A 57,192-nucleotide genomic window follows, 5' to 3' on the forward strand; every position below is an offset into this window, starting at 1 on the left:
CTGCACCTGTGCGGCGCGCCAGGCCGGGTAGAACGCCGCGATCAGCGTGGCCACCACGGCCAGCGCCAGGCACAGCCCCACCAGCGAAAGGTCCAGTTGCGCCAGGCGCGCGATCTGCGGACGGAACAGGACGCCAACCCCCGAGATGCCCACTGCGGTCAGCACCAGTCCCAGCAGCCCGCCCGCCCCGCCTACCGAGGCCGCTTCGATCAGGTATTGCGCGTAGATCTGCCGGCGCGGCGCGCCCAGTGCACGGCGCACGCCGATCTCGCCGGCCCGGCGCATGAACTTGGCCAGCAGCAGGCCGACCGTGTTGACCAGGCAGATGACGAAAAAGCCCATCGCCACGACCAGCGCGATGCGGCTTTCCGGCGGCACCATCTGCCGGTAGTCCAGCCACTGCATCACGTCGCGCAGGCGCACGTTGGGTGCCCAGGCGAAGCGTCCGGCCCGCTGCTGGTCGGCCGAATAGCTCTCCAGGAAGTGGCGATAGCGGGCAACCTCGGCCGCATCGTCCAGTTCCACCCAGGGCGTGATCCAGACGCAGTTGCTCTGCAGCCACCCGTCGTAGCCGTCGAACGAGGGATTGCCGCGGCAGCTGTTGTTGCCCGCGGTGTCGAGCTTGAGGTCCAGGGCGCGGGTGAACGGGATATAGAAATCGGTCGGGTCGCGGAAGCCGCTGGTGCTGCCGGTGGCCGCGAAGAAGCGCGGCTTGGGGTTCCAGTGCCGGGTCACCCCGACCACCCGATAAGCGTGACCACCCAGCACGACCTCCCGACCCACGCTGTTGGCGCCACCGAACATGCGCTGGTTGAATTCCTCGCTGATCACCACCTGGGCCGCGTGCCCGTCATCGGCGTTCGCAGCCCAGCCGCCGCCATAGACGAACGGCACCTCGAACATGGGGAAGAAGTCCGCGGTCACCGCGTAGCCGTCGGCGCCTTCGGGCAGGCTGTGCCCCCGGTCCGGCTGCGCCGACAGCCACACCGAATACAGCAGGGTCTGGCGCTTGGCCTGATGAGCGCGCTGGAGCGCCAGCGCATCGACGTAGTTCAGTGCGTAGGGTGGCTCGCCATCGATGTTCTGCTGCGGCCCCCAGCTGTCGATCTGCGGCGTGAACAGCACGCTGGACTTGTCCGGGATGGGATTGCCCGACACCGCGCGAAACACCGAGTACGTGATCATCGCGGCGGCCACGCCGAAGCCGATCGCGATGACCATCAGCCCGGTAAGGACCGGATTGCGGCGCAGGCTGCGCATGCCGAGTTGGAGGTAGTAACCGAACACCATAGACTCCGTTTCGTCCCCTCTGCTGGAGAGGGGACCCAGGTTCACACGCTGCGTGTCGCCTCCACCGGCGGCACGCGAGAGGCTTTCATCGCCGGCGCCAGCACCGCGCCCTGCCCCAGCAGCAGCAGCACGGCCACACCCGCCGCCACATAGAGCAGCGACAGCCGCTCCATCTCGAAATGGCTGACCAGCCACAGGTTCATGCCGATCGCCAGCACCGCGCCGACGACCACGCCACCGGCGCCGATCAGCAGGTTCTCGGTGAGGAAGTAGCTGAGGATGTCGCGCCGGGTGGCGCCCAGCGCGCGGCGTACGCCGATCTGCTTGCGCCGCTGGCCGACCCAGAAGCTGGTCAGGCCGACGATGCCCGCGGCGGTGATCGCCAGCAGCACGGCGCACACCACCCCCATCAGGATCGCCATGCCGCGGTCGCTCTTGTAGGCCTGCTCACGCACCTGCGCGAAGGTGCGCACGCCGCGCTCCTCCGGGATCACGCGCATGCGGTTTGTCTTGAACAGCAGCGCCGGCACCTCGCGCGCCATCCGGTCGAGCTGGCCCGGCTGCGTGCGCACCAGGTAACTGCCGAAGTTGCCGGTCAGCAGGCGCGGAATGAGGATCGCGTTCTCGGAAAAGTTGCCGGCCCAGGTACCGGTCCAGGGCACCTGCAGGCGCTCGACGATGCCGATGATGGTGCTCGGGGTGGTGTGGCCGGAGTGGTAGAGCGGCTTGCCCAATGCACTGCCGTCCGGGTAGAGCTTGTCGGCCAGGGCCTTGCTCACCATCACCACGGGCGTGGTGGTGAATTCCTTGGCGTCGATCCAGTCGATCTCGTCGGGGCGAAAGTTGCGGCCGCCGACCAGTTTCAGCCCCATCGTGGACAGCGCATGGTCGTCGCTGAAGTAGAGCGTGGTGTGCGCCATTTCCTTCTTGGTGTCCGGCGTGTTGTTCACGCTGGTCGACCAGCCGCCGCCGCGCAGCGGGTAGGAGTTGGCCATGGTCGCGTCCACCACGCCCGGCATGCGGCGCAAGGCCTCCAGGTCGGTGCGGCCCAGCGAAGGCGTCGCCTTCTCGTCGGTGCCGACCCAGCGGTTGGCGAGCGTGAGCAGGTTGCTCTCGACCATGCCGGTCGGGCGGGACAGGTGCTCGGTGCGCTGGCGGATGATGAACAGCGCGTTGCACACGATCGCCAGCGTCAGCGCGATCTGCAGCGCGATCAGCACGGTGCCGGCCTTGTGCCGCTTGAGTGCGGCGAGAATGGGCTTGATCTGCATCATCGTCGTCGCCTCCTCAGTTGGACTTCAGTTGCCAGGCCGGCTGCACCTGGGCGGCGCGCCAGGTCGGGTAGAACGCGGCCAGCAGGGTGGCCAGGACGGCGACGATCAGCGTGAGGACGACCAGCTTTCCGTCCAGCGTGGCCAGGCGGGCGATCTGCTCGTCGAACACCCAGCCCACGCCGAGCATCCCCAGGCCGGTCAGCAGCAGGCCCAGTACGCCGCCGGTCAGGCCCACGGTGCCGGCCTCGACCAGGAACTGCACGTAGACCTCGCGTTGCGAGGCGCCCAGCGCGCGGCGCACGCCGATCTCCGGCGAGCGGCGCAGGAACTTGGCCAGCAGCAGGCCGACCGTGTTCACCAGGCAGATCAGCAGGAAGCCGAGCGACACCAGTAGCGAGATCTTCGACTCCGGCGGCACCACCTTGTTGAAGTCCAGCCAGTCGGTCACGTCGCGCACGCGCACGTTGGGCGCCCACTTGAAGCGGCCGGCGCGCTGCTGCTCGGCCGCATAGCCGGTGAGCCAGCGCCGGTACGCGTCTGCGTCGGCGGTGGTCGGCAACTCCGCCCAGTACTGGATCCACACGCACTCGGAGCGCAGCCAGTTGTCCCAGCCCGTGCCGGGCGTGTCGTCGCAATTGTTGTTGCCCGCGGTGCCCATCTTCAGGTCGATCGCGCGGGTGAACGGGATGAACAGGCCGATCGGATCGCCGAAGCCGCCGGTGTTGACAGGGTCGAAGAACAACGGCTGCGGGTTCCATTCGCCGGTCACGCCGGTGATGCGGTAGTCGCGTCCGTCCAGGTTGATCGTCTTGCCCACGCTGTCCTGGCCGTTGAACAGCTTGTCGTTGAGCTTCCTGCCGATCACCACGACCGCGGCGCGCGCGTCGTCCTGCGCCTGGGTCCACGGGCCGCCGTAGATGAAGGGCACGTCGAACATGGCGAAGGCGTCGCTGTACCAGGCGTAGCTGTTCTCCTGGATCGGCAGGCGGCTGGCGTCGGCCGGGATCACCGACGGCGCGATCGGGTAGAGCGCGGTCTGGCGCCGGCCTTTGTGCGCCTGCATGAAGGCCACGGCATCGGTATAGGTGAGCGCCGGGGGCGGCTCGCCATGGTCAAGGTCTTCCGACTTCCAGTTGGCGATCTGCACCGCATACAGCTGACCGGACTTCTGCGGGATCGGATTGTTGGAGGTCGCGCGGAACACCGAGTAGGTGATCATCGAGGCGGCCACGCCGAAGCCGATCGCCATGATCATCAGCGCGGTCAGCAGCGGGTTGCGGCGGAGACTGCGCAGGCCGAGCTGAAAGTAGTAGGCGAACATGTCGGGGGTTCCGGAAGGAGGGGCGACTGGGTAGGCGTCCAAGCTCCCTCTCCCCCGGCGCAGCCGGGGGAGAGGGAGCGGGGGAGAGGGGGAGGCCCTTGCTGCGGCTTCCACGGCCTGGGGCAAAAGCCAAAGGCCTCCCCCCCTCACCCAACCCTCTCCCCCGGCATTCGCCGAGGGAGAGGGCTTTCAACTGGCCAACGTCAGGCGTCCGCGACGCGCGCGTTGTGCGCGTGGAAGCGCGGCTCCTCGGAAAGATCCACCACCTGGCCGTCGATGATGTGCACGTTGCGCTGGGCGCGCGCGGCCAGTTCCGGATCGTGGGTCACCATGACGATGGTGGCGCCCTCGCGGTGGATCTCTTCCAGCAGCTCCATCACGCCGCGGGCCATCTGGGTGTCCAGGTTACCGGTCGGTTCGTCCGCCAGCAGCAGGCGGGGCGAACCGGCGAGCGCGCGGGCGATGGCCACGCGCTGCTGCTGGCCGCCGGACAGCTCGGCCGGGTAATGCTTGGCGCGCGAGGCCAGGCCCACGCGCTCGAGCGCGTCCATGATGCGCTGCTTGCGCTCGGCACCCTTCATGCCGCGGTAGCGCAGCGGAACCTCGACGTTGTCGTACACGTTGAGGTCGGGGATCAGGTTGAACGCCTGGAAGATGAAGCCGATCTTCTCGTTGCGGATCTTCGAACGCGCGTTGTCGTTCAGCTGGCTCACCTCAATGCCGTCGAGGTGGTAGTGCCCGCCCGTGAAGGTTTCCAGCAGGCCCGCGATGGTGAGGAAGGTGGTCTTGCCCGAGCCCGACGGACCGGTGACGGCGACGAACTCGCCTTCCTTCACGTCGATGTTGAAGTCACGCAGGGCGTAGGTCTCCACCACTTCGGTGCGGTAGACCTTGGACAGGTGGGTCATCTTGAGCATGGTGGAGTCCTTCGGTTGTTGAGCAGTAGTTGGAACGATGAGCCTCGATCGCCCGGGCGCGCCGTTCCACGAGGGAACGGCGCGCCCGTGGGTGTGGCCTCAGTCGCTGATGGCGACCTTCGCCGCATCCTTGAAGTTGTCGGTGCCGGAGATCACGATCTTGTCGCCTTCCTTCAGGCCGTCCAGGATCTCGACCTTGTCGATGCTGCTGGCGCCGACGCGGATGGGCTTCTTCTCGGCGATGCCGCCGCGCACGACGTAGGCGTAGTTGCCGCCGGACTCGTCGACGAAGGAGCCGCGCTGCACGGTCAGCACGTTGTCGCGCTTGTCGAGCAGGATGCGCACGGACAGGCGCTGGTTCTGGCGCAGCTGCTTCGGCGTCGCGCCGTCGAAGCGCAGCCGCGCGGCCACCTCGCCGTTGACCACCTCGGGCGAGATCGCGCTGACCAGTCCCTTCCAGGTGTTGCCGTTGCCGGTGATCTCGCCGGCCATGCCGATGCCGAGGTCACGCGCGAAGCTCTCCGGCACCTTCATCTCCACTTCCAGCGCGGACAGGTCGATCACGCTGAGCAGCTGCGCGTCCTTGGCCACGGTGGCGCGCTCGGCGATGAACAGCTGGCCGACCTGGCCGTCCACCGGCGACTTCACGTTGAGGTCGTCGACCTGGCGCTTGAGGTCCTGGACCAGCAGCTCCTGGCGCTCGTGCGCGAGCTTCTTGGACTTGATGTCGAAGTTCAGGCTGTCGTTGTCCATCCCCAGGTCCGCCTTGGCGTGCATGGTGGTCAGCTTGGCCTTCTGCAGGGTGTCCTTGGCACGGTCCACGTCCATGCTCGGCACGGCGCCGAGCTTGAACGCCTTCTCGTTGCGCGCCAGGTCGCGCTCGGCGGCCTGCTGGTCGATCAGCGCGTTGTCGTAGGCCTTCTGCAGTTCGCCGCGCTTCTTGCGCGCGTCGATCTGGGCGCGCTGGTAGTCCACTTCCATGGCGTCGGCGTTGGATTCTTCCTGCGCCAGCTTGTTGGTGAGCTCGGGGCTGTCGATGGTGGCGAGCACCTGGCCCCTCTTCACCGTGTCGCCGGCGTGCACCTTGAGCGTGACCGCGCCGCCGGAGGTGGCGTAGAGCGTGGGGCTCACCGCCGCCACCACCTTGCCCTCGGCCGCGATGTCGCGCACGAAAGGACCACGCTGGACGGTGGCGAAGGACAGCCGCGAGGCGCTTACCGAGGCATCGGCGGAGAACAGCCGCATCACGCCGGGCAGCGCCAGGCCGCCGGCGACCAGCACGGCCAGACCGATGCCGGCTATCAGCAGCCGGCGCTTGCGGTTTGGTTTGACTTCGACCATTCGGTCTTGAGCGGAAGTGTCGCGGATCATCGATGCCGTTCCTGACCGCGTACAGCGCGGTTACACGGCAGTCTCAGCAATCGGCATGCCAGATAAGGACGCCTGCCACAAAGGCTTACCTTTCAATCGTTTGCATCGCACGTCCGGCAAAGTCCAGGTGTCCGCGGACACCGCACGGACGCCGCCGCGGACGAAAACGCAAAGGCCCCGGTTGGCACCGGGGCCTTCGTGGTCTTGCGGGCGACGTTCGGCTAGAACTCCTGTTTGAAGCGGATGCCGAACGTGCGCGGCACGCTGAAGCCGGTATACACCTGCCCGTCCGGATACAGCGCCGACGCACCGTGCGCGGCACACACCGCCGGGGAGCACTCGGTGAACTTGTACAGCGCCGCCCGCTTGTCGAATACGTTGTCGACGTAGGCGTCCAGCGACCAGTTGCCCCTTTGCACGCCGGCGGAAAGGTCGACCGAGTTGTACGCAGGCAGGTCGCCGAGCAGGCTGCTCTCGAGCAGGCGCAGGTCGGTGGTCCGCCGGCCCACGTGCACAAGCGCGCCCTGCACGAAAGCATCGTTGCCGCCGAGGCTGAAGTTGTAGCGCGCCACCAGGTTGCCCTTGAAGCGCGGCGTGATCGGCAACCGCGAGCCCTTGGGCGCCAGCGGCCCGTTCACCACCTGGCCGGTGGACTGGTTGATCGAGCCGGGCGGACAGTTGGTGACCGCGTTGCCGTTGGCGTCGGTGAAGCCGCAGTAGTTCGCGGTCAGCTTGGCGTCGTAGAACGCCACGCCGGTGCTGATGTTGAGGTCGTAGGTGGCCTGCCAGACCAGTTGCGACTCCAGGCCGTCGATGCGCGCGGAGTTGGCGTTCTTGATCTGGGTGAGGCCGTTGGCGCCCAGGATGTTGAACTGGAAGTCGTTCCAGTTCTCGCGGAACACCGCGCCGTTGAACGACAGCCGGTTGTCGAACCAGGAGGTCTTCCAGCCCAGTTCCAGGTTGGTCAGGAAGTCCGCCTGGTAGGGCGGCAGCTGGCCGGCGCGGTTGACGCCGCCGGGGCGGTAGCCCTCGGAGCGGGTGGCGTAGATCATCTTGCTGGGCGAGAGGTTCCAGGTGAGGTTGACCTTGCCCAGCGAGCCGCTTTGCCGCACGCGCTTGTCGAAGTCCAGGCAGGGCGCGTCGATGAACGGCTGGGCCGAGATGCAGCCGGCCTCGCCGTAGCTGGAGTTCGGCGAGAAGCCCTTGCTGAAACCGTAGAAGCCGTACAGCTGGTTGGCAGTGCGGAAGTAGCGCCCGCCGACGGTGGCGGTGAGCGTCTCGGGAATGATGTCGTAGGACAGCTCACCGAACACGGCCTTGTCGTAGTCGTAGCGCATCTGCCGGGTCAGCCAGATCGTGTTGGGCCAGCCGGCCACCGACAGGCTGGTGGCCAGATTGTTGATCTGGTAGTCCTGCATGATGTCGTGCTTCTGCTTCTGCCAGAACGCGCCGGCGACCAGCCGCAGGCGGTCCTCGCTGGGCGAGACGATGCGCAGCTCATGGCTGTTGATGGTGTAGTGGTCGCGGTCGCTGATGAACTCGGAGGGGTTGATCAGCGCGCCGCTGTTGTCGTGGATATAGGCGCCGTAGGAAAGCAGGGTGTCGTACCAGAACGAGTAGTCGTTGTAGTCGGTCGCCTCTTCCTGGTTGCGCTTCAGGTGCGCATAGGCGTAGGTCACGTCGAAGTTGCCGATCTTGCCCTGCACGGTCAGCGCGCCCTGCCACCAGCGGTCGTTCACCCGTTCGGGATAGAAGTGGGTAACGGCCAGGTCGCCGACGACCGGGTCGCTGGCGAAGGTTCCATGCGAGATCGTCTGCTGCCCCATCAGGGTGGGGCTGATCGACCAGTCGTCGTCCAGGTTGACCTTCAGCGCGGCGCGGGCGCCGCTGGTGTTGGCGTCGTTGTAGTGCTTGCGGGCATGCCCGAAGCACTCCAGCTGCGGGCCCGGCGTGCAGCCATCGGCATTGCTGACGGTGATGCCGGACACCGGGAACGTCCGCGAGCCGGGCTTGTTGTCGATGTAGCCGGCGTCGTGCTCGCGCCAGCCGACCAGGCGCACCGCCGCGGCCTTGCTCAGCGGGATGTTGAGCATGCCCTCGGTGGTGTAGCCGATGCCGCCGTGCGCCACCTTGTTGATGCCGAGGGTGTAATTGGCTGCGAAGCCGCCGGGATCGGGCTTGTTGGTGATGATGCGCAGCGCGCCCGCCTCGGCGCTGGCGCCGTACAACGTGCCCTGCGGCCCGGCCAGCACCTCGATGCGGGCGATGTCGTACATGTGGATGTCGAGCGGACCCTGGATCGTGGTGACCGGCTGGTCGTCCAGGTACACGCCCACGCTGGGTTGCGATCCGGAGTGGTTGGTGTTGCCGCCGCTGGCCACGCCGCGCATGTAGATGGTGGCGAAGCCCGGGCCGGTGGCGATGCCGCCGCCGCCCTGCTGGAAGGTGACGCTGGGCAGGTACTTCACGTAGTCGTTGAAATTCTGCACGTGCAGCGCCTCGAGCTGGTCGTTTTCCAGCACGCCGATGCTGATCGGCACCTTCTGCAGGTTTTCGGTGCGCTTCTGCGCGGTGACGTTCACCACCCCCAGCGTGGTGGGCTTCTGCTTGGTCGCCGGCGCCGTGGCGGACGTCCCGGCCGGTTCCGCGTCCTGTGCCAGGACTGGCGCGGCGATAGCCAGGCAGATCGCCGCCGCCAGCGGCAGCCTCGCCAGTGTCGCTCGTGGTATCCCGCCGATCCGCTTCAACCCATTCGTATGCATACACCCTCCCCAGGCAAGTCACTACAAACGATCGGTATCGAGCCGCTACTCCCCTTCAGGCACGTCCGGGTAGCTCGCCAGCACCGGCCCCAACGCCGACGCCAGCGGCTCCAGCCACGCCGCGTAATGCCGCCAGTGATCCACCCCCTCACGGTAGATCGGCTGGCGTACCTGTTCCGAGCTGGCCGTGCGCACCGGCCGCGGATTGTCGAAAAATCGCAGGCAGCCTGGCTCGAACGGCAGGCCGCAGTAGTCGAGCAGCCGACGCACCTCGCCCTCGGTGTCCTCGACCATGCGCTCGTACACCACGCGGTGGATGCGCCCGGGCAGAACGTCGTCGAAATGCGCCATCAGCGCCACGTAGTCGCGGTAGTAGCGGCCGATGTTCTCGAGGTCGTAGCTGAAGCCCTGCCCGCGCGCAAAGTGCTGCTTGAAGGCCGAGAAGCCACAGGCCATCGGATGCCGGCGCGCGTCGATGATCCTGGCGTTCGGCAGGATCAGCTGGATCAGGCCCAGGTGCATGAAGTTGTTCGGCATCTTGTCGATGAACAGCGGTGCCGAGGTCTTGCGCTGGATGCGGGTGTGCGCCAGGTAGCGCTCGCCGAGCGCGCGCAGCGCGTCGGCGCCCTGCGCCGCCAGCGCGCCGTGGTAGGGCATCGCCTCGCCGGCGTCGCCCTGCTGGCGCAGCAGGCGGGTGATCGAGGTGATCTCGGGCAGTTCCATCGTGCCCTCGACCTGGCTGTGGCTGGACAGGATCTGCTCGATCAGGGTGGAACCGGCGCGCGGCAGGCCGACCACGAAGATCGGGTCGGGCGCCAGGCTGCCGGCGCCGGCGCGCGCGGCGAAGAACTCGCGCGTGTAGCGCTCGCGGATGTAGCGCACCCGCGCGCTGGTGTCGTCGGCGCTGTAGTTGAGCTGCGCGCGGCGGATCGCGTTGCCGCGCGCGTAGTGGCGGAACGACGGCTCGTATTCGCCCGTATCTTCCATCGCCTTGCCGATGGCGAACTCCAGGTGCAGGCGGTCGTCCTCGGCCAGGTCCGCGCGCGCCAGCTGTCCACGCATCGCGGCCAGTTCGCTGGCCTCGAAACGGAAGGTCTTGAGGTTGGCCAGGCTCCACCATACCTCGCCGAACGAGGGTTCGAGCTCCAGGCTGCGGCGATAGGCGGCGACGGCGCGCTCGGTGTGCCCGGCGGTCTTCAGCGCGTGGCCCTGGCTCACCCATAGTTTGGAGTTGTCCGGCTGCTGTGCGAGCAGCGCGTCGTAGATGCCGATCGCCTGAGCGTAGTCGCCCGTGCGGCACAGCACTGCCGCCTTGAGCACGCGGCTGCCGGCGTCCTCCGGGTCGGCTGCCAGCAGGCGCTCGATCTCGGCCAGCGCCTGCTCCGACCGGTTGCTGCGGTGCAGGACCAGCGCGTAATTGCGGCGCGCCTCGCGGAAGCTGGGCGCCAATTCCAGGCAGCGCTCAAGCAGGTGCACGGCGTCCTCGTTGCGGTCCAGCCGTGCGGCAAGCTCGGCGAACATGCGGATGGCCGCCACGTCGGTGGGCGCCTGCCGCAGCTGCGCGCGCAGCAGCGCCTCGGCCTCGGGAATGCGGTTCCCGGCCAGCGCCACGGCGGCGGCCATCAATTGCGGATCGTGGGCGGCGTGGCGCACGTGGCTGACATAGGCCGCATCGGCGGCCTCGCTTTCGCCCGCCGCCGTTAGGCCGTCGGCGAGCACGCGCCAGGCCTGCGGCAGGTTCGGATCGAGCGCCACTGCGCGGCGCAGCGCAGCGATGGCTTCCTGCCCGCGGCCGCAGCCGGCCAGCGCCTGCCCCAGGTCGAACTGGACTTGTGCCGAGTCCGGCCATGCACGCGCCAGCCGAACGAGGATGGCCAGCGCAACGGTCGGGTCGCCCCGCCGCGAATGCGCCGCGGCCAGCAATTGCAGGGCCGATGGATGGTCGGGGGCGACCTTGAGGATCTCCCCGAGCTGTTCGGCCGCCAGGCCCGGATCGTGCTCCAGCAGCCGCTTGGCATGGGCCAGCGCCTGCTCCAGCGTGCCGGTGGCGGCAGCCTCCGTCATGCGTCGGCTTGCCGCGATGGAGCGGCGTGCGGGTCGGTTCCCGGGCGACACGACAGGCATGCGGCGCGTGGCATGGGGACGGCAGCTCCCTGGAGGCTCACCGCAATCTAGCATCCCGATCCGGCCGGCAGGTAGTGGCTGCGGCCCCTGCCGCGACGGTGGACATGCGCGCCGGGATCGGACATACACTGCCAGGAACGCGCAGCGCATGGATGCCATCGAAGACGACGGCCCGTCGCGTCCACGCCATCGGGGAAACCATCCACCATGACCGCCGACACCCGGGTCGAGGAACTCAACCGCGCGCGCGCCCTGCCCGCGCGCTACTACGCCGGCGAGGCGATGCTGGCGATGGAACGGCGCGCGGTGTTCGCGCGCAGCTGGCAGCTGGTGGCCCACCAGGGGCAGCTGGCCGGGCCGGGCGACCATGCCGTCGGCGAGATCGCCGGCGTGCCGATCCTGCTGGTCCGCGGAGGAGACGGCGTGCTGCGCGCCTTCCCCAACGTGTGCCGGCACCGCGCCGGGCCGCTGGCGCTGTGCGACGGCAAGGGCGCGCGCGCCCTGCACTGCAAGTACCACGGCTGGACCTACACGCTGGAAGGCCAGCTGCGCAGCGCGCCGGAGATGCAGGACGCCTGCGACTTCAAGGTGGAGGACATCCGCCTGCCGCCGCTGCGCGTGCACCAGTGGCAGGGCCTGGTGTTCATGGCGCTGGACCCGCACGTGCCGGCGTTCGAGGAGGTCTACGGCGGCATCGTCGAGCGCATCGCGCCGATCGACCTGTCGGCTATGCGCTACCTGCGGCGCGACAGCTACGACATCGCCTGCAACTGGAAGGTCTATATCGACAACTTCCTTGAGGGGTACCACCTGCCGCACGTGCATCCGGGGCTGTCGCGGGTGCTCGACTATCGCGCCTACGACACCGAAATGTTCGCCTGGCATTCGCTGCAGTCCTCGCCGTTGCGCAACAGCGGCGACATCTACGGCGACGGCCGGGCGTTCTATTACTTCATCTACCCCAACGTGATGCTCAACATCATGCCCGGCCGTCTGCAGACCAACCGCATCCTGCCGCTGGGGCCGGACCGCTGCCGGGTGGAGTTCGACTACTACTACGCGCAGGACGAGGGCGCCCAGGCGCGCATCGCCGCCGACCAGGCGTTCAGCGACGAAGTGCAGCACGAGGACATCGCAATCTGCGAGGCGGTGCAGAAGGGCCTGGCTTCCGGCCACTACGTACCCGGCCGGCTGTGCCCCAAGCGCGAGGGCGGCGTCTGGCATTTCCAGAACCTGCTGCGCGCGGCCTATGCGGGGCCGGCCGGGGAATCCGCGTGACCTTGCCCCGCGCCGAGCCACAACTCCCACCGGCCGGCGCGCCCGCCGGCACCCGCATCGGCTTCTGGACCTGCACCGCGCTGGTGGTGGGCAACGTTATCGGCATGGGTATCTTCGTGCTGCCCTCGTCGCTGGCGCCGTTCGGGTTCAACGCGCTGATCGGCTGGGCCATCGTGCTGGCCGGGTGCCTCGTGCTGGCGCGGGTGTTCTCGCACCTGGCCCAGGTTCTGCCCGGCGCCGGCGGACCCTACGACTATATCCGGCAGACCCTCGGCGAGCTGCCGGCCTACCTCGCGTTATGGGCGTACTGGGTGTCGCTGTGGCTCACCAACGCGGCGCTCGCCACCGGCGTGGTCGGCTACATGGCAGTGGTGTTTCCGCCGCTGGGCGCGCTGCCGCCGGCACTGTTCGCGCTGGGCCTGCTGTGGGCCGTGGTGGCTGTCAACCTGTTCGGCGTGCGCACCGGCGGCGGCGTGCAGATCGTCACCACCGCGCTCAAGCTGCTGCCGATGCTGGCGATCGCGTTGCTCGGCGGCTGGGTGCTGCTGACCGCGCCGGCGAACTACACCGCCCATCCGCCCGCCACGCCGATCACCCTGGGCAGCGTGACGGCGGCCGCGACCATCGCGCTGTTCGCGATGCTCGGCATCGAGTCGGCCAGCGTGCCGGCGGCCCGCGTCGACGATCCGGCACGCACGATCCCGCGTTCGACCATGACCGGCACCGTGCTCACGGCGATCGTCTACGTCGTGGTATCGGGCGTGCCGCTGCTGCTGATCCGGCAGCACGAGCTGGCCGAGGCGAACGCGCCGTTCGCGCTGCTGATGGACCGCTACGCGGTCGCCGGCGCCGGGCGCTGGCTGGCGCTGTTCGTGGTGATCAGCGGCCTGGGCGCGCTCAACGGCTGGACGCTGCTGTCCGGCGAACTGACCCGCACCATGGCCGAGCGCGGCGTGCTGCCAACGGTGCTGGCGCGCAACAACCGCCACGGCGCGCCGGCACTGGCGCTGCTGCTCACCGGCGCGCTGGCTTCGGCGATGGTCGGCATGAGCTACAGCAAATCGCTGGTGGCGGCATTCACCTTCCTCACCCGGGTGGTGACCGCCGCGAACCTGCCGCTGTACCTGTGTTGCACGCTCGCGTTGATGGTGCTGTGGCATCGGCGCCACGCGGCCTGTACCACGCGCCGCGTGCTGCTGGTCGCCCTGGCCAGCCTTTCGTTCGTGGTGCTCGCCTTCGTCGGCATCGGCCGCGAACCCTTCCTGTACGCGCTGGGGCTGATCGCGGCCGGCCTGCCGCTGTACGCACTGATGCGTCTGCGCCGCCGTTCCGGACCATCCGTGGGGGTACTGCCTCGATGAGAGATCCGCGCTACGACATCCTGTTCGAGCCGGTTAGGATCGGCCCGGTCACGGCGAAGAACCGCTTCTTCCAGGTACCGCACTGCAACGGCATGGGACACGCCATGCCGCTGGCGCATGCGGCGATGCGCGAGATGAAGGCCGAGGGCGGCTGGGCGGTGGTCTCCACCGAGGAGTGCGAGATCCACCCCAGCGGCGACCTCACGCCCTACGTCGAGGCGCGGCTGTGGGACGACCGCGACATTCCCGCCCTGGCGCTGATGTGCGACAAGGTGCACGCGCACGGCGCACTGGCCGCGCTGGAGCTGACCCACAACGGCCCCACCGCGTCCAACCTGTATTCGCGCGAAGTGCTGATCGCGCCTTCGGCGCAGCCGACCAAGTACGGCTACCCGCACCAGGCGCGGGAGATGACGCTGCACGACATCCGCGAATACCGGCGCTGGCACCGCGAGGCGGCTATCCGCGGCAAGCGCGCCGGCATGGACATCATCTACGTCTACGCCGCGCACGACCTGTCGCTGGCGATGCATTTCCTGCAGCGCCGGCGCAACCGCCGCAGCGACCACTACGGCGGCGTGCTGGAGAACCGCGTGCGCCTGCTGCGCGAGGTGCTGGAGGACACCAGGGACGCGGTGGGCGACCGCTGCGCGGTGGCGCTGCGTTTCGCCACCGAGGAGCTGCTCGGCCCCGGCGGCGTGGAGCTGGCCGAGGCGCAGGACATCGTGGGCATGCTGGCCGAGCTTCCGGACCTGTGGGACGTCAACCTGGCCGCCTGGTACAACGACTCGGTGCCCTCGCGCTTCGCGCCCGAAGGCGCGCAGGAACCGTTCATCGATTTCGTCAAGAAGACCACCACCAAGCCGGTGGTGGGCGTCGGCCGGTTCACCTCGCCGGACACCATGGTGTCGCAGCTCAAGCGCGGCGTGCTGGACATGATCGGCTGCGCGCGGCCGTCGATCGCCGACCCGTTCCTGCCGCGCAAGATCGAGCAAGGCCGCGGCGAGGACATCCGCGAATGCATCGGCTGCAACATCTGTGTCTCCGGCGACATGACCATTTCGCCGATCCGCTGCACGCAGAACCCGACCATGGGCGAGGAGTGGCGCAAAGGCTGGCACCCCGAGCGCATCGCGCCGGTGCGTACGCCGGCCCGCGTGCTGGTGGTCGGCGCCGGCCCCGCCGGATTGGAGGCCGCGCGCGCGCTGGGCCAGCGCGGCTGCGAGGTGAGCCTGGCCGAGGCTCGCCGCGAGCTGGGCGGTCGGGTCACCCGCGAGTCGCGCCTGCCGGGTCTGGCCGAATGGGCGCGCGTGCGCGACTGGCGCGTGGGGCAGATCCAGAAGATGGCGAACGTGGCGGTCTATCTCGATTCACCGCTCAGCGCGCAGGACGTGCTCGACTTCGGCGCCGAACACGTGGTGCTGGCCACCGGCTGCCGCTGGCGCCGCGACGGCTACGGCCGCAGCAACGGCTTCGACATCCCCGGCTTCGCCGACAACCCCCGCGTGTTCACGCCCGACGATCTGATGGATGGCCGCCTGCCCGACCTCCAGCAGTCCGGGGGCCGCGTGGTGGTGTTCGACGACGACGGCTTCTACTACGGCAGCGTGGCAGCCGAACTGCTGCGCCTGCGCGGCTGGGAGGTGATCCACCTGACTCCGGACGACGGGATCGCGCCGTGGAGCCTGCACACGCTGGACTACCGCTATATCCGCAAGCGGATGGCCGAGCTGGGCATCGAGCCGGTGGTGGCGCACGACATCGTCGGCTACGAAGGCCGCACCCTCCTCGTCGAGGATGTCTGGACCCACCGCCGCCGCGAACTGGACTGCGACGCCGTGGTCACCGTCACCGCCCGCCTGCCCGACGATGTGCTGTACCGCGAGCTCACGCAGCGCGAGGCGGAGTGGGATGGCGCCGGCATCCGCAGCGTGCGCTGCATCGGCGACGCCGAGGCGCCGGGGCTGATCGCGCACGCGGTCTACGCCGGCCACCGCTATGCACGCGAGCTGGAGCAAGGGCCCACTGGCGAGGTTGCGTTCAAGCGGCATTTCCACACCGAAGACGCCGACGACCTGCTGCGCCGATAGCCGCAACCGGGCTGTTGCACTCCCGGTCACGGCAACGGCATGACCTCAAGCTGACTCGATCACCTGCTGGATCCGCTGCGCCACCGCCGCATCCAGCCGCGGCAGCAGGTCCAGCGCGCCCAGGTTCTGTTCCAGCTGCTCGCGCTTGCTGGCGCCCAGCATCACCGTGGAAACGTGCGGGTTGAGCAGGCACCAGGCGATCGCCAGCTGCGCGAGGCTGGCGCCCAGGTCGGCGGCGATCGGCTGCAGTGCGCGCACCTTGCCGAGGCGTTCATCGCCCTGGCCCAGCACACCCTCGCGCAGCCACTCATAGCCGGGCTGGGCCAGCCGCGAGTCGGCCGGCACGCCCTGGTTGTACTTGCCGGTCAGCAGGCCGGACGCCAGCGGCGACCAGATCGTGGTGCCCATGCCGTAGGCCTCGTACAGCGGCGCGTACTCCACCTCCACCCGCTCGCGGTGCAGCAGGTTGTATTGGGGCTGCTCCATCGCCGGGGCATACAGATGGTTCTCGCGGGCGATCCGATGCGCCTCGTAGATCGCCTCGGCCGGCCATTCGCTGGTGCCCCAGTAGAGCACCTTGCCCTGGCGGATCAGGGTGTCCATCGCGGCGACGGTTTCCTCGATCGGCGTATCCGGATCGGGGCGGTGGCAAAAGTACAGGTCCAGGTGGTCGACCCTCAGCCGCTCCAGCGCCTGGTGGCAGGCCTCCATGACGTGCTTGCGCGAGAGGCCCCGCTGGGTGGGCTTGGGATCCTGCACGGCGCCAAAGAACACCTTGCTCGACACGCAGTAGCTGTCGCGCGGGAAGCGCAGGTCGGCCAGCACGTCGCCCATCACCCGCTCGGCCTCGCCCTGGTTGTAGGTCTCGGCATTGTCGAAAAAGTTGACGCCACGGTCGTGGGCCAGCGCCAGCAGTTCGCGCGCCTGCGAGCGCCCCACCTGCCGGCCGAAGGTCAACCATGCGCCGAAGGACAGCGCGGACAGTTGCAGGCCGGTGCGGCCTAGGCGGCGGTAGAGCATGGTGTTCTCCTCAGGGACCGATGCAACGGGTCCTCCAAGGATACGCAGCTCGCCTCAAGGTACGGCGAAATCCGGGCGCTACAGCCACCTCGCCACCAGCGCGAGCACCACGGCAGCGTAGGCCCCCGCCACCACGTCATCGACCATCACGCCCAGGCCGCCCTTGAGATGGCGGTCCAGCCAGCCGATCGGCCAGGGCTTCCACACGTCGAACAGGCGGAACAGGCCGAAGCCGAGGGCGACTGCCCACCACGGTGCGGGCGCCAATAGCAGCGGCAACAGCGCGAGCCATTGGCCGACGAATTCATCCCAGACCAGGCTGCGGTGGTCGTCCACGGCCAGCGCGCGGCCGGCGACGTTGCAGGCCCACACGCCCAGAGCGAAGGCCAGCGCCAGCACGAGCGCGTAGAGCGGCAGCGGCAGCTCGCGCAGCAGCAGCCACGGCAGGATGGCCGCCGCCGAGCCGAAGGTGCCCTGGGCGACCGGCGCGAGCCCCGAGCCCAGCCCGCAGGCGATCCAGCCGGCTGGAGTGGCAAGCAATTGCCGGCGCTGCGCCGCGGTGAGTTTCTTCCTGTCGACCATCGTTGTCCGTGTGAAGGTGCCGGCGCGCGCGCGTTGGAGGCCGCACACGCTAGCGCGAGCGACCATGCTTGCCCAGTGCGGCTTCAGCCGGGAAAGTGGTCCCAGCCTCGCTGGTGCGGCACCGGCCCGATGCCGGCCAGACTCACGCCCTGCTCTTCGACCACGCGGCCGATGCGCGTGGCGCGGCAGCCGAGGTCGGCCAGGGTCACCTGCACCGCGGCGATATGCGCGGGCGGCACGGTGAAGCACAGCTCGTAATCGTCGCCACCAGACAGCGCGAACTTGCGCGCATCGGCCTCGCCGAACACCGCGCACAGTGCCGCGGACAGGGGCAGCGCGCCGCGGTCGACCTCCACGCCCACGCCGCTGGCCGCGCACACGTGGCCGAGGTCGGCGAGCAGGCCGTCGGAAACGTCGATGCAGGCATGCGCCAGCCCGCGCAGCGCCAGGCCCGCGCGCACGCGCGGGACGGGGCGATCCAGCCGGGCGCGCAAGCTGCGATGGGATTCGTCCGCCGGATCGAACGGCCGCCCCCCTTGCACCAGCCGCAGACCGCCGGCGGCGTCGCCGAGCGTGCCGGTGACGAACACGGCATCGCCCACGCACGCGCCGGAACGGGTCAGCGCCTGTCCCGGCGGCACGAAGCCATGCACGGCGACGCTGAGGCAGAACGGTCCGCGCGTGGTGTCGCCGCCCACCAACGCCACGCCGTGTTGCCGCGCCAGCTGCGCGAAGCCCTCGGCCACGCCATCCACGCGCGCCGCGTCGGCGTGGGGCAAGGTCAGCGCGAGCAGCGCCCACGCCGGAAGGGCGCCCATCGCAGCCAGGTCAGAGAGATTCACCGCCAGCGCCTTCCAGCCGACGTCGGCCGGCGCGGTGCTCAAGGGGAAATGCACGCCCTCGACCAGCGTGTCGATCGCCACCGCCAGCTCCTGCCCGGGCGGCACGGCCAGCAAGGCCGCGTCGTCGCCGATGCCCAGCCGCACGTCCCCGCGCGGCTGCGCGGTGCGTTCGCGGATGCGGTCGATCAGGCGGAATTCCATGGCGCGCCTCGCAGGGGAGCATGCAAGCAGAGCATCACGTGCCGCCCGAAGGCAAGCCGCATGCATGTCGAACGGCACGGCGCACCCCGGCCGCGCGCTGGCAGAATCGGCCCGAAACCCACCGGGAGAAGCCCATGCGCCACGTCCTGTCCTGTTCCATCCCCGCATCCCCTGCCTTGCACCGGCTGCGCCTGTCCCTGCTGGCGGGCGTCGTGCTGGCCATCGGCGCCGCACCGGCCATGGCGGCGGACAAGGCCGGCGATGCCGCCGTGCTCGCGCCCGTGCATGCTTTCTTCGACGGCATGGCCCGTTACGACCAGGCAGCCATGCGCGCCCAGGTCCTGCCGGACGGCACGGCCACGCTGATGCGCCACGGCAAGCCTGTGCAGCTCACGCTCGGCGCGTTCGTCGACCACGTAAAGCCCGGCAAGGAGCGCATCGAGGAGCGCATCGGCACGCCGCAGGTGCTCATCGACCACGAACTGGCGGTGGTGTGGGCGCCCTACAGCTTCCTGCTGGACGGCAAGCCGCACCATTGCGGCACCGACGTGTTCAACCTGGTACAGGTGGATGGGCAATGGCGCATAGCCGCCATCGCGGACAACAGCCGCGACTGTGGCGCGTAGTGCCCCCCCCTGCTGCACGGGGGAAGGAGCGAGGATCAGCGCGCGCCCTTCTCGGCCGCGCGCAGTTCGCCGGCCAGCTTGTCCAGCACGCCGTTGACGTAGCTGTGGCCGTGCTCGGCGCCGAAGCGCTTGGTGACCTCGATCGCCTCGTTGAGGATCACGCGGTAAGGCACGTCCAGGCGGTACTTGAGTTCGTAGGCGGCCAGGCGCAACGCGGCGCGTTCGATCGGATCGATCTGGGACACTTCACGGTCGACGTAGGGCTTGAGCGCGGCATCCAGTTCATCGACGTGGCGCTCCACGCCGTGCAGCAGGTCCTCGAAGTACTCCAGGTCCGCCACTTCCATGTCCTGCTCGTGGCGGAACTGCTCGATCACGGCCTTCATGTGGCTGCCGGAGATCTGCCAGGCGTACAGCGCCTGCAGCGCGCGGCGGCGGGCGCGCGAGCGGGCGGCCAGGTCGATGCCTTGCGGTGCCGGGCTCATCACAGCTTCCCGTACAGGTTGGCCATCTCCAGCGCGGCCAGTGCGGCGTCGGCGCCCTTGTTGCCGGCCTTGGTGCCGGCCCGCTCGATCGCCTGTTCGATGCTGTTGGTGGTGAGCACGCCGAAGGCCACCGGCACGCCGGAGCCGTACGCCGCCTGCGCCAAGCCCTTGGCGCACTCGCCGGCGACGTAGTCGAAATGCGGGGTGGCGCCGCGGATCACCGCGCCCAGCGCGATCACCGCCGCGTAGCTGCCGGAGTTGGCGAGCTTGTGCGCGGCCAGCGCGATTTCCCAGGCACCAGGTACGCGGACCAGATCGATCGCCTCGTCCCTGACGCCATGGCGCACCAGCGCGTCGCGTGCGCCGGCCACCAGCGGCTCGACGACGAAGCCGTTGAAGCGGCCGGCGACGATGGCGAAGCGGCCAGTGGGCGTGGCGAAGTCGCCTTCGATGATGTTCATTGACGATCCTTGGGATGAGCGGGAGCCCTTCGCGGGCCGGGTATTTTACGGATTTGCGCCGCGGGCTGCCGACGCCGCCCCTAGGCGCACGGCGGTGGGGAAAGGTGCGGATAGCCGGTGCACGCCAGGCGCGCCTCGCCGTCGCCCACCTGCAACCGCGCCTGCGCGCCGAACGGCAGCGTGAGCTGGCGCGCGGCGTGGCCGTGCGGCAGACCGTGGATCACGGGGACGCCGGCGACCTGCGCCAGCTGCGCGAACGTCGCCTTCAGGTCGTAGCCGTTGTCGCGCGGACCCGGGCGGCATTCGTGGAAATCACCCAGCACCAGCGCCCGTTGCCGGCCGAGCACGCCGGACAGGTGCAATTGATAGAACAGCCGCTCGATGCGGAACGGCGGCTCGCCCAGGTCTTCGACGAACAGGATGCCGCCCTCGATCCGCGGGAAATAAGGCGTGCCCAGCAGGCTGCACAGCACCGCCAGGTTGCCGCCCCACAGCGTGCCGTGCACGTCCACCTCCGCCTGGCCCGCGCCGGGCCAGGCGGCCTCGCAGGAATCGGCGGCAAGGGTCTTCCAGAAGTGCTCCCAGGTGAACAGCGGCGCGGGCTCGGCGCCAAGGTCCGCCAGCAGCGGGCCGGCGAAGCTGCACACGCCGCTTCGCGCGTACAGCGCGAGCTGCAGCGCGGTGAAATCGCTATGGCCGACCAGCGCGAGGCCGGAGCCGGCCAGGCGTTCGCCCAGGGCGCCGTAGTCGAGCTGGCCGAGGATGCGCGCGGCGCCGTAGCCGCCGCGGGTGACCAGGGCGACGTCGGGCAACGCGTCGAGCGTGGCGAGCGCGTTGATGTCGCCCGCGCGCTCGGCGTCGCTGCCGGCGAAGCGCAACTGCGCGCGCTCCAGCACCTCCAGCCCCTCGACGGTGCAACCGGCCTCGCGCAGGCGCGCCACGCCTCGCGCCATGACGGCGGGGTCGTGGGCGTAGCCGGAGGGGGCGATCAGGCGGATGCGGGCGTGGGGCATGGGCGTGGTGGCGGTGGGATGCGGGTGATCCTAAGGCATGTGAGGTTTCGGGCGCCCCTTCGACTTCGGCCTGCGGCCTACGCTCAGGGTGAACGGTCCAAGAAAACCCGTTCGCCCTGAGCGTAGGCCGCAGGCCGGAGTCGAAGGGCCGCGCACTCGGCCCATGGGCCGCAGGCTCACACGTACTCGACCACTTCCAGGTCGAAGCCGGCCAGGCCCACCAGCTTGCGCGGCGTGCCAAGGACGCGCAGCTTGTGCACGCCCAGGTCGGTGAGGATCTGCGCACCCAGGCCGAGCTGGCGCCATTCCTGCTGCTGCGCATCCTCGGGCGCGAGCGTCGCCGGCTGGCGCTTGAGCCGCGCCAGCAGCGCTTCGGCGGTGTCCTCGCCCGAAAGCACCAGCAGCACGCCGCGGCCTTCGTCGGCGATGCGGCGCAGTGCGCTGGTGACGGTCAGCCCCAGGTCGTCGCGCGTCAGGTGGAGCACGTCGGAGAGCGTGTTGCGCACGTGCACGCGGGTGAGCACCGGCGCGCCGTCGTCGACCGCGCCGCGGATGAGTGCGTAGTGCAGGCCGTGGCGAATGGCGTCGCGCCAGGCGACCAGGCGGAACGGGCCGAATTCGGTCTGCACGTCCTCTTCGTGCACGCGCTCGATTGTCTTCTCCGTTTCCAGGCGATAGCGGATCAGGTCCGCGATGGTGCCGATCTTCAGGCCATGCCTGGCGGCAAAGACCTCCAGTTCCGGGCGGCGCGCCATCGAGCCGTCCTCGTGCAGGATCTCGATCAGCACGGCGGCGGGCTCCAGTCCCGCCAGCGCGGCCAGGTCGCAGCCAGCTTCGGTATGGCCGGCGCGGGTAAGCACGCCGCCGGGCTGTGCGGTGAGCGGGAACACATGGCCGGGCTGCGAGAGATCCTGCGGCTTCGCGTCGGACTTGACCGCCACCTGGATGGTGCGCGCGCGGTCGTGCGCCGAGATGCCGGTGGTGACGCCCTCGGCCGCCTCGATCGAGACGGTGAAGTTGGTGTGGTAGGGCGAGGTGTTGTCGCTGACCATGGGCCTGAGGCCCAGTTGGCGCGTGCGCTGCTCGGTGAGGGTCAGGCACAGCAGGCCGCGCGCCTCGCGCACCATGAAGTTGACGTCCTCCGGCCGCACCATCTGCGCGGCCATCACGATGTCGCCCTCGTTCTCGCGGTCTTCGTCGTCGAGGATCACGACCATGCGGCCGGCGCGGAGGTCTTCGAGAATATCGGGGATGGTGTTGAAAGGCATGGAAGGATTCCGGGTGGTTCGCTGCTTGCCTGGCGTCATTCCCGCGAAAGCGGGAATGACGCGGAGGCGTATGGAGCGGATGGGTGGTGTGAAGCGGGTCGATGGGCCGACGAGCAGTCGGGCATCGCACGCCCGCTTCGGTCAGGCGAAGCCGTGCTGCTTGAGAAAGGCCTCGTCCAGCCGCGGCGCCTGGCCGCTGCCGATCAGCCGTTCGACGTAGCGCGCGATCACGTCCACTTCGATGTTCACCGCGTCCCCGGCACGCTTGGCGTGGAAGGCCGTGTGTTCGACCGTGTGCGGGATCAGGTTCACGCCGAAGCGCGTGCCGGCCACCTCGTTGACGGTAAGACTGGTGCCGTCGACGCAGATCGAGCCCTTGGCGGCGATGTAGCGGGCGAGGTTCGCCGGCACCTCGAAGGTCCAGCGCTGCGAGCGCGCGTCGGGCGTCGCCGAGACGACCCTGCCCACGCCGTCGACGTGGCCGGAGACCAGGTGCCCGCCAAGCCGGTCGGCCAGGCGCAGCGCCTTCTCCAGGTTGACCGGGTCACCGGCCGCGAGCTGCCCCAGCGTGGTGAGCGAGAGCGTCTCGTTGGAGACGTCGGCGGCGAAGCCGCGTGCCTCCAGGGCGACCGCGGTCAGGCACACGCCCGACACGGCGATGGAGTCGCCCAGCTGCACGTCGGCAAGGTCGAGGCCGGCGGTATCGACGTGCAGGCGCACATCACCGCCGCGGGGTTCGAGCCGCGCGATGCGGCCCACCGTTTGAATGATGCCGGTGAACATCAGCGCGCCTCCCGGCGGGAGGCCACGCACAAGTCGAAAACGATGCTGGTCATGAAACGTTCTCCGCAGGAAAGCGAGCGAGAACGCCCCAAGGCATGAGGCCGACGCGCGGCGCAGGGCCACGCATCCGACCGTCTTCTTTCATCCGGACTGTGAGGATGCCGTTTCGCATCCAACCGTCGGCTCCGGCATCGGACCGGATCTGCTGACCTTCCGCGGAAAGCGGAAGCGCTCGCGGGCTCGTTCCTTAAGGGAACCTACCGCCGGTGGGGAATTTCGCCCCGCCCTGAAGACGTCGTGTGCCGGCAGGCCGGCCGGCGAAGTCTAGCACCGCGCCGGTGTGCCCAGGCGAAGCGCTGCGTTCCGCGGCAAGCCCCAGGCACTGCAACCGATCCTGCATATCCCCGGGTGCCGCTACGGGATCGGCCGGAGCCGCAGGCGCATGTCCTCGCCGACGATCCGCCGGTCCAGCGTCTGCAGGCGCCAGCGCTCGGCCATGCGGGCCAGCGGCGGAAGGGCCAGCAGCGGGCGGGCGGTGTCGCCCAGCAGCACGGGGGCGACGTAGAGCAGCAGCTCGTCGGCCAGCCCCGCGGCCAGCAACGCGCCGCACAGCGTGGGGCCGGCTTCGACGTGCAATTCGTTGACCTCGCGGCGCGCCAGTTCGGCCAGCGCGGCATGCAGGTCCAGGCGGCCATCCTGCTCGGGCAACGCTATGCGGTCCACCTTCGACAGGTGGGCCGGAACGGGCGCGCCGGCCGCGTGCATCAGCACGGTGGGGGCCTGCGCGTCGAGCACCTGGCTGCCGACCGGCGTGCCCAGCCGGCCGTCGAGGATCACGCGCAACGGCGGCAGCGGGCCGCCCGCCGCCTCGTCGGAGGCGTCCAGGCGCACGGTAAGGCGCGGGTCGTCCGCCAGCACGGTACCGCTGCCCGTGAGGATGGCGGAACTGCGCGCGCGCCAGCGCTGGACATCAGCGCGGGCGGCCTCGCCGGTGATCCATCTGGATTCGCCCTCGGCCAGGGCGGTACGGCCATCGAGGCTCATGGCGAGCTTGAGCCTCACGAACGGCCACCCACGCTCGATTCGGCTGAAGAAGCCGACGTTCAACTCGCGCGCCTGCTCGCGCAGCAGGCCGGCTTCCACTGCGATACCGGCCGCGCGCAGCTTCTCGATGCCCTTGCCGGCCACCTGCGCAAACGGATCCTCCGTGGCGACCACCACCCGCGCCACGCCGGCGGCGACCAGCGTATCCGCGCACGGCGGCGTACGACCGAAATGCGCGCAGGGCTCCAGCGTCACGTAGGCGGTGGCGCCGCGCGCGTCCTGGGCCGCCTCGCGCAGGGCGAAGACCTCCGCGTGCGGCCCGCCGGCGCGCTGGTGCCAGCCGGTGCCCACCACCTGCTCGCCGTGCGCGATCACGCAGCCCACGCGCGGATTGGGCTGTGTGGTGAAGAGCCCGCGCTCGGCCAGGCGCAGCGCGTGCGCCATGTGGAGATGGTCGAGGGCAGTGAAGGTCATGCGGGTTTGCTCCCTTCCACGGAGAGTCGTCGAGTCTCAGCAAACGAGTGTGGCTCGGCAAGCTTTCGGACGTCATTCCCGCGAACGCGGAAATCCACCTTGCTCTACGGGAAAGGTCAAAGTGGATTACCGCTTTCGCGGCAATGATGCTCGATGGAGGCCGCCGAAACGTTCAGGAGGCTACCGGCAGCTCTGAACTCTCATGCGCCTGGGCGGGATTCGCCTCTCACCCCGCCCCTGTCCCTGTCGAAGGAGGGAGGGGGGCGCTCAGCTCTTGCGGCCGCGGCGCGGCTCCCCGCCTTCGCCACCGAGCAGCGACAGCTGCAGCTTGTCCAGCTCCGGCAGGTCGCGCTCCAGCTTCTCGATCTCCTCGCGGAACGCCTGCACGTCCTCGAACTTGCGGTAGACCGAGGCGAAGCGCACGTAGGCCACCTGGTCGAGCTTCTTCAGCTCCCGCATCACCAGTTCGCCGACCTGGCGCGACGCGACCTCACGCTCGCCGCTGCGGCGCAGGTCGTTGACGATCTCGCGCACCGCGTTGTCGACGTCCTGGCTGGCCACTGGCCGCTTCTGCAGGGCGCGCTCGAAGCTGGTGCGCAGCTTGCGTTCGTCGAACGCCTCGCGCCGCTCGCCGCTCTTGACGATCGCCGGCAGCTTGAGCTCCGCCGTCTCGAACGTGTTGAAGCGCTCGCCGCACTGCGGGCACTCGCGACGACGGCGCACGGTGGCGCCGTCCTCGGTCAGGCGCGAGTCGATCACGCGGGTGTCTTCGTGCTGGCAGAAGGGGCAGTGCATCGGGGATCGATCAGCCGTACACCGGAAACTTCTTGCACTGCGCCTCGACCTTGCCGCGCACCTTGGCGATCACCGCCTCGTCGCCCGGCGCATCGAGCACGTCGCACAGCCAGCTGGCCAGCTCGACGCAGTCGGCTTCCTTGTAGCCGCGGGTAGTGACGGCCGGGGTTCCCACGCGCAGGCCCGAGGTGACGAAGGGCTTCTGCGGATCGTTCGGCACGGCGTTCTTGTTGACCGTGATGTGGGCCTTGCCCAGCGCCGCTTCCGCGTCCTTGCCGGTGACGCCCTTGCCGATCATGTCGACCAGCATCAGGTGGTTCTCGGTGCCGCCGGAGACGATCTTGTAGCCGCGCTCGATGATGGTCCTGGCCATCGCCTTGGCGTTCTTCACCACCTGCGCCTGGTAAGCCTTGAAGTCCGGCTCCAGCGCTTCCTTGAAGGCCACCGCCTTGGCGGCGATCACATGCATCAGCGGACCGCCCTGGATGCCCGGGAAGACGATCGACTGCAGCTTCTTCTCGATCTCCTCGCCGGCCTCGCCCATCGCCTCGCGGCTGGCCACGATGATGCCGCCACGCGGGCCGCGCAGGGTCTTGTGCGTGGTGGAGGTGACCACGTGCGCGTGCGGCAGCGGGCTGGGGTACACGCCGGCAGCGATGAGGCCGGCCACGTGCGCCATGTCCACGAAGAAATAGGCGCCGACCGAGTCAGCGATCTGCCGCATGCGCTTCCAGTCGACCACCTGCGAGTAGGCCGAGAAGCCGCCGACCAGCATCTTGGGCTTGTGCTCGCTGGCCAGGCGCTGGACCTCGTCGTAGTCGATCAGGCCCTGGTCGTTCACGCCGTACTGCACGGCGTTGAACAGCTTGCCGGAAATGTTGACCTTGGCGCCGTGGGTGAGATGGCCGCCGTGGGCGAGCGACATGCCCAGAATGGTGTCGCCGGGGTTGAGCAGGGCCAGGTACACCGCCTGGTTGGCCTGCGAACCGGAGTGCGGCTGCACGTTGGCGTACGTGGCGCCGAACAGCTGCTTGACGCGATCGATGGCCAGGCGCTCGGCCACGTCCACGTACTCGCAGCCGCCGTAGTAGCGCTTGCCCGGATAGCCCTCGGCGTACTTGTTGGTCAGCACCGAGCCCTGCGCTTCCATCACGCGCGGGCTGGCGTAGTTCTCCGAGGCGATCAGCTCGACGTGGTCCTCCTGGCGGCGCGCCTCGTCGGCGATGGCCTTGGCCAGCTCAGGGTCGAAACCTTCGATCGTGCAATCCTTCGGGAACATGCGTCGCCTCGGTGGGTGGCAGGTGGGTGTAAGCCGGAAAGTGTAGCCCTGCCGGGGGTTTGCGGCCACTGCCCGCGTCGCGCCGGTGCAACGCCCACACCATCACGTAGCTGATCACCATCAGCAGCAGCCGAGAGCCGAGCTTGCCCGGCAGCGCCATCGACCAGCCCTGGCGCTGCGCCGGGTAGAGCCAGGCACGGCTGAAGGTGCCCACGTTCTCGGCCAGCCAGATGAACAGCGCCACCAGCACGAAGCCGAGACGGATTCCCGCTTTTCGGAGGAACGACGCCGGGGAATGGGAGACCGCCGCAGGGTTCGGACCACCTTCGAAGCGCGCAGCATCGACCGCCCAACGGCGCCCGCCATGGCAAGACACGGCCCGATCGGCGATAATTGGCGGTCATTTCCCCGCCTTTACCGTCGGACCGCCCGCGCGGCCCGCGGACGCCCTCAGGGAGCCGCAGCATGCAGTACATCTACACCATGAACGGGGTGAGCAAGATCGTTCCCCCGAAGCGCCAGATCATCAAGGACATCTCGCTCAGTTTCTTCCCCGGCGCCAAGATCGGTCTGCTGGGCCTGAACGGCGCGGGCAAGTCCACGGTGCTGCGGATCATGGCCGGCGTGGACAAGGACTTCCAGGGCGAGGCCCGCCCGCAGCCGGGCATCAAGGTCGGTTACCTGGCGCAGGAGCCGCAACTCGATCCGGACAAGACCGTGCGCGAAGTGGTCGAGGAAGGCGTGCACGAGATCCTCGACGCGCAGAAGCGCCTGGAGGAAGTCTATGCCGCCTACGCCGAGGAAGGCGCCGACTTCGATGCGCTCGCGAAGGAGCAGGAGAAGCTGGAGAACCTGCTCGCCGCCAACGACGCCCACGCGCTGGAACGCCAGCTCGAAGTGGCCGCCGACGCGCTGCGCCTGCCGCCGTGGGACGCCAAGGTCGGCCCGCTGTCCGGCGGCGAGAAGCGCCGCGTGGCGCTGTGCCGCCTGCTGCTGTCCAAGCCGGACATGCTGCTGCTGGACGAGCCGACCAACCACCTGGACGCCGAGTCGGTCGAGTGGCTGGAGCACTTCCTGCAGGACTACCCCGGCACCGTGGTGGCGGTCACCCATGACCGCTACTTCCTCGACAACGCCGCCGAGTGGATCCTCGAGCTCGACCGCGGCCGCGGCATTCCGTGGAAGGGCAACTACACCGAGTGGCTGGAGCAGAAGGACGCCCGCCTGAAGCAGGAAGCCCAGCAGGAAAAGTCGCGCCAGAAGGCGATCGAGAAGGAACTGGAGTGGATCCGCTCGGCCGCCAAGGGCCGCCAGTCCAAGGGCAAGGCGCGCCTGAACCGCTTCGAGGAATTGAACTCGGTCGAGTACCAGCGCCGCAACGAGACCAACGAGATCTTCATCCCGCCGGGCGAACGCCTGGGCCAGGAAGTGATCGAGTTCAAGAACGTCAGCAAGTCGTTCGGCGACCGCCTGCTGATCGACGACCTGTCGTTCAAGATCCCGCCCGGTGCCATCGTGGGCGTAATGGGCCCCAACGGCGCGGGCAAGTCCACGCTGATGAAGATGATCATGGGCAAGGAGCAGCCCGATTCGGGCGAGGTCAAGCTTGGCCACACGGTCAAGCTCGCCTACGTCGACCAGTCGCGTGACGCGCTCGACCCGAAGAACAACGTCTGGCAGGAAGTGTCCGGTGGCTCGGACATCCTTACCATCGGCAACTTCGAGATCCAGTCGCGCGCCTACATCGGCCGCTTCAACTTCAAGGGCACCGACCAGCAGAAGATCGTGGGCAGCCTGTCCGGCGGCGAGCGCGGTCGCCTGCACATGGCCAAGACCCTGCTGCAGGGCGGCAACGTGCTGCTGCTCGACGAACCGTCCAACGACCTGGACGTGGAAACCCTGCGCGCGCTGGAAGACGCGCTGCTGGAATTCCCCGGCTGCGCGGTGGTGATCAGCCATGACCGCTGGTTCCTGGACCGCATCGCCACGCACATCATCGCCTTCGAGGGCGACTCGCACGTCGAGTTCTTCCCCGGCAACTACAACGAATACGAGGCCGACAAGAAGCGCCGCCTGGGCGACGACGCCGGTCCCAAGCGTGTGAAGTACAAGAAGCTGGCGTAAGAGCCGGGATTCGGGATTTGGGATTCCAGGGTTCGACGTAATCCACGCCCCCGCCGAAACCGGCTCCCTCTCCCCCGGCAAAGCCGGGGGAGAGGGTTGGGGAGAGGGGCCGCCCTGGCCCCGAGCACCATCGAGCGACACCACCATCACCGTACAACGAGGAGCCCCCATGCACTTCATGCAGTCCCTGCACCAGGCATGGCAGCGCAATGACTCCCTCGTCAGCGTCGGCCTCGACCCCGAGCCGGCCAAGTTCCCCGCCCACCTGCGCGATCGCCCGGATGCGGTCTTCGACTTCTGCCGCGCCATCGTCGACGCCACCGCCGACCTGGTCTGCGCCTACAAGCCCCAGATCGCCCACTTCGCCGCGCTGCGCGCCGAAGATGCGCTCGAGCGCCTGATCGCCCACATCCACGACGCGCACCCGGGCATCCCGGTCATCCTCGACGCCAAGCGCGGCGACATCGGTTCCACCGCACAGCACTACGTGACCGAGGCCTTCGAGCGCTACCGGGCGGACGCCGTCACCTTGAATCCCTACCTCGGTCGCGACTCCATCCAGCCCTTCCTGGACCGCGCCGACAAGGGCGTGATCCTGCTCTGCCACACCTCCAACCCCGGCGCTGCCGACCTCCAGGACCTCATCGTCGAGGGCGCCGATGGCGAGCGCCTCCCGCTCTACCAGCACCTGGCCCGCATCATCGCCCGCGACTGGAACACCCACGGCAACTGTGCCCTGGTCACCGGCGCCACCTGGCCCGAGCAGCTGGCGCAGGTGCGCGCCCTGGTCGGCGACATGCCCCTTCTCGTCCCCGGCATCGGCGCCCAGGGCGGCGACGTCGCGGCCGTACTGCGCCATGGCCGCACCGCCGACGGCACCGGCCTGATGATCAGTTCCTCCCGCGCCATCCTCTACGCCGGCAGGGGCGAGGACTTCGCTGCGGCCGCCCGCCACGCCGCCGCGTCGCTGTGCGACCAGATCAACCGCTGCCGTTGAGGCGCTAGGGCGGAAAATCGGATAGCTCGTCCCGAGCGGCCGCACGATGGCATGGCCCGGAAAGTCGACACCACCTCGCAAGCTTGCCTAACCTGGGCACCGGCCGCTTGAGGGGAGCTAGGCATGTGAAAATTTCGGCGCATATCCGAAATCGCTCGAACGAGCACGAGCTGACGGTCGCCACGGCAGGCAGGCCCCAACGGCTGGCCGTGTCCGCCAAGGCGTCCGGCAACGGAAGCGCGATCAACGGTGGCGAGTTGCTGATGGCGGCCCTGGCGACCTGCTATTGCAACGACCTGTACCGCGAAGCCGAGCGCCTCGGTGTCGGTATCGCCGGCTGCGAAGTTGTCGCCACGGCGCAGTTCGGCGGCGTCGGGCTCGCCGCCGGGTCCATTACCTATTCGGCGCGGATCGAGTCCTCCGCCTCGGCCGTGGAGGTGGAGCACCTGCTGTCGGAAACCGACCGGCTCGCCGAGGTCCACAACACGCTCAGGGCGGGCTGCGCCGTCCGACGGGTGGCATGGCACGAGTTCGCGGTTTAGCGAGCCCGCAGGCACGTTCGGCGCCATCGATGCGCCCGCTCGTGGCCCCGCCCCGGCAAACCTTGACCGCACGACGCACGCGCCAGGCGTGCCGTCCACTCGATCGTCGGCCTGCCGGGGAGCGAACATGGGCTCACGCAAAGCCAAGTCCGCGACGACTATCGAGGAAGATCGGGGCCAGGCTCGTGCAGCCGCTCAGGGCGGAGGTGGAATCGCTTCGGCGGATGATCCTGTCGGCTTCCGCCGGGCATGATTGGGTCCGGACAGGGCATCGTCGACCTCGCGGCGCCCGGGCGGTCAGTACGCAGGCCCGCGCCCTCCAGGCGATTCTGCGCCAGTGACCGCGACATGTGCCGTAAAGTGATGTGGGTTAACCCAGCCGGCAGGTTAGCGCCAGGAGGCGACACATGGCGACAGATGTTTCCTTCGTCGAGTACGTCATCGAGCAATCCGGGCTGGACGATCGCATCACCTTCAAGCGGATGTTCGGCGAATACGGCATCTACATCGACGGCAAGATCGTCGCCTTCGCTTGCGACAACAGCCTGTTCGTCAAGGCGGCGGACGCTACCGCGGCGCTTACGGCGAACCTTCCGCGGCGTCCGCCGTATCCGGTCGCCAAGCCCTATCCGGTTGCGGACGAACTGCTCGACGATGCAGACCAGCTGCAGGCGCTGCTGCTCGCAACGGCCGCCGCCATGCCCGGGCCGAAGCCGCGCAAGACGGCGCGCAAGCCCCGAAAGTGAGGCGCGCCAGAGGGCGGGCAGCCAGCGGTCCGGCCTTCGCGGTCAATGGAACTGATCGCTCGGCGGCACCCAGGAGCTTGAGCTTCCCGGCGGAACACGAGCGGGCGCCGGCAGCGTTGCGGTGCCCCCGCAGCCGGGCGGCAGCGGGCCGCCGCTGACACGTGCCGCGGCGCATTGGGCCGCATTGTCCAGATGGACCGGGGCGGCCGCTGATGCCGCCGCCGAGGTGCTGGCGGACGACACCGGCGCGAGGGGTTTCGCCGGCGCCAGATCCAGGCGCTTGTAGAGTTCCGGATTCTTGGCCGCCTTGGCGGGTGGGTCGCCGCCGCAACCGAACAACGCAATCGGGAGCAGCGGGCGGACCTCGCAGTTGACCCGCACGCCGCGCGGCAGGTGGAAAGTGTGTTTGATGGTGGTCTTCTCCACCGCGTGGCGCAGGGCGGTGTCGATGGAACTCTCGCCCTCGGGCGCCCAGTCCCCCTCGAAGCGCGTGGGCCGGTAGCCGATGTCGGGCGCGCGGCGCTCCATGATGTCGGTGTCGCCATGTGGCTTGAGCTGGATGTAGCTGCCCAGCCGGCCGTGCTCGGCGCCCTCGGCGGCGCCCGGTTGGGCCTTGCCCTGCTTGCCTTCGCCCTGCCCCTTGCCCTGGCCCGCGTTCGGCGCCGGCGCGCCGGTGTTGCCGACGGTTGCGGCAGCGCCTTCGCGGGCGCCGGGATTGCCGTTGTCGCTGCCTTGGGGCGTGGCCTCGGGTGCGCTGCTGGGCGTGTTCCCTGGGGCGCTGGGGTTGCCCGCCGGCGTGGCGCTGGCTTGGGTGGCGGCGGCTGCCTCGGGCGTGGCCTGTGGCTGGCCGGGCGCTGGCGCCGGTTCGCTCGCGGCGGCCTGCGGGCGCGCGAGGGTGACGGCTGCGGCAGGCGTGGCTGGATTGGCCACTTCGATGGCCGGCGCGGCCGGTTGCGGCGCGGCCGGTGCCTTGGCCGTGTCCAGCGGCACGGCCGCCAGCTGCGGCTCGGCAAGCTGGATGCTGGGCGCCTGCACCCGCGGCCGTTCGCGCGGCACGATGGCTGCGGGCGCGGTGACCTGTGGCGCCAGGTCGATGGTGGGCGCGGCCTGCGCCGCCAGCGGGATCGGCTCGACCTGCGGCGCGGCGGGCGCCGCGGCCTGTTGCGGGCGCACCAGCGTCACCGTGCTGGGCGGCAGCTTGGCCGGCGGCGCGACACGGTCGAGCGCGATGCTCGGCGCGGCGACGGGCGGCGGCGCCTGCGCCGGCAGGGCCGGCATCGCCAGCGAGGGCGGGGTGGGCATCGGCCGGTTGCCCTCCAGCTGCGCCTTGCGCACCGGTTCGGGCTGGAACTTCGGCGGCACCGGGCGGACGCTGGGCGGCGTGTCCAGGTTGACCTGGGGCGGCGCGCCAGCCAGTGGCACCGGCGCGAGATCCGGCGCGGGTTGCGGATGCGGCAGCGCGAGCGGCGGCGACGGCGCCGCCACGGGCGCAATGCGGATGGTCGCCTTGGGCGCGGTGACCGTGATCACCGGAACGTCGGGCGTGGCCGCTGCAGGTTGCGGCTGCGTGGCCGGCGCGCGATCGGCCGGACGGGCGGTGACGGCGGATGCGCTGCCGCGATGGCGCGGCCCCACCCGCTTCGGCGGTGTGCCGCGCACGGGAGGCGGGGGTGGCGGCTCGGGCTTGTCGATCAGGCGCACCTGCAGCGGCGCGGACTTGAAGTGCGGTTCCTGCAGGTCGTAGGCCGGGCCGAGGATGGCGCCGAACAGCACCAGCAAGTGCACCACCAGCGCGCCGACCAGGCCGGCGATACGCAGGCCGCGCTCGCTTGGCCGTTCGGCGCGCCGGCGGCGGTAGACGATGGCCTGCGCCGCGGCCTCGCGCGGGGAGCGCAGCATGATCACCGGATGCGCGTTGGCGGGCGAGTCGCTCGGCTTGGGCGCGGGTGGCAGGGGCATGGCGGAAGTGTAGCCTGCAGGATGGAAGGGTCAGTTGTGTGCGGGCGGGTTCCGCTCGGGCGCGCGCTTGCTTGCGCGTTGGAGTGCGGGATCCCGCTCCGGTCTCCCCATCCGCCCTTACTCGCGTCATCCATGACGCTCGCCCTTCGGGGGCCGGCTTCGCCGTTCCGCCGGCGCTCCTGTGCCGCTGGTCGAGCACCTTCCCCCGTAACCGGCGGAAGGACCAACCTTGTGTTTGTCCTTGCTCGAACTTGCCGTAGGCCTACGGCTTGCGGCAATGCGCCGGCAGCGGCTTGCCGGATTGCCGCGCTTCGCCGCATTCGGCGTCCACCGCACGCCGGGGCGTATCCACCGGGCAGCCGTGCGGCAGCGGCTTGCCGTCGCGATAGAGCGCGATGCATTCGGACAGCTCGCGCCGGGGCGGCTGGAGTTCCTTCGCCAGCGGCGCCGGCGCCATGTCGAGGCGCTCATCGCCGTCCTTCTTCGATGGCGGCGCCGGCGGCATCACGCAATCGGGCGTGGGGATGCCGAACACGGTCTTGCACTTCAGGTGCACGCCGTGGCCGACGTCGACCGATTTCTTCTCGCCGGTTTGGGTCGCACGCAGGACACTGCGCAGGCCCTGCCCCAGGATGGTTTCGTCCGGCGGAGGGAAATCCCTGTCGAAGCGCGTGGCCTGGTACTTGACCGGATCATCGTGGCGCATCACCTGCACGTCGCCCTGCGGCATGCGCTGGACGTAGCCGGGCGTGGGCGCGGTACTGGCGGCAGCGGCGGGCAGCAACGGCTGGCCAGTGCGGTCGAACAGGCGCAGCGTGGGCTTGGGCGAAGCGGCCGGCGTCGGCAGGCTGGCCGTCATCGCCCCCTTGGCCGGTGGCTCGTGCACGACGCGCGGAACGGCCCTTGGTGGCGGTGGTAGAGGTGGAGGAAGTGACAGCGGCGGTGCAGGTGCGTTCCGGGGCGTGCGCTCGATGAAGCGTACCTGCAAAGCGTCGTCCAGCCGCACGTGCATCACTTCGTGCACCGGCCGAGGCCGCATTTCCCACCACACGACGACGGCGAACAGGCCGTGCAACGCGAGCATCACGCCGAACGCCAGGCGGAAGCGCCACGGCTCGCGCGGCGGCATGCGCTCCCGCCGCGCGCGCAACAGCGCACGCGTGTCTTCGTCCAGCGGAGCCAGGCCGTGGCGTGGACGCTGCGGCGTCTTCCAGCGATGGGGCTCGACCTGTGGTGGGGAAACGATGGGGAGTTCCTTGCGAACGGGGAAAACGGGCGTCTTATCGTGCCCGCCTTCGCAAGACCATCACGTGAGCGCTTCGGTTCCGCACGCGCTGCCGCTTGACCAGGCGGCCGGATCGCACAAGGCTACGCAGGCGGCACCCGCCGCATCCCGCCATGACCGCCCCGCCCGCGCCGCCCGCGGCGCCCCAGGACGACCATGACGGCCCGCCATCGTCAGCCGCCAAGCGCGGCCTCGTGCGGCGCCGTTCATGCCCTGCGAGACCGTGCCTCTGTAGAGGAGGGTCGCATCGTGTCGTACAGCACGGAAAACATCCGCAACATCGCGCTCGCCGGCCACGCCGGCGCCGGCAAGACCACCCTGTTCGAGGCCTTGCTGCATGCCGGCGGCGTCATCCAGGCGCAGGGCTCGGTCGAGCGCGGCACCACCCAGTCGGACACCGACGCGCAGGAGAAGGCGCGCGGCCATTCCATCGACAGCGCCATCGCCGGCATCGACCGCGAGGGCTGCCACATCAACCTGATCGATACCGCCGGCTATGCCGATTTCCGCGGCGGCACGCTCTCGACCTTCGCCGCGGTGGAGACGGTGGCAATCGTGGTCAACGCCACCAACGGCATCGAGCACGGCACGCGGCGCATGATGGAGCGCGCCCGCGCGCGCGGTCTGGCGCGCGTGCTGGTGGTGAACAAGATCGACTTCGAAGGCGCGCGACTGGCGGGGCTGGTCGACGCGCTGCGCGAGGAGTTCGGCCCCGAGTGCCTTCCGGTCAACCTGCCCGCGCAGGGCGGCAAGCAGGTGCTGGATTGCTTCTTCCACGCCGAGGGCGCGACCGACTTCTCCTCGCTGGCGGCGGCGCACCAGCAGATCGTCGACCAGGTGGTGGAGATCAACGAAACGACCATGGACGCCTACCTCGACAAGGGCGAGGCCGCGCTCGGCCGCGAGCAGCTGCACGAAGCCTTCGAGCAATGCCTGCGCGAAGGACACCTGGTGCCGATCTGCTTCGTCAGCGCACGCACCGGGGTGGGCGTGGCGCAGTTCCTGGAGCTGGCCGAGCGCCTGCTGCCCAATCCGGCCGAGGGCAACCCGCCGCCGTTCGTCAACGGCCAGGGCGAGCCGATCACGGTCAACGCCGACCCGGCGCAGCATGTCGTCGCCGACGTGTTCAAGATCGTCAACGACCCGTTCGTGGGCAAGCTCGGCGTGTTCCGCGTGTGGCAGGGCACGATCCGCCGCGACACCCAGCTGTTCGTCGACGACGCCCGCAAGCCGTTCAAGGTGGGGCACCTGTTCCGCCTCGACGGCAAGGCGCACGTGGAGATCGAGCGGGCGATCCCGGGCGACATCGCCGCGGTGGCCAAGGTGGAGGAGATCCACTTCGACGCCGTACTGCACGACTCGCACGAGGAGGACGCCATCCGCCTGGCGCCGATGGATTTCCCGCAGCCGATGTTCGGGCTGGCGCTCACGCCCAGGCACAAGGGCCAGGAGCAGAAGCTCTCCCAGGCACTGGCCCGGCTGGCCGAGGAAGACCCGTGCCTGCGCACCGAGCACCACAAGGAACTCAACGAGACGGTGGTGCGCGGACTGTCCGAGCTGCACCTCAAGGTGATGCTCGAGCGCATGCGCGAGCGCTATGGCGTGGAAGTGGATACGCACCCACCCCGCATCGCCTATCGCGAGACCATCGCCGCGCACGCCGACGGCCACCACCGGCACAAGAAGCAGACCGGCGGCGCCGGCCAGTTCGGCGAGGTGTTCCTGCGGGTCGAACCGCTGGACCGCGGCGAGGGCTTCGAGTTCGTCGACGAGGTCAAGGGCGGCGTGATCCCCAACCAGTACCTGCCGGCGATCGAGAAAGGCGTGCGCCAGGCGATGGAGTCCGGCGCGATCGCCGGCTACCCGATGCAGGATCTGCGCGTGACCGTGTACGACGGCAAGTACCACCCGGTCGATTCCAAGGAAGTGGCCTTCGTCAGCGCGGGCAGGAAGGCCTTCATGGATGCGGTGGGCAAGGCACGGCCGATCGTGCTGGAACCGATCGTGGACGTGGAGGTGGCCATCCCCGAAACCAGCGTGGGCGATGTCACCGGTAGCCTGGCGGGCAAGCGCGCGCGCATCATGGGCACCGACTCGCAGCGTGGCGGCGAGCTGCTGATCCGCGCGCAGGCGCCGCTGGCCGAGCTGACCGATTATCCGACCGAATTGAAGGCGATGACCGGCGGACGCGGGCGCTACAGCCTGGACCTCTCGCACTACGAGCCGGTGCCCCCGCCGGTGCAGAAGCAGCTGTCCGAGGCGTGGAAGCCGCACGTGGAGGAAGATTGACTTCCCTAAGCCAAGTCACCGCCGGACCTGCTCCCTCTCCCCCTGCCGGGAGAGGGTTGGGGTGAGGGGCCGGGGCTTGCGGGAAGCCCCGCGCCATCGGGCACGAGTTAAGCGAGAAAGCCGAAGCAGGGTGGCGGGAACTTCAAGCCGCCAGCGCCTCGATCACGGCTTGCGCGAACGCCGGAATGTCATCCGGCTTGCGGCTGGTGATCAGGTTGCCATCGCGCACCACTTCGCGGTCTTCCCACCTGGCTCCCGCGTTCTCCAGGTCCTGGCGCAGCGACGGCCAGGAGGTGACCTTGCGGCCCTGGACCTGGCCGGCATTGATCAGCGTCCACGGGCCATGGCAGATCGCCGCCACGGTCTTGCCCGCCTCGGCGAAAGCCTGCACCAGTTCGACCGCGGCCGGCTGGGTGCGCAGCTTGTCGGGGTTGATCACGCCCCCGGGCAGCACCAGCGCGTCGTAGTCGGAGACGTCCGCTTCGCTGAGCCTCACGTCCACCGGCACGCTGCCGGCCCAGTCGCCGCCCTTCCAGCCCTTGATCTCCTTCACGTCGCCTGGCGCGATCACGGTGACCTCGGCGCCGGCCTCTTCCAGCAACCGCTTGGGCTCGGTGAGCTCGGAATATTCGAAGCCATCGGTGGCCAGTACCGCGACCGCGCGGCCGTTGAGCTTCTTTGATGCAGCCATGGCGAACCTCCTGCGAGTAAAGCGCGGAGGATGGCGCACGGCGCGTCTTGCGCGCGTCGTTCGGGTGTTAGCGCGCCGCGGTCGCAGATGCAGGCAGTTCGGTTCGGCGGATCCGTTTGGTGCGACCGACGGATCGCGCGCTGGGCGCGATGTCTGGTTGCAAGGCCCATCAATGCGCCCTTCGGGCACCCTCCCTTGTAAGCGGGGGAAGGATCGGCCGAGCACCGGCGCCCGAGGCTACCGCTTTGGCTTGAGCAGTGTCCCTGTGCAGTTGGGCGCGCCGCACAGGCACTGCCACAGCTTCTTCAACCGCGCGGTGTAGGGCACGTCCAGCACGATGCCGTAGTCGTAGGTCAGTTCCTCGCCCGGCTCGATGTCGCGGATCGCCTCGATCAGCACGCGATCCTTGCGCGGGTCGCCGCTTTCGCTCTCCTCCACCACGGCGCGGCAGTTGGGCGCGCAGCTGTGGTTGATCCAGCGCGCGGTATTGCCCTTGCGGTTGGCGTCGATGATGTAGTCGTCGTTGAGCGTGAACAGGAAGGTGTGGCCCGTCTCGCCGCCGTCGCCGTACATGGCGTCGGCCTCGGGGTGGGTCATCAGCGTTCCCTTGTACTGGATGATCTCCTCGCCCTTCTTGATCGGCGCGGTGGCGAACACGCCATTGCCGTGGATGGGGGAGCGGCGGGCGACATAGCGGCGGAGCATGCGAGGGAAGGCCTTCGAACGAAAGACGCTGATGATGCCTGCTCGGCGCGCCCGGCGAAACCGTGGCAACCGCCGTGGTCGCTTGCCGCTGACGCGAACGTGCCGGCTGTGGTTAGAATCGGAAAAATTCGAACGATCGTTTGGAGAGCCTTCCGATGCGTTTCCTGCGCTGGATCGTCCTGCTGTCGCTGGCCGTGGCCCTGATCGCCTGCGGCCCGCCGCGCAAGAGCGTCTTTCCGCCGACACTGAGCATCCAGCAGCTGTCGCTCACGCCCGGCGGCGCCTGGCGCCTGACCGTGCGCATCCAGAACAACAGCTACGGCGGCATGGACTTCACCGAGCTGGACGGCCAGCTCGCCATGGCCGACAGCGTGCCGGTGCGCGTGCACGGCAGCTTTGACCGCGACATCCCGGCCTTCGCCGGCGACGTGGTGCAGATCGACGTATTGCCCACCGCCGCCATGAGCAAGGCACTGGCGGCCAGCGCGGCCAAGGGCAGCGCCGGCGCCCTGTCCTACACCCTTTCCGGCAGCGTGCGCGCCAAGCCCGAGCAGGAAAAGGCAGCGCGCGATTTCGATTTTTCCGGCAAGGACTGGCTTTCGCCCGTGCCCGGCATCGCCCATACCTGGCGCTGACTTCATCCGAGGAACACCCGATGACGATCTACAAGGCCCCGCTCGACGACCTGCGCTTCGTGCTGCACGACCTGTTAGGCGTCGAGCCCACGCTGACCGCGCTCGAGGGTGGCGAGGGCCACACCCGCGACCTGCTCGACGCCGTGCTGGAAGAGGCCGCGCGCTTCAACGAGCAGGTGCTCGCGCCGCTCAACGCGCCGGCCGACGCCGAGGGCTGCCACTTCGACAAGGCCACCGCCACGGTGACCACGCCCAAGGGCTTCAAGGAGGCCTATCGCACCTACGTCGAGGGCGGCTGGGCCGGCCTCACCATGCCCGAAGCCATGGGCGGCCAGGCGCTGCCGGAAGTGATCGGCGTGGCGATGAAGGAAATGCTGGATTCGGCCAACCTGGCCTGGGGCAACTACCCGCTGCTCAGTCAGGGTGCAGCGCACGCGCTGCAGCTGCACGGCGACGACTGGCAGAAGGACGTGTTCCTGAAGCCGATGGTCGAGGGCCGCTGGTGCGGCAGCATGTGCCTGACCGAACCGCAGGCCGGCTCTGACTTGGGGCTGCTCAAGACCCGCGCCGAACCCGCCGGCGACGGCAGCTACAAGGTCACCGGCACCAAGATCTTCATCACTGCCGGCGAGCACGACCTCACCGAGAACATCGTGCACCTGGTGCTGGCCCGTCTGCCGGACGCGCCGGCCGGCAGCCGCGGCATCTCGCTGTTCGTGGTGCCCAAGTTCAAGGTGGCGCGCGACGGCTCGATGGGCGAGCGCAATGCGGTCGCGGCCGGCGCCATCGAGCACAAGATGGGCATCCACGCCTCGCCCACCTGTGTGATGAACTTCGACGGCGCCGAGGGTTGGCTGATCGGCCAGCCGCACAAGGGCCTGTTCGGCATGTTCACCATGATGAACGCAGCGCGCCTGGCGGTCGGCGTGCAGGGCGTGGGGCTGGCCGAACGTGCGCTGCAGAACAGCCTCAACTACGCGCGCGAGCGCCTGCAGGGCCGCGCGCTGAGCGGCCCTGTCTTTCCGGACAAGCCGGCCGACCCGCTGGTGGTCCACCCGGACGTGCGCCGCATGCTGCTCACCCAGCGCGCCATCACCGAAGGCGGCCGCGCGCTGATGCTCTACGCCGCGCTGCAGCTGGACATCGAGGACCGTGCCGCCGACGAGGCCGCGCGCGCCAGGGCCGGCGAACTGGTCGCGTTCCTGATCCCGATCGTCAAGGGCGTGCTCACCGAGCTGGCGCAGGAGAGCGTCAAGGAGGCCGTGCAGATCTACGGCGGCCACGGCTACATCACCGAGAACGGTGTCGAGCAGTTCGTGCGCGACGCCCGCATCATCACGCTGTACGAGGGCACTACCGGCATCCAGGCGATGGACCTGCTGGGCCGCAAGATCATGCAGCTGAAGGGCGCCGGCTTCCGCCACTTCCTGGAGGAAATCGGCAGCTTCTGTCAGCAGCACGTGGGTGACGCCGCCTTGGGCGAGTTCGTCGTGCCGCTGGGCAGAGCCGCCAAGGAGTGGCAGGCGCTGACGGTTGCGCTGGCCGAGCGTGCGCAGGCCAATCCCGAAGAGCTGGGCGCGGCCGCGGTGGACTATCTCTACTACTCCGGCTACGTGGCGCTGGCCTACGTATGGGCGCGCAGCGCGGCGGCGGCCGAGAGCAGCACGCAATCGGCCGCATTCAAGCAGGCCAAGCGCGACACCGCGCGGTTCTACTTCGCACGGCTGCTGCCGCGCTGCGCCGTGCATCGCGCGGCCATCGAGGCAGGCGTGGCCAGCATCCCGGCAATGGTCTAGCTGCAGCGGATCGAGCCCCTCCCGCGCGGGAGGGCTCGAGGTTTCATCAACGAGGGCGCTGCACGCTTGCGCGGCAGGACCGCTTTTCAGTCACGCCAGATCAGGCTCGCGAAGCGGCCGCTATGGGCGCCATCGCGCCGGTAGGAATAGAACCGCGTGTCGGCGAGCGTGTCGAAGCCGCCGCCGTCGACTCGCGTCACGCCGGCAGCGGCGAGCCGGCGCCGGGCAAGCCCGGCCAGGTCGCAGTGCCAGTGTCCCGGACGCGTCGCGGTGAAGCAGCCCGCCGCGCCCGCGTCACGGTCGACGAAGCCGGCGCGCACCTCTTCTCCTACCTCGTAGGACGCCGCGCCGATGCAGGGCCCCAGCCAGGCGAGCAGCCGTGCCGGCGGTGTCGCCATCGCCGCGACCGTCGCCTCGAGCGCGCCGGCAGCCAGGCCACGCCATCCCGCATGCGCGGCGCCGATGCGGGCACCGTCTTCGCTGCAGAACAGCACCGGCAGGCAGTCGGCGGTGAGTATCGCCAGCACCGTGCCCGGCAGGTGTGCAACGGCCGCGTCCGCCTGGAGCTCGTCGGCGCTGGCCAACGGTCCCAGCTCAGCCACGGTGGTGCCGTGCACCTGGCGCAGCCAGCGCGGCGCGGACGGCAGGTCGAGCGCGTCGCGCAGGGCGTCGCGGTTGCTCGACACCGCTTCGGGGGAATCGCCGCTGCGCAAGCCCAGGTTGAAGCGCGCGAAAGGTCCGGTCGAGACGCCGGGTCCGTGGCGCGTGGTCACCGCAGCATGCACGCCGCGCGGTGCGGGCCAATCGGGGAGGATCCAGGGTTCGGTCATGGGGATGGCCGTGTCGGGAACCAGAAGCATAGCGCGCTCTTGCTCCCTCTCCGCCGGCCTCGCCGGCAGAGAAGGAGGAGACGCGCGGTATGGAGGCCGCTAAAGCTCGCGGTGCTCTGCGGCGTCGGCGCGCAAGACGGCAACCAGCGCCTCCATGTCCACCGGCCGCTTCGCCTCGAACGCCATGGTCGCGCCCGTCACCGGATGCTCGAACGCGAGGCGTTCCGCGTGCAGCGCCTGCCGGCGGAAGCCGCGCAGCGCCGCCACCAGCTCCGGCGTCGCCCCCTTGGGCAGGCGCAGGCTGCCGCCGTAGAGCGGGTCGCCCACCAGCGGATGGTGGATGTGCGCCAGGTGCACGCGGATCTGGTGTGTACGGCCGGTTTCCAGGTTGCACTGGATCAGGCTGTGCGCGCGGAAGCGCTCCCGCAGCCGGTAATGAGTGACCGCATGCTTGCCGTCCTCTTCGTCGCGCACGGCCTGGCGCAAGCGATCGCCCAGGTGCCGGCCGATCGGCGCGTCCACGGTGCCGCCGGCGACCAGCGTCCCTTGCACCACCGCTTCGTACTGCCGCTCGACGGCGTGCCGCGAGAGCATCTCCACCAGCGCCGTATGGGCGGCCAGGCTCCTGGCCACCACCATCAGCCCCGAGGTGTCCTTGTCCAGCCGGTGCACGATGCCCGCGCGCGGCAGCTGGGCGAGCGCGGGGTCGTAGTGGAGCAGCGCGTTGAGCAGGGTGCCGCCGGGATTGCCTGCGCCCGGATGCACCACCAGGCCCGCCGGCTTGTCCAGCACCAGCAGATGCGCGTCCTGATGCACGATGGCCAGCGCGATCGCCTCCGGCGCGCTTTCCACCTCGCTGGCCAATTCGGCCTCCAGCCGCACCTGCTCGCCGCCCCGCAGCAACTGGCGCGGCAGCGCGGCGTCGCCATCGAGCGTCACCGCGCCGGCCTTGATCCAGCCGGTCAGGCGCGAGCGCGAATAGTCCGGGAACATCTCGGCCAGCGCCTGGTCGAAACGCCGGCCTGCCGCCGACAGGGGCACCTGCGCCTCGTGCCGGATGACGGTCATGCCGGTCTCCGCGGGGGGCAGGCGGTTTGGGCTATCATCCGTTCGATCACATACATAAAAACTTCCCACATGCGCCTAATCCTGAAATTGCCCATCGTGCTCGTCCTGGGCCTGTCGCTGGGCGCCTGCTCGATATTCGGCCACAAGCGCGATTCCATCGACACGATGCCGGTGGATCAGCTCTACGCCAAGGCACACGACGACCTGATGAACGGCGACTATGCCGCATCGACCAAGGACTACCAGCGCCTGATCGCGCGTTTCCCGTCGGGTGACTACAACGAACAGGCGCAGCTGGAGCTGGCCTACTCGCAGTACAAGGACAACCAGCCGGACGACGCGTCCTCGACGATCAACCGCTTCATCAAGACCTATCCGACCCAGAAGCACGTCGATTATGCCTATTACCTGCGCGGACTGATCAATTTCGACCGCACCAGCGGCGTGATCGAGCGCTACATCTCCCGCGAAGGCTCGCAGGCGCGCCGCGACCAGGCCTACAACCTGCAGGCGTTCGACGACTTCTCCGAGCTGGCCCGCCGCTTCCCCGACAGCGCCTATACCGCCGATGCGCGCCAGCGCATGATCTACCTGCGCAACGTGCTGGCGCAGTACGAGATCAACGTGGCCAAGTTCTACCTGCGCAACAAGGCCTATGTCGCCTCGGCCGATCGCGCCCAGTACGTGATCGAGCATTACCAGCAGGCGCCGCAGACCGGCGACGCGCTGGCGATCCTCACGCGCAGCTACCTGGCACTGGGCCAGAAGCCGCAGGCCGAGAACGTGCGCAAGGTGCTGGCGCTCAACTACCCGGACCATCCCTACCTGACCGACCCGAAGTGGCCGCACGCGCCCTCGATCCTGCGCAAGATGGTGCCGTTCTCCGGCCACCACTGACCGCGCGGGTAGTCCTGCAAATCCCAGAGCCGTCGAGCGATCGACGGCTCTTTTCATCTGCCCGGCGAGCCGCCAGGGCGCGGGACCGCCGGGTCAGCGCCAGCCGGAAGTGATCGGGTAGCGCCGCTCGCGGCCGAACGCCCGGGTGGTGACACGCGGCCCCGGCGCCGACTGGCGGCGCTTGAACTCGTTCACCAGCACCATCCGCACCACGCGGTGCACCGTCTCGGCGGCGAAACCGGCGGCGACGATCTCCGCTTGCGACTGCTCGCCCTCGATGAAGCGCTGCAGGATGGCGTCGAGCTCGTCATAGGGCGGCAGCGAGTCCTGGTCGATCTGATCGGCGCGCAGTTCGGCCGAAGGCGGGCGCTCGATCACCGCCGCGGGAATCGTTTCGGCGCCGTCCGGCTGCTCATTGCGCCAGAGCGCCAGCCGATAGACCGCGGTCTTGTACACGTCCTTGAGCGGCGCGTACGCCCCGCACATGTCGCCGTACAGGGTGGCGTAGCCCACTGCCATCTCGCTCTTGTTGCCGGTGGAGAGCAGCAGCCGGCCGCGCTTGTTCGACAGCGCCATCAGCATCACGCCGCGGGTGCGCGATTGCAGGTTCTCCTCGGTCACGTCCGGGCCGCGGTCGCCGAAGGCCGGCGCCAGCGCGGCGAGGAAGCTCCGGTAGGTCGGCTCGATGTCGATGATGTGGTAGTCCGCGCCCAGTCGCTCGGCCTGCTCGCGCGCGCCGTCCAGCGAGAGCTGCGAGGTGTAGCGCGTGGGCAGCATCACCGCGGTGACGCGCCCGGCGCCCAACGCATCGACCGCCAGCGCCAGCGTGAGCGCGGAGTCGATGCCTCCGGAAAGGCCCAGCAGCACGCCGGCGAAGCCGTTCTTCTCCACGTAGTCGCGGGTGCCGCGCACCAGGGCTGCATAGAGCGTCGCTTCCGGACCGGCATCGTCCACCGCGGGCCAGCCCTCCGCGGACAGCGTGCGCGTGGACGGATCGAAGCTCGCCCACAGCAGTGCGTCGACGAAGGCCGGGGCGCGCGCCGCGATGTTGCCGTCGCCGTTGACCAGCAGCGAGGCACCGTCATAGACGACGTCGTCCTGCCCGCCGACCAGGTTGAGATAGACGATGGCGCAGCCGGTCTCTTTCGCGCGCGCCGCCAGCAGCGCCTCGCGGGTGGCTTGCTTGGCGTCGTCCCAGGGCGATGCGTTGATGACCACGATCAGTTCGGCGCCGGCCCTGGCCGCGCCCGCCGCCGGCTCGGGTTCCCAGATGTCCTCGCAGACCAGGTAGCCCACCCGCACGCCGGCGACCATGCCGGTGGCGCTCGCGTGGCCGGGGCGAAAGTAGCGCTTGTCGTCGAACACGCCGTAATTGGGCAGCGCCTGCTTGTGCGCGACACATTCGACGCGGCCCTCGCGCAGCAGCGCGGCGGCGTTGTAGACCTCGCCCTCGCTGTGCGGAAAGCCGACCAGCGCGGCGATACCGTCCGTTTCCGCGGCCAGCGTGGCGATGGCCTCGCTGCAGGCCCGCAGGAAGCTGGGGCGCACCAGCAGGTCCTCGGGCGGATAGCCGCTCACCGCCAGCTCGGGAAAGGCCACCAGGTCGGCGCCCCCGGCGTGCGCCTGGTCCATCAGCTCGCGGATCTTGTTCGTATTGGCGACCACGGCGCCGACCGGGAAGTCGAATTGGGCCAGGGCGAGGCGAAGCTTGGTCATTTGAGCGCGCGGTGGTGGGAGACGCACATGATAACGAGCCGGAGGGAGCGACGAACGTAAGGGGTCGAGGCACACCGCTCCATCCACCCTTCAGGCAGCTCCCGCTTCGAGAGCCATCCGGAACTCTCCTCCACGGGGGGAGGTTTCAGCTTGCCGGTGCAGAAGCGCCGGCCGACCGCGCCGCCTTCCCGCGGAGGGCGAACGTCAGGGATGACGCGAGCAAGGGCCGACGGAGGCGACCTTGCGGAGAACCCGCAAAACAAAAGGCCACGCGAATGCGTGGCCTTTTGAGGAACGCGACGGGCGCGCCTTACTTCATCAGCTTCGCCAGCGTCTTGCCCAGGTCGGCCGGGGACTTCACCGTCGTCACACCCGCCTTCTCCAGCGCCGCGAACTTGGCCGCCGCCGTGCCCTTGCCGCCGGAGATGATCGCGCCGGCATGACCCATGCGCTTGCCGGCCGGAGCCGAGGCACCGGCGATGAAGGACACCACCGGCTTGGTCACGTACTCGCCGATGAACTCGGCCGCGTCTTCCTCGGCGCTGCCGCCGATCTCGCCGACCATGATGATGCCTTCGGTCTGCGGATCGTCCTGGAAAAGCTTCAGGCAGTCGATGAAGTTCAGGCCGTTGATCGGGTCGCCGCCGATGCCGATGCAGGTGGACTGGCCCAGGCCCTCGTTGGTGGTCTGGAACACGGCCTCGTAGGTCAGCGTGCCGGAGCGCGACACGATGCCGACCTTGCCCGGCTTGTGGATGTGGCCCGGCATGATGCCGATCTTGCACTCGCCCGGGGTGATGATGCCGGGGCAGTTCGGACCGATCAGCACGGTTTCCGGATGCTGTGCCAGCACGTTCTTCACGCGCAGCATGTCCAGCACCGGGATGCCTTCGGTGATGGCCACGATCACGCGGATGCCCGCGTCGATCGCTTCCATGATCGAGTCGGCCGCGAACGGCGGCGGCACGAAGATCACCGAGGCATCGGCGCCGGTCTCGGCGACCGCTTCGTCCATCGAATTGAAGACCGGCAGGCCGATGTGCTGGGAACCGCCCTTCCCGGGGGTCACGCCGCCGACGATCTTGGTGCCGTAGTCGATCGCCTGCTCGGCGTGGAAGGTGCCCTGCTGGCCGGTGAAGCCCTGCACCAGCACCTTGGTGTTCTTGTTGACCAGAACGCTCATGCTTTTTCGCTCCTCACTTCGCGGCGGCCACGGCTTTCTGCGCCGCGTCGTTGAGATCGTCGGCCGGGGTTACGCCCACGCCGGAGTTGGCCAAGAGTTCGCGCCCCTTCTCCACGTTGGTGCCCTGCAGGCGCACCACCACGGGGATCTTCAGGCCCACTTCCTTCACCGCGGCGATGATGCCCTCGGCGATCAGGTCGCAGCGCACGATGCCGCCGAAGATGTTGACCAGGATGGCCTTCACCTTGTCGGAGGAGAGGATCAGCTTGAACGCCTCGGTCACGCGCTCCTTGGTGGCGCCGCCGCCGACGTCGAGGAAGTTGGCCGGCTCGCCGCCCGCCAGCTTGATCACGTCCATGGTCGCCATGGCCAGGCCGGCGCCGTTGACCATGCAGCCGATGGTGCCGTCCATCGTCACGTAGTTGAGGTTGTGCTGCACGGCGGCCGCCTCGGCCGCGTCTTCCTGGCTCAGGTCGCGCATGGCGACCAGTTCCGGATGGCGGAACTCCGCGTTGTCGTCGGAATTGACCTTGCCGTCGAGCGCGGCCAGGTTGCCGTCCTCGAGGATCGCCAGCGGATTGAGCTCGACCAGCGACAGGTCCTTCTCGTTGAACAGCCGGTACAGGCCCAGCATGATCTTGGTCAGCTGGTTGACCTGCTTGGCGTTCAAATCCATCGCGAAGCCGAGGTTGCGGCACTGGTAGGGCTGCAACCCCTCCACGAAATCAACCACGATGGTGTGGATGTCCTCGGGCGTGTCGCGGGCGACCTGCTCGATGTCCACGCCGCCGTGCTTGGAGGCGATGAAGGAAATGGCCTTGTAGTCACGGTCCACCAGCACCGAGAGATAAAGCTCCCTGGCGATGTTCGTGGCATCGGTCACCAGCACCAGGTTGACCGGCAGCGCGCGGCCGGCGGACTGGTAGGTCGCCATGTTCGTGCCCAGCATGCCCTTGGCGGCAGCACGCACGTCGTCCAGGCTCCTGCAGAACTTCACGCCGCCGGCCTTGCCGCGGCCGCCAGCATGGATCTGCGCCTTGACCATCCACTGCGAGCCGCCCAGCGCCTTGGCGGCGTCGACAGCGGCGTCGGGGGAGTTGGCAACCTTGCCCGGCGGCACGGCGATGCCGTACTGCGCGAACAGCTCTTTGGCCTGGTACTCGTGGAAATTCATTCCTATACCTCGAGCGAACGAAAGGAAACGTATCGGCCGCACGCGACTTGCGAGGGGCGTGGGCGCGGGAGGAGTCGGACGGCGGGTTCACGACGCGCTGCCGGCATGCAGTGCGCGCTGCCTGGATTCAACCGGGCTGGAATCACGCAATACGGCCGCGCATTTTCGCCCAAAGGCGGCATTGATGGAAAGTGCCGCTCGCAGCCGGTCCATGCGGCACGCCGCTGGCAGCGCACGCCGGGCTGTCTATACTCCGGCGAACCCCGCGTCGGTGCCGTCAACGTGCCCTCTACGATACCCACGACCGATCCGCCCGCCTTCCAGCCCGCCCGCCCCCCCGCGGTCGCCATCCGCCACGAATTGTTCTTCCTCAACTATTTCCGCCTGGCGCAGGCGCTGGTCTATGCCGGCCTGGCGATCAGCTCGCCGCGGCTGACCTGGCCCACCATCGACCAGCCCTCGCTGTCCTATGTGGTGATCAGCGTCTACCTGCTGTTCGCGGTCGGCATGCTCATGCAGACGCGCAACGCGATGGCCAACGCGCGGCTGGTGGTGTCCGGGGCGCTGGTGGTGGACATCCTGGTCGCGGTGCTGGCCGCCTGGCTGATCCACGAAGCGCGCATCGGCATCGCCATGATGCTGGCGGTGAACCTGTGCACCGGCGCGCTGGTGCTGCCGCTGCGGTTGTCCAGCTTCTTCGCCGCGCTGGCCACGCTGGGGATGCTCGGACACACGCTGATCGCCAGGGCGCCCGGCGATGGCGACCTGCTCGAGTCGGGTCTGCTCGGTCTGGCCTACTTCGCAAGCACCACGCTATGCCACGTGCTCGGCCGCCAGTTGCGCGCCACCGAGGCGCTGGCCGAGCAGCGCAGTCTGGATCTGGCCAACCTATCCCAGATCAACGAGCTGATCATCCGGCGCATGAAGACCGGCGTGCTGCTGGTGGACGACGCCAACCGCATTCACCAGTTGAACGAGTCGGCCTGGATGCTGCTGGGCAACCCGCCGGCCGACCAGCGCGACCTGGGCAAGCTGGCGCCGGAACTCTCGCGCCGGCTCTACCACTGGATGACCTCGGGCAAGCTGGACGAAACCGCCACGCAGTTGGCCGATGGCGTACCTGAAGTGGTGCCGCGCTTCACCCGCCTGGCGCCCAACGACGACTCGCACGTGCTGATCTTTCTGGACGACACCTCGCTGCTGTCGCGCCGCGCCGAGGAACTGACCCTGAGCTCGCTGGGCCGCCTGTCCGCCTCGATCGCGCACGAGATCAGGAACCCGCTGGCGGCGATCCGCTATTCGGCGCAGTTGCTGGCCGAGTCGCGCGAGCTCAATCCCAGCGACGCGCGCATGGTGGAGATCATCAACAACCACTGCGTGCGGCTCAACGAGATCATCGAGAACATCCTGCAGCTCTCCCGCCGCGAGCGCTCGCGCCCGGAGACGCTGGACCTGGGCCGCTGGGCCAACGGTTTCGTGGAGGAGTACAAGCAGGGCAACGACATCGGCGAGGACTCGCTGCGGGTGATCACCGGCAACGCCGCAGTGGCGGCGGTGGCCGATCCGCAGCAACTGCAGCAGGTGGTGTGGAACCTGGTGCAGAACGCGCTGCGGTACGGCCGCATGCCGGGCCAGCCGGCACGGGTGATGGTGGTGGTGCGCCAGGGCGAGCACGGCGTGCCGATCATGGAAGTGATCGACCGTGGTCCGGGCATCGCGCCCAAGGTCGCCGCGCAGATCTTCGAGCCGTTCTACACCACGCACGAGTACGGCACGGGCCTTGGCCTGTACCTGGCGCGGCAGATGAGCGAGGCGAACCAGGCCTCGCTGGAGTACGTGCGCGTGGCCGGCGGCGGCAGTTGCTTCCGGCTGGTGCTCACGCCGCCGGCGCGCCTGCCGGGGGATGGCGGCGAAGCGGGCTGACGCCTTGCGCCCGCTGCCGTCCGGGAGAGGCGGTACCGGGGCCTGCGGCCAGGCTCCCCGCACGGACGGCACAAGGCCTTCGCGCATGCCGCGCGGAAGCTGCCGCGTGAAGCCTGCCCTCACCCGGTTTCCTTGCCTCCGATCAGCGCACAGAGCGACCAAACTGCTATACCCTTTCGCCGTTACCGCCTGACGAAGAGAACCATGTCCGCACAGACCGTCCTGGTCATCGACGACGAACGAGACATCCGCGAGCTGCTCACCATCACGCTCGGCCGGATGGACCTCAAGGTGGAGGCTGTGGGTACCGTGGCGGAGGCGCGCCGCGCGCTGAGCGAGCGCAGTTACGACCTGTGCTTCACCGACATGCGCCTGCCCGACGGCACCGGCCATGAGGTGATCGAGCTTATCGCCGCCACCCACCCGGACACGCCGGTGGCGATGATCACCGCCTACGGCAATGTCGATGCCGCGGTGAACGCGCTCAAGGCCGGCGCGTTCGACTTCGTCTCCAAGCCGGTGGACATCCAGATGCTGCGCCGGCTCGTGCGCACCGCGCTGCAGTTGGCCGAGGAACGCAAGAGCGGCGGCGCCTCGGTGGCGACCGGCACGGCTGGCCGGCTGGTCGGCGACTCGGCTGCGATGCAGCAGGTGCGCGCCACCATCGGCAAGCTCGCGCGCAACCAGGCCCCGGTCTACATCGCCGGCGAGTCGGGCGTGGGCAAGGAACTGGTGGCGCGGCTGATCCACGAGCAGGGTCCGCGCGCGAGCGGACCGTTCGTGCCGGTCAACTGCGGCGCGATTCCCTCCGAGCTGATGGAGAGCGAGTTCTTCGGCCACAAGAAAGGCAGCTTCACCGGCGCCAGCTCCGACAAGGAAGGCCTGTTCCAGGCCGCGCACGGCGGCACGCTGTTCCTGGACGAAGTGGCGGAGCTGCCGCTGCACATGCAGGTCAAGCTGCTGCGCGCGATCCAGGAGAAGGCGGTGCGCCCGATCGGCGCGCGCGAGGAGGTGCCGGTGGACGTGCGCATCCTCTCGGCCACGCACAAGGACCTGGGCCGGCTCGTCGAGCAGGGCCAGTTCCGCCAGGACCTGTTCTACCGCATCAACGTGATCGAGTTGCGCGTGCCGCCGCTGCGCGAGCGTCGCGGGGACGTCCCGCAGCTGGCCGCCTTCATCCTGCGCTCGCTCGCCGCCAAGAGCGGCGGCACGCCCGGCCGGCTGAAGCCGGACGCGCAGCAGGCGCTGGAGGAATACGATTTCCCCGGCAACGTGCGCGAGCTGGAGAACATCCTCGAGCGCGCCATGGCGATGTGCGAGGGCGACACCATCGAGGCTTCAGATCTGATGCTGCCCCAACGCCCGCTGCGACAGGCCGAGCCTGTCAACGCCGCGCACGCGGCCATGCACGCGCCGCAGCCAGGGGCTCCGGTCGCCTCCCAGCCGACGGTGCCGCATGCCGGCCCGGGCAGCGGTGTGCCGCTGGACGACTACATCAGCAACCTCGAGCGCACCGCGATCATCAAGGCGCTGGAGGAGTCCCGCTACAACAAGACCGCGGCGGCGAAGAAGCTCGGCATTACCTTCCGGGCGCTGCGCTACAAATTGAAAAAGCTCGGCATCGACTGACGCTTTTGCTCGCCCCTCCCTTATCAAGGATAAGGGGCGAGGGCCGGGGCTTGCGGAGAATTTCCTCGCGAAGGGTTGAGCCAACCCGCCAAAGGCAAAGGCCACCCCTCTCCCCCGGCTGCGCCGGAGAAGTGGGGCTGGAGTCTAGTCGCCCGCCCCTGCCTCATGCCCATCCAGCGCCCGGCGCATCGTGCGCAGCAGCTGCTGTGTGTTGATCGGCTTGTCGACCAGGTAGAGCCGCTCCAGCATGGGCAGTTCCTCCAGGTCGGGGGGCGCCTCAGGCCGGGCCAGCAGCAGCACGGCGTGCCGGTAGCCATGTTCGATCAGCGCCGCCAGCGTGCGCACGCCGGTGAACAGGTTCATGTCCGCGTCCATCAGCACCAGGTCGGGTATGCCGTGGGCCTCGATCCACTGCAAGGCCGCGGTGCCGCTCTGGCTGGCGTGCGGCTGGTAGCCGTAGCCGTCCAGGATGTCGACCAGCAGCGACAGCGGGCCGGCCTCCTCCACAACTACCAGCACGCGCTCGGCCTCGCCGAGCAGGCTCTCGCCCTCGTCTTCCTCGCGCGCCACCTGCTCGATCGAAAATTCCTTGAGCGGTATGTAGAGATGGAAGGCGGTACCCCTGCCAGGTTCGCTGTCCAGTCGCATCACGCCGTCGTGGCTGGCGACGATGCGCTGGCAGGAAAGCAGGCCCAGCCCGGTGCCGTTCTCCTTGGTGGTGAAGAACGGCTCGAACAGATGCGCGCGCACCTCCGGCGGCATGCCCGGGCCGGTATCGGCGACGGTCAGGCGCAGGTAGCGCCCGGGACGCGGCGCTTCGCCGGGCAGGAAGAAATCGCCGGCCAGTTCGCACTCGGCGGCGGCCACGCGCAGTTCGCCGCCCTCGGTCATCGCCTGGATCGCGTTGAGGCACAGGTTGAGCAAGGCCTGCTGCAGTTCGGTGTGGTTGCCCTCGAAGGTGAGTTCGCGGTCGGCGACCTCAAGCTCCATGCGCACGTCCCTGGGCACGCTGCCGCGCAGCAGCAGGCCCAGCGCATCCATCAGCGCGCCGACCCGCACCTGATCGGCGCGGCGCGCGCCGCGGGCGAAGGAGAGCATCGACTGCACCATCTGCAGGCCGCGCCGCCCGCAGTCGCGCACCAGTGCGCCCAGGCGCGCCAGGCGCGGATCGTCCTGGTAATCCTGCAGGCTGTCGCCGGCCAGCAGCAGCGGCTGCAGCAGGTTGCGCAGGTCATGGCTCAGGCCTCCGGCGAGCATCGCCAGGCTCTCGAAGCGCTGCGCGCGGATCAGTTCGGCCTCGGCGCGGCGCTTGGCTCGCACCGCCTCGGCCTCGGCCAGCGCGCGGCGCACCGCGGTGGCCAGACGCGCCGGATTCTGCTTGAGGATGTAGTCGGTGGCGCCGTTGCGCAGCGCCTCGACGGCGGCTTCCTCGCCCAGCGTGGCCGAGACATAGATGAAGGGCAGGTCCTCGTCGTGGCGGCGCAACAGCTCGAGCGCGCGCTGCCCGGAAAAGCCCGGCAGGCTCAGGTCCGACAGCACGATGTGCGGCTCGAACTCACGCAGGCAGGCGACGTAGCTGGCCTCGTCGTCGATCAGGCGCACCTCGTAGCCGATGCCGTCGGCGTCCAGCTCGGCCTGGATCAGCTCGGCGTCGATCGGGTCATCTTCGACCTGCAGGATGCGGATGGTGGGCAGCGCCCGCGTGTTCGGGTTGGGCATGCAGTCTCCTGCGCTCCTCTTTCGTTCCTTCGCCGGGACGTTCAGTCGTGTTCCGGCAACTGGTTGAGTACCGCCCAGAACCTGCCCAGCGTGCGCACCGCCTCGAAGAACTGGTCCACGTCCACCGGCTTGATCACGTAGGCGTTCACGCCCAGATCCCAGCTGCGCGCCAGGTCGCTCTCCTCGCGCGAGGACGACAGGACGACCACCGGGATCAGCCGCAGCCGCTCATCATCGCGCAGCCGGGTCAGCACCTCCAGCCCGTTCATGCGCGGCATCTTGATGTCCAGCAGGATCACCGACGGGTCGACCGCCTCGCGGCCCAGCCAGGCGCCGCGGCAGTGCAGGTAGTCCAGGCAGTCGACGCCGTCTTCCACGTGCACCACCGGGTTGGCGAGGTTGGCCTCGCGCAGGGCGTCCAGGGCCATCTCGGCATCGGCCAGGCTGTCTTCCACCAGCAATACGGGACCCAGGTGGCGGTTGTTCATGATGGACGCCTCGTGGTGCGCACCTCGGCCAGTTCGGTGGCCGGCAGCGAGAAATGGAAGCTCGCGCCGCGCTCGGGCTCCGCCTCGGCCCAGACCCGGCCGCCATGGCGCGCGACGATGCGGCGCACGTTGGCCAGGCCGATGCCGTTGCCCGGGAACTCGGAGGCGCGGTGCAGGCGCTGGAACACGCCGAACAGCTTGCCGGCGTATTCCATATTGAACCCGGCACCATTGTCGGCCACCGTGAAGACGTATTCACCGTCGCGGTCGCGCTCCACACCCACGGCGATCTGCGCGACCTCGCGCCGCCCGGTGTACTTGACCGCGTTGCCGATCAGGTTCTGCCACACGGTGCGCAGCATGTTCTCGTCACCGATCACGATCGGCAGCGGGCCGATGGTCCACTCGATCTTCCGCTCGCCCGCCTCGGACTCGGCCAGCGCGCGCGCCTCGTCCACCAGCGATTGCATGTCCACCGCTTGCAGTCTGAGCGCGCCGCGGCCCAGGCGCGAGAACACCAGCAGGTCGTCGATCAGTTGCGCCATGCGGGTGGCCGAGGTGCCGATCACGTCCAGGTAGTGGGCGGCGGTGTCGTCCAGGTGCTCCCCGATATGGCGCTTGAGCTTGCCGTTGAAACCGGCGATGTGGCGCAGCGGCGCGCGCAGGTCGTGCGAGACGGAATAGCTGAAGGCCTCCAGCTCGCGGTTGACGTCGGAGATCTGCTCGACCTTGCCTTCGAGCTGGCGGTTGAGTTCCTTGACCTGCTGCTCGACCAGAGCGCGCGCGGTGACGTCGCTGACGGTGAGCAGCAGCACCGGCTCGTCGCTCTCGTGCTGCTGCAGGCGGCGGGCGTTCACCATCACATGGCGATCGATGCCGCCGACCGTGCGCTGCACCAGTTCGTAGTCCCACAGCTCGCGGTTGTGCAGCAGCACGTCGCGCAGGCGCTGCAGCAGCGCGCCGTCGGTCCAGGCGCCCTCGCCCACTTCCTGCAGCGCACGCTGCTCGCGCTGTTCCTCCTGCGGCAGGCCGTACAGTTCGCCGAAGGCGGTATTGACCAGCAGCGTGCGCAGCTGCGCGTCGAGCAGGGCGATCGGCTCGCGCACGGCCTGCACGATCATCCGCGACCGGTGTACCGCCTGGCTCTCGCGCGTTTCGGCGCGCATGCGGCGAGCGATCTGGCGCTCGGATACGATCACGATGATCGACAGCAGCAGGATCTGGGCGATCGAGGTTATGGTCAGCACCAGCGCGCTCTGGAAGGCGCTGCGCTTGGCGTGAGCGCGGCGTTCCATCAGCAGGCTGCCCTCGTTGCGCACCACGGTCTCGATCTGCTGGTCCATGCGGAACAGCGTGCTGGCGTCGTGCAGCGCCGCCACCGCGCCGATGCGGTCGCCGTGCTGGATGCGCGCAAGCGCCTGCTCCAGCAGAGCCAGCCGGCCGTTGGCCACGTTGCCCAGCGCGCCGATCGCCGCCTGCTGGGTGGCGTTGTCGCGGGTCATGTCGCTCAGCTGGCCCAGCAGTGCAGGCACATCGTTGCCGGCCTGGCGGGCGCTCTCCACCAATGTGGGGTCCTGGTCGCCCTCTAGCAGGCGGTAGACCGCCGCCTCGCTGCTGCGGGTGACGTAGGCGATGCGGTAGGTGAGCGACTTGACCTCGGAGGAGTGGGTCACCAGCTCGCCAGCCTCCATCGCATCGGTGTGGCTGGTGCGGGTGGCCAGGTAGGGCAACAACACGATGACCAGCACCGCAAAGAGCAGCCCGGCCATGCGCCACCGCGGCACGCGCCAGCGGTACAGACCACGGCCGATTCTGGGCAGCAGGGCGCGATGGCGGCTGGGCATGCGGCGGAGTCTTCCTCACTGGCGCGGCGGCCACGCGGAGCTTACGGCGTACCGCCCCCGGCCGGTAAACCCGTGATGAAAGCGTACACCCCGTAAGGGACGGGTGATGCCGGACTCGATCGGCAGCCCTGGCGCGGGGCGCGCCCGCTTTGCTGCCTCCCCCTGACGCAACCGGGGCAGGCAGCGCGGGAAAGGGGCTCTTGCTCCGGGCGCCGGTCACCGCACCGGCTGGGCCTGCATGCGGAAGTGCAACTCGCCGCCGGCGAGGATCTGCGCATGGTGCAGGAACGGCCTGGCCAGCGGCTTGCCGTTCAGGCTCACCTCGCCCACGTAGGGGTGGGCCTGATCCAGCGGCGCGGCGCTCACGGTGAACTCCTTGCCGTTGGCCAGGTGCAGCGTGGCATGTCCGACGAAGGGTCGGCCGATCGCGTAGACATCGCTGGCAGGCGTCACCGGATAGAAGCCCAGCGCGGTGAACACGTACCAGGCCGACATCTGCCCCAGGTCGTCGTTGCCGGCCAGGCCGTCGGGGCGTGCGGCGTACTGGCTGTCCATGATCTGCTTGAGGCGCTCCTGCGTCTTCCACGGCGCGCCGGCGTAGTCATACAGATAAGCGATGTGGTGGCTGGGTTCGTTGCCATGGGCGTACCAGCCGATCAGGCCGGTGATGTCCTCCACGTTCTTGAAATGCGCCGGATCGATCTTCGCGTCGAAGACCTCGTCCAGGCGCCGGACGAACGTGGCGTCGCCGCCCATGGCCGCGATCAGGCCGGACACGTCCTGCGGCACGTACCAGGAATACTGGTAGGCGTTGCCTTCGGTGTAGTCGGTGCCGTAGCCGGCGGCCGCCGGATCGAAGGGTTCACGGAAGGCGCCGTCGCTCTTGCGCGCGCGCATGAAGCCGGTCTTGGCGTCCCAGGCGTGCTTCCAGTTGCCTGCGCGCTTCTCGAAGGTCGCAGCGACGTCCTTGCGGCCCATCGCCTTGGCCATCTGCGCCAGCGACCAGTCGTCGTAGGCGTATTCGAGCGTCTTGGAGGCGCCCTCGGGCTCCTTGTCGATCGGCACGTAGCCGAGCTTCATGTAGTCGGCCAGGTCGCCGTAGGGGCCGTAGGTGGCGCTGGCGACCATGGCCTCCAGCGCCTTGCCGGCGTCGAAGCCGCGCACGCCCTTGACGTAGGCGTCGGCGATCACCGGCACGGCGTGGTAGCCGATCATGCACCAGGTCTCCAGGCCCTGGTACGCCCAGACCGGCAGGATGCCGAAGGGGCTGGCTTCGCGCGCGGCGACGAGCGAACGCACGAAGTCGGTCGAGAGGTCCGGCCGCAGCAGCACCATCAGCGGCTGCTGGGCGCGGTAGACGTCCCACAGCGACCAGGTCGAGTAGAACTCGAAACCCCGCGCCTGGTGCACGGCATGGTCGGGGCCGCGGTACTGGCCGTTGGCGTCCATGCTCAGGGTAGGCGAGAGCATGGCGTGGTAGAGCGCGGTGTAGAACTGCGTGCGGACGGTGCCGGGTGCGTCCACGTCGATCACCGCCAGCGCCTTGTCCCAGGCGGCCCTGGCGTCGGCGCGGCGGGCGTCGAAGTCCCAGCCCTTGCCGTCGGTGTCGAGGTTGGCGACGGCGTTGGCCGCGCTCACCGGCGAGATCGCCACCTTCACTTCCAGCGGCTTGGTCAGCACTCCGAAGTCGAATACGCCGACCAGCGCGCGGCCGTTCTGCGCGTCGTGGTCGACCGGCTGGTTGCCCGGACCCTTGAAGCCTTTGTAGAGGACGTCGCTCTCGCGGTCGTACAGCGTGCGCGAGGCGATCGGCTGGTTGAAGCGCATGGCGAAGCACAGCTCCCGCCCCGGGGCCCAGCCGCGGGTGGTACGGCAGCCGCTGACGGTGCCGTCGGCCGCCACCTCGAGCTTCGACCACAGCACCTTGCCGGGGTAGTCGTAGATGCTCGGGCGCAGGTCCAGCAGCAGGTGGGCGCTCTTGCCCCGGGGAAAGGTGTAGCGATGCCACCCCACGCGGCGGCTGGCGGTGAGCTCGGCGCGGATGCCGTAGTCGGCCAGGGTCACCGCGTAGTAGCCGGCCTGCTCGACCTCACTGGCATGGTCGAAGCGAGAGCGGTAGCCGCTGCCGGGCTTGGCCGGGTCACCCGGCTCCAGCCTCACCTCCCCGGCGATCGGCATCACCAGCACGTCGCCCAGGTCCGAATGGCCAGAGCCGGAGAAGTGGGTGTGGGAGAAACCCATGATGCTGGCGTCGCCGTACTGGTAGCCGGCGGCCCACTTGTAGGCGTGCT

Annotated in this window: 46 protein-coding genes and 1 riboswitch (2 of these 47 cut by a window edge); of the genes, 14 read left to right on the forward strand and 32 right to left on the reverse strand. The window is 69.1% G+C overall.

Annotated elements, in window-relative coordinates:
* The 7 genes from VGU65_RS11665 to VGU65_RS11695 all read right to left on the reverse strand — a co-directional run.
* On the reverse strand, positions 1-1,287 hold the 5' portion of the coding sequence (locus tag VGU65_RS11665; RefSeq protein ID WP_327476336.1) for an ABC transporter permease. 27 nt of this gene lie to the left of the window's left edge; 1,287 of the gene's 1,314 nt are visible here — the first part of the coding sequence; its start codon is at positions 1,285-1,287; the stop codon falls past the left edge of the window.
* Positions 1,288-1,331: 44 nt separating this feature from the next.
* Positions 1,332-2,564, reverse strand: a complete 1,233-nt coding sequence (locus tag VGU65_RS11670; protein ID WP_327475893.1) for an ABC transporter permease — start codon at positions 2,562-2,564, stop codon at positions 1,332-1,334.
* A gap of 13 nt (positions 2,565-2,577) precedes the next feature.
* Positions 2,578-3,885, reverse strand: coding sequence for an ABC transporter permease (locus VGU65_RS11675; protein WP_327475895.1), 1,308 nt, complete (start codon positions 3,883-3,885; stop codon positions 2,578-2,580).
* A 203-nt stretch (positions 3,886-4,088) separates the two neighbouring features.
* Positions 4,089-4,802 carry an ABC transporter ATP-binding protein gene (locus VGU65_RS11680; protein WP_327475897.1) on the reverse strand — a complete coding sequence of 238 codons (714 nt, stop codon included), beginning with the start codon at positions 4,800-4,802 and terminating at the stop codon, positions 4,089-4,091.
* Positions 4,803-4,901: 99 nt separating this feature from the next.
* The gene (locus VGU65_RS11685; RefSeq protein ID WP_327475899.1) at positions 4,902-6,173 is read right to left on the reverse strand and encodes an efflux RND transporter periplasmic adaptor subunit; all 1,272 of its coding nucleotides are present in this window, start codon (positions 6,171-6,173) and stop codon (positions 4,902-4,904) included.
* A gap of 221 nt (positions 6,174-6,394) precedes the next feature.
* Positions 6,395-8,935, reverse strand: coding sequence for a TonB-dependent receptor (locus tag VGU65_RS11690; RefSeq protein ID WP_327475900.1), 2,541 nt, complete (start codon positions 8,933-8,935; stop codon positions 6,395-6,397).
* 45 nt (positions 8,936-8,980) lie between these two features.
* The gene (locus tag VGU65_RS11695; RefSeq protein WP_327475901.1) at positions 8,981-10,999 is read right to left on the reverse strand and encodes a tetratricopeptide repeat-containing sulfotransferase family protein; all 2,019 of its coding nucleotides are present in this window, start codon (positions 10,997-10,999) and stop codon (positions 8,981-8,983) included.
* A 267-nt stretch (positions 11,000-11,266) separates the two neighbouring features.
* Here VGU65_RS11695 and VGU65_RS11700 point away from each other — a divergent pair, with 267 nt between their 5' ends.
* From VGU65_RS11700 to VGU65_RS11710, 3 genes are read left to right on the forward strand one after another with little or no spacing between them, the layout of a single operon-like run.
* Complete coding sequence (locus tag VGU65_RS11700) at positions 11,267-12,337, forward strand: aromatic ring-hydroxylating oxygenase subunit alpha (RefSeq protein ID WP_327475902.1); 1,071 nt, start codon at positions 11,267-11,269, stop codon at positions 12,335-12,337.
* A complete protein-coding gene (locus VGU65_RS11705; protein WP_327475904.1) occupies positions 12,334-13,698 on the forward strand; it encodes an APC family permease in 1,365 nt (454 codons plus the stop codon). The genes VGU65_RS11700 and VGU65_RS11705 overlap by 4 nt, the downstream gene beginning before the upstream one ends.
* Positions 13,695-15,788, forward strand: coding sequence for an oxidoreductase (locus VGU65_RS11710; protein ID WP_327475906.1), 2,094 nt, complete (start codon positions 13,695-13,697; stop codon positions 15,786-15,788). The genes VGU65_RS11705 and VGU65_RS11710 overlap by 4 nt, the downstream gene beginning before the upstream one ends.
* 45 nt (positions 15,789-15,833) lie before the next feature.
* Here the strand turns inward: VGU65_RS11710 and VGU65_RS11715 are convergent, their stop codons facing one another.
* From VGU65_RS11715 to thiL, 3 genes are all read right to left on the reverse strand, one after another.
* Entirely contained in the window at positions 15,834-16,808 is a 975-nt protein-coding gene (locus VGU65_RS11715; RefSeq protein WP_327475908.1) for a potassium channel beta subunit family protein, read from the reverse strand.
* A 78-nt stretch (positions 16,809-16,886) separates the two neighbouring features.
* A complete protein-coding gene (locus tag VGU65_RS11720) occupies positions 16,887-17,390 on the reverse strand; it encodes a phosphatidylglycerophosphatase A family protein (RefSeq protein ID WP_327475910.1) in 504 nt (167 codons plus the stop codon).
* A gap of 83 nt (positions 17,391-17,473) precedes the next feature.
* Positions 17,474-18,433, reverse strand: coding sequence for a thiamine-phosphate kinase (thiL, locus tag VGU65_RS11725; RefSeq protein WP_327475911.1), 960 nt, complete (start codon positions 18,431-18,433; stop codon positions 17,474-17,476).
* 134 nt (positions 18,434-18,567) lie between these two features.
* On the opposite strand from thiL, the gene VGU65_RS11730 reads away from it, so the two are divergent.
* Positions 18,568-19,059 (forward strand): nuclear transport factor 2 family protein, encoded by a 492-nt coding sequence (locus tag VGU65_RS11730; RefSeq protein WP_327475912.1) that lies wholly within the window; start codon positions 18,568-18,570, stop codon positions 19,057-19,059.
* A 35-nt stretch (positions 19,060-19,094) separates the two neighbouring features.
* Here the strand turns inward: VGU65_RS11730 and nusB are convergent, their stop codons facing one another.
* The 9 genes from nusB to VGU65_RS11775 form a co-directional block, all read right to left on the reverse strand.
* Entirely contained in the window at positions 19,095-19,544 is a 450-nt protein-coding gene (gene nusB / locus VGU65_RS11735) for a transcription antitermination factor NusB (RefSeq protein ID WP_327475914.1), read from the reverse strand.
* The gene (ribH, locus tag VGU65_RS11740) at positions 19,544-20,005 is read right to left on the reverse strand and encodes a 6,7-dimethyl-8-ribityllumazine synthase (protein ID WP_327475916.1); all 462 of its coding nucleotides are present in this window, start codon (positions 20,003-20,005) and stop codon (positions 19,544-19,546) included. Before ribH ends, nusB begins: the two co-directional genes overlap by 1 nt.
* A gap of 80 nt (positions 20,006-20,085) precedes the next feature.
* The gene (gene ldcA, locus VGU65_RS11745; protein ID WP_327475918.1) at positions 20,086-21,018 is read right to left on the reverse strand and encodes a muramoyltetrapeptide carboxypeptidase; all 933 of its coding nucleotides are present in this window, start codon (positions 21,016-21,018) and stop codon (positions 20,086-20,088) included.
* Positions 21,019-21,194: 176 nt separating this feature from the next.
* Positions 21,195-22,286 carry a bifunctional 3,4-dihydroxy-2-butanone-4-phosphate synthase/GTP cyclohydrolase II gene (gene ribBA, locus VGU65_RS11750; RefSeq protein ID WP_327475920.1) on the reverse strand — a complete coding sequence of 364 codons (1,092 nt, stop codon included), beginning with the start codon at positions 22,284-22,286 and terminating at the stop codon, positions 21,195-21,197.
* A gap of 141 nt (positions 22,287-22,427) precedes the next feature.
* Positions 22,428-23,069, reverse strand: coding sequence for a riboflavin synthase (locus tag VGU65_RS11755; RefSeq protein ID WP_327475922.1), 642 nt, complete (start codon positions 23,067-23,069; stop codon positions 22,428-22,430).
* Between the two features lie 129 nt (positions 23,070-23,198).
* A riboswitch (FMN riboswitch) is annotated at positions 23,199-23,367 on the reverse strand.
* A 116-nt stretch (positions 23,368-23,483) separates the two neighbouring features.
* The gene (gene ribD, locus VGU65_RS11760; protein WP_327475924.1) at positions 23,484-24,587 is read right to left on the reverse strand and encodes a bifunctional diaminohydroxyphosphoribosylaminopyrimidine deaminase/5-amino-6-(5-phosphoribosylamino)uracil reductase RibD; all 1,104 of its coding nucleotides are present in this window, start codon (positions 24,585-24,587) and stop codon (positions 23,484-23,486) included.
* A gap of 267 nt (positions 24,588-24,854) precedes the next feature.
* A complete protein-coding gene (gene nrdR / locus VGU65_RS11765; RefSeq protein ID WP_327475926.1) occupies positions 24,855-25,382 on the reverse strand; it encodes a transcriptional regulator NrdR in 528 nt (175 codons plus the stop codon).
* Between the two features lie 10 nt (positions 25,383-25,392).
* Positions 25,393-26,661 carry a serine hydroxymethyltransferase gene (gene glyA / locus VGU65_RS11770; RefSeq protein ID WP_327475928.1) on the reverse strand — a complete coding sequence of 423 codons (1,269 nt, stop codon included), beginning with the start codon at positions 26,659-26,661 and terminating at the stop codon, positions 25,393-25,395.
* Complete coding sequence (locus VGU65_RS11775) at positions 26,621-27,037, reverse strand: DUF817 family protein (RefSeq protein WP_327475930.1); 417 nt, start codon at positions 27,035-27,037, stop codon at positions 26,621-26,623. Before VGU65_RS11775 ends, glyA begins: the two co-directional genes overlap by 41 nt.
* Positions 27,038-27,126: 89 nt before the next feature.
* Here VGU65_RS11775 and ettA point away from each other — a divergent pair, with 89 nt between their 5' ends.
* From ettA to VGU65_RS11795, 4 genes are all read left to right on the forward strand, one after another.
* On the forward strand, positions 27,127-28,785 hold the full coding sequence (gene ettA / locus VGU65_RS11780) for an energy-dependent translational throttle protein EttA (protein ID WP_327475932.1): 1,659 nt from the start codon (positions 27,127-27,129) through the stop codon (positions 28,783-28,785).
* Between the two features lie 169 nt (positions 28,786-28,954).
* Positions 28,955-29,782 (forward strand): orotidine-5'-phosphate decarboxylase, encoded by an 828-nt coding sequence (pyrF, locus tag VGU65_RS11785; protein ID WP_327475933.1) that lies wholly within the window; start codon positions 28,955-28,957, stop codon positions 29,780-29,782.
* A gap of 125 nt (positions 29,783-29,907) precedes the next feature.
* Entirely contained in the window at positions 29,908-30,324 is a 417-nt protein-coding gene (locus tag VGU65_RS11790; RefSeq protein WP_327475934.1) for an OsmC family protein, read from the forward strand.
* Positions 30,325-30,731: 407 nt separating this feature from the next.
* Positions 30,732-31,070 (forward strand): TfoX/Sxy family protein, encoded by a 339-nt coding sequence (locus VGU65_RS11795; RefSeq protein ID WP_327475936.1) that lies wholly within the window; start codon positions 30,732-30,734, stop codon positions 31,068-31,070.
* 42 nt (positions 31,071-31,112) lie between these two features.
* Here VGU65_RS11795 and VGU65_RS11800 read toward each other — a convergent pair whose 3' ends face one another.
* Both VGU65_RS11800 and VGU65_RS11805 read right to left on the reverse strand, forming a co-directional pair.
* The gene (locus VGU65_RS11800; protein WP_327475938.1) at positions 31,113-33,029 is read right to left on the reverse strand and encodes a hypothetical protein; all 1,917 of its coding nucleotides are present in this window, start codon (positions 33,027-33,029) and stop codon (positions 31,113-31,115) included.
* A gap of 262 nt (positions 33,030-33,291) precedes the next feature.
* Positions 33,292-34,158, reverse strand: coding sequence for a hypothetical protein (locus VGU65_RS11805; protein WP_327475939.1), 867 nt, complete (start codon positions 34,156-34,158; stop codon positions 33,292-33,294).
* A gap of 405 nt (positions 34,159-34,563) precedes the next feature.
* On the opposite strand from VGU65_RS11805, the gene fusA reads away from it, so the two are divergent.
* Positions 34,564-36,603: an elongation factor G gene (fusA, locus tag VGU65_RS11810; RefSeq protein ID WP_327475940.1), complete on the forward strand. Its 2,040-nt coding sequence runs from the start codon at positions 34,564-34,566 to the stop codon at positions 36,601-36,603.
* 142 nt (positions 36,604-36,745) lie between these two features.
* Here fusA and VGU65_RS11815 read toward each other — a convergent pair whose 3' ends face one another.
* Positions 36,746-37,294, reverse strand: a complete 549-nt coding sequence (locus VGU65_RS11815) for a type 1 glutamine amidotransferase domain-containing protein (RefSeq protein ID WP_327475942.1) — start codon at positions 37,292-37,294, stop codon at positions 36,746-36,748.
* A gap of 237 nt (positions 37,295-37,531) precedes the next feature.
* On the reverse strand, positions 37,532-37,999 hold the full coding sequence (locus VGU65_RS11820) for an SET domain-containing protein (protein WP_327475943.1): 468 nt from the start codon (positions 37,997-37,999) through the stop codon (positions 37,532-37,534).
* 155 nt (positions 38,000-38,154) lie between these two features.
* Between VGU65_RS11820 and VGU65_RS11825 the strand changes: the two genes are divergently transcribed.
* Both VGU65_RS11825 and VGU65_RS11830 read left to right on the forward strand, forming a co-directional pair.
* Positions 38,155-38,634 carry a hypothetical protein gene (locus VGU65_RS11825; RefSeq protein ID WP_327475944.1) on the forward strand — a complete coding sequence of 160 codons (480 nt, stop codon included), beginning with the start codon at positions 38,155-38,157 and terminating at the stop codon, positions 38,632-38,634.
* Between the two features lie 20 nt (positions 38,635-38,654).
* Positions 38,655-40,430, forward strand: a complete 1,776-nt coding sequence (locus tag VGU65_RS11830; RefSeq protein WP_327475945.1) for an acyl-CoA dehydrogenase C-terminal domain-containing protein — start codon at positions 38,655-38,657, stop codon at positions 40,428-40,430.
* 86 nt (positions 40,431-40,516) lie between these two features.
* Here VGU65_RS11830 and pgeF read toward each other — a convergent pair whose 3' ends face one another.
* Together pgeF and rluD are read right to left on the reverse strand one after the other, a co-directional pair.
* Positions 40,517-41,260: a peptidoglycan editing factor PgeF gene (gene pgeF / locus VGU65_RS11835; protein WP_327475947.1), complete on the reverse strand. Its 744-nt coding sequence runs from the start codon at positions 41,258-41,260 to the stop codon at positions 40,517-40,519.
* 99 nt (positions 41,261-41,359) lie between these two features.
* The gene (rluD, locus tag VGU65_RS11840) at positions 41,360-42,328 is read right to left on the reverse strand and encodes a 23S rRNA pseudouridine(1911/1915/1917) synthase RluD (protein WP_327475949.1); all 969 of its coding nucleotides are present in this window, start codon (positions 42,326-42,328) and stop codon (positions 41,360-41,362) included.
* A gap of 69 nt (positions 42,329-42,397) precedes the next feature.
* On the opposite strand from rluD, the gene bamD reads away from it, so the two are divergent.
* Entirely contained in the window at positions 42,398-43,225 is an 828-nt protein-coding gene (gene bamD / locus VGU65_RS11845) for an outer membrane protein assembly factor BamD (protein ID WP_327475951.1), read from the forward strand.
* A gap of 93 nt (positions 43,226-43,318) precedes the next feature.
* On the opposite strand, the gene VGU65_RS11850 is transcribed toward bamD, so the two are convergent.
* From VGU65_RS11850 to sucC, 3 genes are all read right to left on the reverse strand, one after another.
* Positions 43,319-44,941, reverse strand: coding sequence for an NAD+ synthase (locus VGU65_RS11850; RefSeq protein ID WP_327475953.1), 1,623 nt, complete (start codon positions 44,939-44,941; stop codon positions 43,319-43,321).
* Between the two features lie 310 nt (positions 44,942-45,251).
* Entirely contained in the window at positions 45,252-46,124 is an 873-nt protein-coding gene (gene sucD, locus VGU65_RS11855) for a succinate--CoA ligase subunit alpha (protein ID WP_327475955.1), read from the reverse strand.
* Between the two features lie 13 nt (positions 46,125-46,137).
* The gene (sucC, locus tag VGU65_RS11860; RefSeq protein WP_327475957.1) at positions 46,138-47,298 is read right to left on the reverse strand and encodes an ADP-forming succinate--CoA ligase subunit beta; all 1,161 of its coding nucleotides are present in this window, start codon (positions 47,296-47,298) and stop codon (positions 46,138-46,140) included.
* Between the two features lie 294 nt (positions 47,299-47,592).
* On the opposite strand from sucC, the gene VGU65_RS11865 reads away from it, so the two are divergent.
* Positions 47,593-49,221, forward strand: coding sequence for a sensor histidine kinase (locus VGU65_RS11865; RefSeq protein ID WP_327476337.1), 1,629 nt, complete (start codon positions 47,593-47,595; stop codon positions 49,219-49,221).
* Positions 49,222-49,425: 204 nt separating this feature from the next.
* Positions 49,426-50,850 (forward strand): sigma-54-dependent transcriptional regulator, encoded by a 1,425-nt coding sequence (locus tag VGU65_RS11870; RefSeq protein WP_327475959.1) that lies wholly within the window; start codon positions 49,426-49,428, stop codon positions 50,848-50,850.
* 144 nt (positions 50,851-50,994) lie between these two features.
* Here the strand turns inward: VGU65_RS11870 and VGU65_RS11875 are convergent, their stop codons facing one another.
* From VGU65_RS11875 to VGU65_RS11890, 4 genes are all read right to left on the reverse strand, one after another.
* The gene (locus VGU65_RS11875; RefSeq protein ID WP_327475961.1) at positions 50,995-52,569 is read right to left on the reverse strand and encodes a hybrid sensor histidine kinase/response regulator; all 1,575 of its coding nucleotides are present in this window, start codon (positions 52,567-52,569) and stop codon (positions 50,995-50,997) included.
* Positions 52,570-52,610: 41 nt separating this feature from the next.
* Positions 52,611-53,057 (reverse strand): response regulator, encoded by a 447-nt coding sequence (locus VGU65_RS11880; RefSeq protein ID WP_327475963.1) that lies wholly within the window; start codon positions 53,055-53,057, stop codon positions 52,611-52,613.
* Positions 53,054-54,826, reverse strand: a complete 1,773-nt coding sequence (locus tag VGU65_RS11885; RefSeq protein ID WP_414655821.1) for a sensor histidine kinase — start codon at positions 54,824-54,826, stop codon at positions 53,054-53,056. Before VGU65_RS11885 ends, VGU65_RS11880 begins: the two co-directional genes overlap by 4 nt.
* A 291-nt stretch (positions 54,827-55,117) precedes the next feature.
* A protein-coding gene (locus tag VGU65_RS11890; RefSeq protein ID WP_327475966.1) for a GH92 family glycosyl hydrolase crosses the window boundary here: on the reverse strand, positions 55,118-57,192 show its 3' portion. It continues 187 nt past the right edge of the window; the window shows 2,075 of its 2,262 coding nt (coding positions 188-2,262); its start codon lies off the right edge, out of view; its stop codon occupies positions 55,118-55,120.

Source organism: Frateuria sp. (assembly GCF_035943815.1).
Classification (GTDB): domain Bacteria; phylum Pseudomonadota; class Gammaproteobacteria; order Xanthomonadales; family Rhodanobacteraceae; genus Frateuria_A.

Excerpts from the sequence above, each read along its gene's own strand:
- VGU65_RS11830 (WP_327475945.1), top strand. The coding sequence starts at position 38,655 with ATGACGATCTACAAGGCCCCGCTCGACGACCTGCGCTTCGTGCTGCAC.
- pyrF (WP_327475933.1), top strand. The coding sequence starts at position 28,955 with ATGCACTTCATGCAGTCCCTGCACCAGGCATGGCAGCGCAATGACTCC.
- nusB (WP_327475914.1), bottom strand. The coding sequence starts at position 19,544 with ATGAGCCCGGCACCGCAAGGCATCGACCTGGCCGCCCGCTCGCGCGCC.
- VGU65_RS11710 (WP_327475906.1), top strand. The coding sequence starts at position 13,695 with ATGAGAGATCCGCGCTACGACATCCTGTTCGAGCCGGTTAGGATCGGC.
- ribBA (WP_327475920.1), bottom strand. The coding sequence starts at position 22,286 with ATGCCTTTCAACACCATCCCCGATATTCTCGAAGACCTCCGCGCCGGC.
- bamD (WP_327475951.1), top strand. The coding sequence starts at position 42,398 with ATGCGCCTAATCCTGAAATTGCCCATCGTGCTCGTCCTGGGCCTGTCG.
- glyA (WP_327475928.1), bottom strand. The coding sequence starts at position 26,661 with ATGTTCCCGAAGGATTGCACGATCGAAGGTTTCGACCCTGAGCTGGCC.
- rluD (WP_327475949.1), bottom strand. The coding sequence starts at position 42,328 with ATGACCGTCATCCGGCACGAGGCGCAGGTGCCCCTGTCGGCGGCAGGC.
- VGU65_RS11850 (WP_327475953.1), bottom strand. The coding sequence starts at position 44,941 with ATGACCAAGCTTCGCCTCGCCCTGGCCCAATTCGACTTCCCGGTCGGC.
- VGU65_RS11715 (WP_327475908.1), bottom strand. The coding sequence starts at position 16,808 with ATGCTCTACCGCCGCCTAGGCCGCACCGGCCTGCAACTGTCCGCGCTG.
- VGU65_RS11680 (WP_327475897.1), bottom strand. The coding sequence starts at position 4,802 with ATGCTCAAGATGACCCACCTGTCCAAGGTCTACCGCACCGAAGTGGTG.
- VGU65_RS11690 (WP_327475900.1), bottom strand. The coding sequence starts at position 8,935 with ATGCATACGAATGGGTTGAAGCGGATCGGCGGGATACCACGAGCGACA.
- VGU65_RS11670 (WP_327475893.1), bottom strand. The coding sequence starts at position 2,564 with ATGATGCAGATCAAGCCCATTCTCGCCGCACTCAAGCGGCACAAGGCC.
- nrdR (WP_327475926.1), bottom strand. The coding sequence starts at position 25,382 with ATGCACTGCCCCTTCTGCCAGCACGAAGACACCCGCGTGATCGACTCG.
- ribH (WP_327475916.1), bottom strand. The coding sequence starts at position 20,005 with ATGAACATCATCGAAGGCGACTTCGCCACGCCCACTGGCCGCTTCGCC.
- ldcA (WP_327475918.1), bottom strand. The coding sequence starts at position 21,018 with ATGCCCCACGCCCGCATCCGCCTGATCGCCCCCTCCGGCTACGCCCAC.
- ettA (WP_327475932.1), top strand. The coding sequence starts at position 27,127 with ATGCAGTACATCTACACCATGAACGGGGTGAGCAAGATCGTTCCCCCG.
- sucD (WP_327475955.1), bottom strand. The coding sequence starts at position 46,124 with ATGAGCGTTCTGGTCAACAAGAACACCAAGGTGCTGGTGCAGGGCTTC.
- VGU65_RS11695 (WP_327475901.1), bottom strand. The coding sequence starts at position 10,999 with ATGACGGAGGCTGCCGCCACCGGCACGCTGGAGCAGGCGCTGGCCCAT.
- VGU65_RS11820 (WP_327475943.1), bottom strand. The coding sequence starts at position 37,999 with ATGCTCCGCCGCTATGTCGCCCGCCGCTCCCCCATCCACGGCAATGGC.
- ribD (WP_327475924.1), bottom strand. The coding sequence starts at position 24,587 with ATGACCTTCACTGCCCTCGACCATCTCCACATGGCGCACGCGCTGCGC.
- VGU65_RS11805 (WP_327475939.1), bottom strand. The coding sequence starts at position 34,158 with ATGCCGCCGCGCGAGCCGTGGCGCTTCCGCCTGGCGTTCGGCGTGATG.
- VGU65_RS11795 (WP_327475936.1), top strand. The coding sequence starts at position 30,732 with ATGGCGACAGATGTTTCCTTCGTCGAGTACGTCATCGAGCAATCCGGG.
- sucC (WP_327475957.1), bottom strand. The coding sequence starts at position 47,298 with ATGAATTTCCACGAGTACCAGGCCAAAGAGCTGTTCGCGCAGTACGGC.
- thiL (WP_327475911.1), bottom strand. The coding sequence starts at position 18,433 with ATGGAATTCCGCCTGATCGACCGCATCCGCGAACGCACCGCGCAGCCG.
- pgeF (WP_327475947.1), bottom strand. The coding sequence starts at position 41,260 with ATGACCGAACCCTGGATCCTCCCCGATTGGCCCGCACCGCGCGGCGTG.
- VGU65_RS11720 (WP_327475910.1), bottom strand. The coding sequence starts at position 17,390 with ATGGTCGACAGGAAGAAACTCACCGCGGCGCAGCGCCGGCAATTGCTT.
- VGU65_RS11875 (WP_327475961.1), bottom strand. The coding sequence starts at position 52,569 with ATGCCCAACCCGAACACGCGGGCGCTGCCCACCATCCGCATCCTGCAG.
- VGU65_RS11880 (WP_327475963.1), bottom strand. The coding sequence starts at position 53,057 with ATGAACAACCGCCACCTGGGTCCCGTATTGCTGGTGGAAGACAGCCTG.
- VGU65_RS11885 (WP_414655821.1), bottom strand. The coding sequence starts at position 54,826 with ATGGCCGGGCTGCTCTTTGCGGTGCTGGTCATCGTGTTGTTGCCCTAC.
- VGU65_RS11685 (WP_327475899.1), bottom strand. The coding sequence starts at position 6,173 with ATGATCCGCGACACTTCCGCTCAAGACCGAATGGTCGAAGTCAAACCA.
- VGU65_RS11730 (WP_327475912.1), top strand. The coding sequence starts at position 18,568 with ATGCGCCACGTCCTGTCCTGTTCCATCCCCGCATCCCCTGCCTTGCAC.
- VGU65_RS11755 (WP_327475922.1), bottom strand. The coding sequence starts at position 23,069 with ATGTTCACCGGCATCATTCAAACGGTGGGCCGCATCGCGCGGCTCGAA.
- VGU65_RS11825 (WP_327475944.1), top strand. The coding sequence starts at position 38,155 with ATGCGTTTCCTGCGCTGGATCGTCCTGCTGTCGCTGGCCGTGGCCCTG.
- VGU65_RS11700 (WP_327475902.1), top strand. The coding sequence starts at position 11,267 with ATGACCGCCGACACCCGGGTCGAGGAACTCAACCGCGCGCGCGCCCTG.
- VGU65_RS11800 (WP_327475938.1), bottom strand. The coding sequence starts at position 33,029 with ATGCCCCTGCCACCCGCGCCCAAGCCGAGCGACTCGCCCGCCAACGCG.
- VGU65_RS11675 (WP_327475895.1), bottom strand. The coding sequence starts at position 3,885 with ATGTTCGCCTACTACTTTCAGCTCGGCCTGCGCAGTCTCCGCCGCAAC.
- VGU65_RS11870 (WP_327475959.1), top strand. The coding sequence starts at position 49,426 with ATGTCCGCACAGACCGTCCTGGTCATCGACGACGAACGAGACATCCGC.
- VGU65_RS11815 (WP_327475942.1), bottom strand. The coding sequence starts at position 37,294 with ATGGCTGCATCAAAGAAGCTCAACGGCCGCGCGGTCGCGGTACTGGCC.